This is a genomic window from Streptomyces sp. P9-2B-2 (assembly GCF_030406865.1).
GTDB lineage: Bacteria > Actinomycetota > Actinomycetes > Streptomycetales > Streptomycetaceae > Streptomyces > Streptomyces platensis.
This window is the reverse complement of record NZ_CP129126.1, coordinates 6,280,080-6,337,750: the sequence shown is the minus strand read 5'-3', so window position 1 is coordinate 6,337,750 and position 57,671 is coordinate 6,280,080. Positions and strand designations below refer to the sequence as shown.

The window sequence follows — 57,671 nt, the reverse complement described above, 5'->3', positions numbered from 1 at the left end:
GGACCATGACCTCCTTCGCCAGGTCGCCGGGGCCACGCGCGGTGCCGATCAGCGCGACCAGTACCAGCAGCAGCGGCAGCGGAAGCAGGTCCAGGGCATGCAGCAGGGGAACAGCACCGGCCGCGGCCGCACTGACCAGGTCGGTGGACCAGGAGATGACCCGCGGTCCGGCCCGGTCCACCAGTGGCCCGGTGAGCGCCTTGACCACGACGTACGGCGCCATCTCGCAGAAGCCCACCAGCCCGGTCCAGGTGGCGCTGTGGGTGGTGGCGAGCACGAACCAGGGCAGCGCGATGGCCGAGACCCGGGTGCCGGTCAGCGATACCGCCATCGCCGCGAGCAACCCGCCGAGCGGCCGTAAGGACCGCCCGCCGGATAAGCCGTCGCCGCCCGGGGCTTTGGCTGTCACGAGGTCTGCACCTCTGCCGCGCCCCCGGCGCCGGGGCGGCCGTCGGGCGCGGAGGGCTCCCCGGGTTCGGGCAGGATCTGCGTGATCACGGAGACGCGCTCGGCACCTTCGGGAGCCTCGGTCGCCCCCTCCGGCGTATCCCGCCGGTACCGGGAGACGACGTCCCGCAATTCGTCGTGCAGCGCCGCCGCTTCCGCGGGCGTGAGCCGCAGCGGCCAGTCACTCAAGTCGAAGGTGTCCCGCCAGGCGCGGGGCATCGTCTGAAGCTCGCCGAGCGCGCGTTGGGTACGCAGGGTGTAGCGGGCCGCGACGGATTGCAGATAGGCCAGCGCGGCCTCGGGCTCCCGCTCGGCCAGCTCCGGGTCGTTGAACCACGTGGACTGATGCACCGAACGCCACCAGCGCTCCCGTGCGTTCCCGCGCTCCGCGTCCTCCTCGACGAATCCCGCCGCACCCAACTGACGCAGGTGGTAACTGGCGGAGCCCGAGTTGACGCCGAGCCGCTCGGCGAGCCGGGTGGCAGTGGACGGGCCGTGCTGCCGCAGCAGCCCGACCAACTCCAGGCGGAGCGGGTGCGCCAGGGCCCGCAGCCCCCTCGAGTCCAGGACGGCGGCGTTCGCCCCGGAGTCCGGACCGGGCGGCTTCTCCTGCGGGTCGGTCGTGCCATGGGGGTCAGTCATGACGCGCAGCCTAAACCGCAAACAGTTCTTTGCGAAGAACTGTTTGCGGATTGCCGATCGCCAGCATATGCCCAACCGCCTACCTCAGCAGCTGACTTGGGCCCAGCGCCGCGCCCTACGGAGCGATACGCCGCCCGAGTTCGCGGACCGCCGAGGCCGCCTCGGCGATGGCGGCCGACGGTGTGTGCAGGGACCGGGGCGAGGTCAGGGATTCCAGGGCGGTGCGGAGGCGTCGGAGGTCGGCGCGTGGGGGGCGGGGCGTGTGAGCGAAGTCTGCCAGGGTGTCGGTGAGTTCGGCTTCGATGGCATCGAGGTGGTGGAGGCGGTCAGGCAGGCCGGGGGGCCCCAGACCGGGTTCCTCATCGGCGGTATGGAGGCGTAGTTGGTCGGTCAGGGTGCGGACAGCCGCGGTCAGATCGCGCAGGGCCGTGCCGGTGCGCGCGGCGTCCGCGGCGCGCGAGACGCCCGGCCGGCGCGCACCGGCCGTCGGCGATGCCGACTTGTCCCGTAGCAGCGCGCTCAGTTCGCGGGCCTCCGGGGTGCCGAATGCCTCATGGACGGCGAGTGCCTCACGCCAGTGCGCCTGGGCACCCCGCTTACGGCCCAGTGCGGTCTCCGCATGCCCCAGTGCGGTCAGCGCGTCAGCCCGCCACCGCTCGCCGCCCGGCACGAGCAGCCGCTTCGCCGCGTCTTCGGCAGCGGTTACCGCCTCGCCGGGGCGGATCAGGGCGACCATCGCCTCGGCCATCCGGCATCGGGTACGCCCCGCCCAGAGCCGCTGCCGGTCCTCCTTGAAGAGGGGCAGCGCCTGCGAGAGTTCACGGAGCGCTTCAGCGGGCCGGCCGGCCGCCGACAGCGCCTCGGCCAGGGCGTACCGGCCGTGCGCGAGCTGCGGGGAATCGCGGCCGACACGGCGGTGGAGGGCTACGCTCCGCTCGGCGAACAGCACGGCTTCATTGCTGTTGCCGGTCGCCGCCCAGAGCCGGGCCAGTGCGCCGAGTGCGGCAGCCTCGCCGAGTTCATCGCGCTCGGTGCACCGCTTCCATGCAGCGATCAGATGCCGCTCCGCGGCGTCGTACCGCCTTTGGTGGAGGGCGATGATCCCGCGCGCATACGGGGCGCGGAAGCGCGTGAGCGGATCGCCGGAGCGGTCGGCCAGTTGCTCCGCGCGCCGCGCCTCGGGCTCGGCCTCGGCACACTTGCCCAGCATGAGGTATGCCTCCGCGAGCACGACCCGGGCCCGGCCTTCCGCCTGGGCGTCGCCGTCCCGTGCCGCCCGAGCCGCCACCGTCCGGGCGGCGGGCTCATAGGCGGCGGAGAGCGCCCCGGAATCCGCCGTCACCTGGGCGAGCAGCAGAAGATCGGCGGCCTGGCGGACGATCCCGGGCGTGCGGATCGCAGCACGGCGGACGACCGCGAGCAGATGAGGGGTCTCATCAGCCCAGGCGGCCAATGCCTGGGGGTGGTCCTTCGCCAGGGGCAGGGGGCCGGCGGAGGGGACGCGGACGAGGTCATGGAGCATCCGGTCGCCCGGACACCGGAGGGCATGCGCCTGCCGGCCCATGGCCAGGTACCAGGTCAGCAGCCGGTCCAGCGCCTCGTCGCGCGCCGCCTCGGGCAGCTCCTGAACGGCGGACCGGCAAGCGAGGCGCCGCAGTTGGCCCGTATAGCGGTAGTGGTCAGTGCCCACCTTGCGGAGCGCGCCGACGGACAGCAACTCGTCCAGCAGCCCGCTCGTCCGCTGTGCCGTGACATCGAGCAGTGCGGTCGCGGCGCCGGACGAGAGGGCCGCGGACGAGGCATCTGCGGTGTCCGCCACGGCGAGGAGGCGGAAGGCCCGCCGCGCCGCCGGGGAGAGCTGCGCGTCGAGCCACCGGAGCGCCGCGGGGCCGGAGTCGGTGAACAGCTCCTGCGCCTCGGCGGGGGGCAGCGCGGCCAGCTCGACGGCTTCGGCGGGCGGAGGCAGCGGTGGGCGCCCACGGCCGGTGGCCAGGACGGCGCCGCCCCGTCCTCCCGGCTTGCCCGTACGGCCGGGGAGCAGGGGGGCCAGGACCGCCGCCTCGGACACATCGGCAGCATCGGCATCGGACGCGTCAGCATCAGCTGCGTCGTCCAGCACGATGAGCACGCGCCGTTCAGCCAGCAGCGAGCGATAGAGGGCCGCCCGCCCCTCGCGCCACAAGGGGATGCGGCCGGCCGGCACGCCCAGGGCGCGCAGCAGCGCTTCGAGGGCGCCGGTCGCCGTCACCCGGTCCTCGGCCTCGGCGGCGCTGGCGCGCAGATCCAGGAAGAGCTGTCCGTCCGGGAAGTGGTCCGCCACCTCGTGGGCGACGCGCAGGGCGAGCGCTGTCTTGCCCACGCCGGCCGGTCCATGGATGACGTGGCAGGGCGGGGCGTCACTCGTACCGCCCGTCAATCCGGCGGCCAGACGGGAGAGGTGCTCGGCACGCCCGGCGAACGGCTGGGGTGCGGGCGGCAGGGCCACCGCGTCGGCCCGTGGACCGGCCGGATCGGGTGCGGGCTCCTCGGCGAGGGGGCGGTGGTGCCCGTTCGCGAGGTCGCTGCGCCAGCGCTCCAGCCGGGCGCGCTGCGCCGCGGCGAACGGCCCCGGCAGCCCGGCGAGTGATGCGCCGTCCCACAACGACAGGGCCTCGTGGCGCAGTTGGCGGGCAGCAGCCGGATCCTCGGCGCGGCGGGCGCGGCCGATCAGCTGCTCGGCCCGGTCCAGATCAAGGTCGAGGACGGGCGCGCTGCCGTCGGGACGGCGCAGGGCATAGCCCCCGTCCTGTTCCCTGACCAGGAGGTCCGCGCCCGGATCCGTGCCAGGATCAGCTCCGGTACCCGCCCCGTGGTCGGCACCGAGCGCCGCGTTCAGGCGGGAGGCGCAGGCGTACAGCGACGAGAGGGCGTGACGCGGCGGTGAGGCACCCCAGAGGTCGGGGATCAGCTCGGTCGCGGCGGCGGAGTGGCCGGGGCGCAGCAACAGGGCGGCCAGCAGCGCCTGTTCCTCCGGGCCGCCCAGCGTGAGCGGCGTCGCCCCGCGCCAGGCGCGGACGGGCCCGAGGACACCGAAACGCGGGGGCATGGGCACGGCGCGGCGCTGGGCCGGCACCGGGTGGTCGGTCAGCTCGGGCACCACACCCCCCATCCGCTCCAGCACCGGGCTGGCCAGCACCGCGAAGGCCCGCGCCGACGCCTGTAGCCGCAACTCCCCCTCGGCGTCCCCCATCAGGACCGGAAAGTCCGGCAGCCGCCCCATGTACGGCTCCAGCGATCGTCCGACGGCCTCGACGACCTCCACGGCCTCTTCGGCGCCGAGTCCGCTGAACAGCAGCTCCCGTACGCCGGGACGGAAGTCGTAGACGGGGTGGACGAGTTGGCCCGGTGGCGGTGCGCCCAGGGCGCGGTCCAGGGTGTGGGCGGCGGCCGCGTCCCGCGCCTGGTCGGTGCGCTCCAGGAGGCCGCCGAGCAGGATCTCGGCGACATGGGTGGGCCCGGCGTCCCGCATCGTGGCGGCGCGCACCAGCTGCATCAGGGGCGTGGTCAGGGGGCGGATGGCCGAGAGGCGGACGGCGAGACGGTACGCGTCGGGCGAGAACGCCCCCCTGAAGTGGGACAGCAACTCCTCGGCCGTGCCCTGGGGTACGGCGGGCCCGGCACACGCGGGAGGCGCCTCGTCCAGCAGCACCGTTTCGATCAGATGCGGCACTCCGGGGCGGGTGAGCAGCCCGGCCCACTGCTCCAGCGCGGAGGCGGTCGGGTGCAATACGGGCAGCGCGAGGAGGCCGTCCGCCTCCGGATCCCGCTCGCCGCTCAGCGCATCGCAGACGATGAGCCGGCCGAGGGGGTCGAACTCGCCCGGTGCGGCCAGGAGCCGGGGGCGGGCGTCCAGGGCGGTGCCCCGCCACAGCCGCCGGGGCAGCGGGTTCAGTACGGCCAGCGGGCCGCGGCGGCCCCATGCGGCGAGGGCGCGTACGGCCTGCGGGCTGCGCCACCCCGGGCTCGTCCCGTCGGTCAGCAGGAAGGTCACCGCCGCGCCCGCTGCCCGCCGGCGCCCCGCCGGGCCGCTCGGATCCTGGGGATCGACGGGAAGAATGCGGACGGAACGGAAGACCGTGCTCCGGGCGAGGAGCGCGCGCAGCTCGGCCGCGAGCGGGCCCCACACCTGCATCGACGGCGAGCAGTCCACCAGCAGCACGGCCGCCCGGCACCGCTCCTGCTCCGGGCGGGAGACGACATCGAGGAAGCCGGTCTCGGCGGCGAGACGGACGGTGGCCTCGATATCGGTGACGGTGCGGTGCGGATGGTCCCGGGACCGGCGCAACGGCCGCAGCGCCCGGCCCAGTTGCTGGGCATCGGGCAGCGCCCGCCCGCCGGGAACCCGCGCGGGACGGGCCCGCTCCCCGCCCGTCCGGCCGCCCTGGCTGCCCATGGCGTACAGCGCACGACGGGGCGGAACGGCGTGCGTCAGCGGGTCGCAGGGCGCGGAGCGGGGGCCGCCGTCAGGGGCGGCGGGGGTGGTGTCGGCGGCAGCGGGACCGGTGCGGTCCGTGGGGCCCGTGCGCTCGGCGCGGGACACCTCGGACGCATCCCACTCGGCCGCCGCAGCCTCCGAAGCCTCCTCAGCCCCGTCGGTCCCGCCAGCCCCACCGGTCCAGCGGCCCCCGCCGCCCCCGTCAGCCCCCTCGTCCCCGGCCCCGTCCCCAACCCCGCTCCCACTCCCCGTCCCACCCGCACGCTCCACCGAGTCCCCCGACTCCTCCGACTCCCCCGTATCCCCCGGCGTCCCGGCCGCCGACCGCCCCTCCATCGCCCGCGACAGCCACAGCACATCGAGGAGTTCCGTGGCCCCGAGGTCGTAGCCGGCGGCCGACATCGCCTGTCGCAGTCGGTCGATCATGGCGACATGGACTCGTCGAGGCGGTGCAATACGGCGGCGAGGAGCTCTTCCTTGGTGAGGTCGGCGCCGCTGATGCGCAGATGGACGGCGGCCAGCAGCTGGTCGGTGGCCAGGGTCTGGGTCTTCGCGCGCTGGTGGAAGACCTCGATGAGGTCCTCCGCCGCGGCGACCGCCCGCTCCCCCAGGTTGTGTTCGATGATCTTCCGCAGCCGGTCGCCGGTCGGCTCCGGCAGATCGAGCCGTACGCAGCGGCGCAGGAAGGCAGGCGGGAAGTCCCGTTCGCCGTTGCTGGTCATGACGACGATCGGGAAGTGGGTGCAGCGGACCACGCCGCGGTGGACCGCGACCCGCTCCCGGCTTCCGCTCAGCAGGACCTGGACCTCCTGTTGGTGCTCGGGCAGCCGGGCCAGCTCCGGGATCTCGAACTCGCCCTCCTCCAGCACCACCAGCAGGTCGTTGGGCAGGTCGATATCGGCCTTGTCGAGTTCGTCGATGAGCAGGACCCGGGGGCGGCCGGCCGCCAGGGCGCTGCCGAGCGGGCCGAGGCGCAGGTACTGGCCGATGTCGCCGGCCCCGGTGGCGCGCCGGACCCGGGGGCGGCGCGCGGAGCCGTGCGGGGCCTCGCGCTCCCGGCGCAGCGAGGCCTCCCGGAGGCGGCCCACGGCGTCGTAGCGGTAGAGGGCGTCCTGGAGCGTGGAGCGGCTGTTGACCGACCAGCGCAGGACGTCACCGAGCCCGAGTTCCTCGGCGACGGCGCGGGCCAGCGAGCTCTTGCCGGCTCCGGGGCGGCCGGTGACCAGCAGCGGCCGGTGCAGATGCAGGGCGGCGTTGATGACGGAGATCTCGTTGCGCTCCAGGAGGTACGGCGCCCGGGGCGTCTCCCCGCGGCCGGCGGGCAGGTGGCGCCAGGGCGGCGGGGCCGGCAGCGGTAACGGGCCGCGGAACACCCACCAGTCCTCCGGCGCCGCCGCCGGGTCGTCGTGTGCGCCTGTTGCGCTCTGTCCGGTCACCGCACGTTCTCCTCGTTCATTACTGCGTCCAGGATCCGGCACTCAGGGCTGGGTCAGCACCCAGGCGTCCGGGGCGAGTTGTGGGGGACGGTGGTCGGGCGCGTCGTAGAGCAGGGACAGCCGGCGGCCGTGGTGGGTGTCGCGGTCCGGCTCGGCCATCGCCCTGGCCCGTTCCAGGCGCACCGCTTCGGGTACTTCGGCGTGGTCGGTGCCGTCGACCAGGGCCAGCAGGTCCTGGGCGATGTGTTCGCCGTGTTCGGCGCGGTGCCACAGCACGGTGTGGACGCCCGCCTGGACGCACTGCCGCAACAGCGTGCCGTGGTGGTGCGGGTCGCAGCACACGATGACCGTGCCCGCGTCGCGGTGCACCTCCAGTTGGGCGCGGGCGACCTTGCGGTCGGTGTGCCGGTGGTCGAGGACCAGGCGTTTGGCGTGCGGCAGGGCGGCGGTGCGCTGTTTCCAGCCGGCGTAGCTCTCCCGGGAGCGCTCCGTGGTGCGCACCACCACGCGCCGGGTGATCCCGGGCGCGAACGGCCCGTCCTCGTCGCTGTCGGGCGATTCCCAGGAGTCGACGTCCAGACCGAGCCAGGCGGACGGCAGGAAGTACTCCACCAGGGCGGTCTCCGGGTCCTCCCGGACCTCGGTGCGCAGCACCCGGCGGATGTCGTCGACCACTTGCTCGCTGCCCGCCTCGGCATCGCGGACCAGCGCGAGCCGGTGCGGCTGGCGGTCGCCGAAGGTCCAGATCTGGTAGGTGAAGCGGCGTCCGGTCGCGGTGGGCAGCAGCTCCACCTGGACGCGGGGGGCGAGGGCCGCCGGGGTGCCGGTGGCCGGCCGGACGGGGACCGGGGTCCGGACCGGGGCCGCGGCGGCCGTGACATCGGCGCGGAACTGGCAGACCGCCGCCTCGTCGACGCCCGACCGGGCGGCGACGCGCTCGACCCACGCGTCGAGGTCCTCGGCCGGGTACGCCCCGGCCGCGCGTTCGTCGACGCTGATCCGCACCACGCCCTGGAGCAGCGGCGGCACCGGCGCCCCGGTGGTGGAGCTGAAGCCCTCCAGGGCGTCCATCGCGTCGGCCAGGCCGGTGACGGCGGGCAGCTCGGGGGCGTGCGGCAGGACGCGTTCCAGGAGGCTGCGGGGGTCCGTACGGGTGCAGTGCGCCAACAGGCCGGAGAGGTCGCGGCGTTGGTGGGTGGTGAGGTATTCGGCGGGGCGGACCGTACGGGCGGCGCGGCGCAGGCGCTCCCAGTCCTCGCGGGCACCGTAGAGGCCGGGGCGGGCGTGCGGGTCGTACGGGTCGGCGGCCGGCGGCTCGTGGTCCCGTACCAGGTCGAGGAGTTCGGGGATGCCGCGGCGGACGCCGACCGCCAGGCCGACCAGCCGTTCAAGGTCGGCGGCCGGGCCCGCGGAGGGCCTGCCGAGCCGGGCGGCGAGCCGCTCCTCACAGGCGAGCACCGCCTCGCGGCCCTTCAGTACCCGCTCCAGCGCGGTGAGCAGCTGCTGCACCCCGCGCCGGGCGGTGGGCACCGCCGAGGGCGGCAGGGTGGGGAGTTCGGCCTCGATGGCGGGGACGCTGATGGCGTACATCGTCGTCGGCCGGGCCCCGGGGGCGGCTCCTTCCGGAGCGCGGTGCACGGCCGCGACCAGGCCCACCACGGCCTGCCGCTCGCGGTCCCACAGCGGCCCGCCGCTGAAGCCCTCGGTGACCTGCGCACCGCCGAGCACGTCCAGCGCGATCCAGGGCGGCGCGGAGACCCGGGGCACGGCGCGCACCGTCGGCAGCGGATTGCCGCTGGCCCATAAGGCGATGGTCTCGTTGGCGTAGTTGTGCTGGAGGAACGGGGCCGGTTCGGCGCCCTCGGGTGCGGCGCCGGTCAGCTCCAGGACGGCGAGATCGCCGTGGTACGGCACCCGGCCGGGCTCGACGGGTGCGCGCCCGGCCGCCGTGGCCCGCGGCGGCACCCACATCTCCCATAAGACCCGGGCGGGCAGGTCACGGCCGGCCGCGACATGGGGCAGCCGGAGGGTGACGGTGTCGCCGGGCCCGGGGGTCTCCTGGGCGAAACGGTCCCTGCCCAGTGCGCTGTTGACGACATGGGCGCAGGTCAGTACGAGCCGTTCGGCGACCAGCACCCCCGCGCCGATGGCGTGGTCGCCAAGGCGTACGGAGGCGAAGGACTGCTGGAGCGGGGTGTCCGGGCCTGCGCCTGCGCTCACGGGGCCGTCCCGCCGGCTTCCCCCGTGCCCTGGCCGAGGTTCCAGGTGGCCGAGACCTTGAAGCTCGCGTCTCCCTTGCCGGAGAACACCCCGAGGCTCAGATCGGAGCCGAGGGTGACCCCGAACTCCACGGTGACCTCGTCGGGCCGGTGGCTGCCGGCGGCGATCGAGCGGTGGATCTGGCCGAGGACGCCGCCGAGCGGCCGCAGGGCCTCTTCGAGGGCCTCCCCGCCGCGGGTCAGCGCCCGGGTCACCCGGTTGTCCACGCTGACCGGCTGGGCGGAGCCGAACTCTTCGGGCAGCTCCAACTCGCCGTCGGTGCCGGGTTGCTGCCGTCCGGCGCCGGACGGCGGTTGTGCGCCGGAGTGTTCGTGCGGGCCCGGCCGGCCGGTGGCGGCCGGCTCCTCGGCCCGCAGCCACACGACGGTCGCGTCATCGATTCTGAGAGCCACATCCCCCATGCCGGTCAGTCTGACATGAGCCGCCTGGCCACCGCCCGCACTTTCCCGCCCTTTTTCCGCTTCCGCACCCGCAGCCACCTGCGAAAAGGTACGGAAAGGGCATCGGCGCGTCAGCCCTGGAGCAGCGCGCGCGCCAACTGCCGGGACTGGGCGACGAGCCGGTCCTCGGAATCCCAGACCTCGGCGTCCTCCTCCAGGAAGCCGCCGGCGAGGTTGCGGGTGGTGATGGCGACCCGCAGCGGGCCGGGGGCCGGGCGGCAGCGGATGTGGGCGGTCAGTTCGACGGTGGGGACCCAGCCGGACAGGCCCATCTCGAAGGCGGTGGGCGGCAGCGCGTCGACGGTCAGCAGGAGGGAGAGCGGGTCGGGTTCGCGGCCGTCGGCCAGGCCGAACCAGGCGCGCATCTCGCCCTTGCCGGACGGGGCGCCGACGGCCCAGCCCGCGGTCGCCGGGTCCAGGCGGAGGGCGAGCCGCTCGGCGATGGCGGTGCTGCCGGGGATCGCGGGACGGCCGTCGGGGGCGCTGTCCGTGCCCAGGCAGTGCTCGTACGGCGGGATGGCCGGGGGTTTGGCGGTGGTGCGGACGTCGTCGGGCAGCGCGCCGAGGTCGCCGTACGCGGCGAGCACCCGCAGCCGTTCGACCTCGCTGCCGTCCTCCGCGAACTGGACGAGGGTGGCGGTGCCGGTCGACATCGTGCGGCCGGTGCGGACCACTTCGGTGCGGATCACCGCGGGGCCCGGGACCGAGGCGGTCAGGTAGTGCGCGGTGACCGACATCGGGTCGGGGTGCGGGAGGGCGTCACCCAGGGCGCGGCCCATGAGGGCGAGGAGGTAGCCGCCGTTGACCGCCTGGATGATCGTCCAGCCGGCGGAGAGGTGGGCGTCATAGACGCCGGGCGCGCGGCGGGTGACCGCCGTATCGCGGTCGAACTCGCTGGTGCGGTGGGTCGCCAGAGCCATGGGTTGCACGCTACACGGGATGGTTACCGACCGGTAGTGTCAGATTTTACGGCCTCGGGCGGAACGACTCGTTCCGCGCCTGCGATGATGTGCGCCATGCTTCACGTCCTCTACCTGGTGGGTGTCGCGGCCTTCGCGGCGAGCGGGGTGCTGGCCGCCTATCGCGCCAACATGGACCCCTTCGGCGGGCTGGTGCTCGCCTTCGCCGCGTCCATCTCCGGCGGCACGCTGCGCGATCTCATCCTCAACCGGCAGCCGCTGTACTGGACGCACGACTGGGTGCTGCTGACCGTGATCATCTGTGTCGGCGTCGGCACCATGATCTATCTGCGGTTCTGGCAGCTGCCGCACAAGTCGCTGCTGGTGGTCGACGCGATCGGACTGTCCGTGGTCACGGTGATCGGGGCCCGCGCCGCGATCGACGCGGGCGCCACCCCGCTCGCGGTGATCATCCTGGCGGTGCTGACCGGGGTCGCCGGTGAGGTCATCCGCGATGTGCTGTGCGGGGAGTTCCCGCCGCTGCTGCTGCGGGAGGACGTCTACGCGATCGCCGCGCTGGCCGGCGCCTGCTGCTATCTGCTGCTGTACAACCTCGGCACCGGAGCCACCCCCGCCGCCGGGATCTCGGCGGGGGTGGTCTTCGGACTGCGGATGGGTGCGGTCTACCTCGGGCTGCATCTGCCGCGGCCGCAGCAGCTGCGCCCCCGGGGCGGCCGGCCGGACGCCGACTGACCGCGACCCGGGCCTACTCGGGCAGCGCCGGCTTGCTGTCCGTGTTCAGCCAGGTGTGGAACAGGTCGTCCAGCTGCTGCCCGGAGATCTTCTCGGCGAGCGCGATGAACTGGGAGGTCTCCGCGTTGCCGTAGCGGTGGGCGGCGGTCCAGGCCGGCAGCAGCTTGAAGAACGCCTTGTCGCCGATCCGCTCCCGCAGCACCTGGAGCGTCATCGCGCCGCGTTCGTAGACCGCGTCGGCGAACATGGTGTCCCGCTGCGGATCGGCGACCTTCACCTTCCAGAAGGCGCTGTCGGCCGGGAGGCCGGCGTACGCCGCACGGAAGCTGTCATGGGCGCTGCGGGTGCCGCGGTGCTCGCTCCACAGCCACTGCGCGTAGGTGGAGAAGCCCTCGTTGAGCCAGATGTTCTGCCACTTCTTCACGGAGACCGAGTCGCCGAACCACTGGTGCGCCAGCTCGTGGACGATGGTCGACTCGCTGCGCACGCCCGAGTAGACCGGCTTGGACTGCACCTCCAGGGAGAAGCCGGCCTGCGGCATGTCGTCGACGATGGCGCCGGTCTCCTCGAAGGGGTACGGACCGAAGACCGTCGACCAGTAGTCGGTGGCCTCGGCGGTGAGGCCGTAGACGTCGACCTTGCCGGTGGGCAGCGTGGGGTCGGTGGCGACGTAGATGGGGATGCCGCCGGGCGTGGTGCCCGTACGGACGTCGAACTTCCCGATGGTGGCGGTCGCGAGGTAGGTCGCCATGGGGCGCTTCTCGCGCCAGTGGGCCCAGGACCGGCCGTGCCGCTCCCCGGAGCCGACCAGCCGCCCGTTGGAAACGCCGGTCAGGCCCTTGGGGGCGTCGATGCGGATGTCGTAGGTCGCCTTGTCGCCCGGGTGGTCGCTGGAGGGGAACCACGTCGAGGCGGCGTTCGGCTCGCAGCCGACGAAGACCCCGTCCTTGGTCTTCATCCAGCCGTACTCGGAGCCGAAGACGATCGGGCCGCTCAGCGGCTTGGGGACACCGTGGTAGGCGACGGTGACGGTGAACTTCTTACCGTGGCGCAGCGGGAAGTCGGGGCGGACGGTTATCTCGTCGCCGGATCTGGCGAAGTGGGCCCGCCGGCCGTTCACCCGGACGCTGTCGACCGTCAGCTTCTGGAGATCGAGGTCGAAGGCGGAGAGGTTCTTGGTGGCGCGGGCGGTGAGCGTCGTCCGGCCGTCGAGCCGGCCGCTGTTGGGCTGGTAGCTGACGCCGAGGTCGTAATGCAGGGCGTCGAAGCCGCCGTTGCCCAGGCGGGGGAAGTAGGAATCACCGACGCCGGGGGCGCCGGGGGAGGCGCCGGGAGCGGCGGCGATGGAGGCAGCCGAGGCCACGGCGGTGGCCAGGGCGAGCCAGCGGGAGGTGCGACGCACAGAACGGGAGAGTGCCATGAGCCGTCCTTTCGGACACACGGGCGAATGAGGAACAATCGCGCCGACTCTGCACCCTCCCGTCCCGCCTTGCCCAGGACTTTGCCAATTCCTCGGTGTTACTTGCCGGTTGGCTCCTGACCTGCCCCGCCGGACGCCCCCGCGGCCGGCGCCGGGTCGGGCGCGTTCTCGGGGTGGTGGCAGGCCACCTGGTGACCGGTCCGCAGCGTGACCAGCGGCGGCTCGGTGGTGGCGCACACCTCGGTCGCCTTCCAGCAGCGGGTACGGAACCGGCAGCCGGACGGCGGGTTGATCGGCGACGGCACATCGCCCTTCAGCAGGATCCGGTCGCGCTGGGTGCGCCGCTTGGGATCGGGCACCGGGACGGCGGACAGCAGCGCCTTGGTGTACGGGTGCATCGGCGACTCGTAGAGGGCCTTGCGGTCGGCCAGTTCCACGATCTTGCCGAGGTACATCACCGCGATCCGGTCCGACACATGCCGGATGACCGAGAGGTCGTGGGCGATGATGACGTAGGTCAGGCCCAGCTCCTCCTGGAGGTCGTCCATGAGGTTGACGACCTGGGCCTGGATCGACACGTCCAGCGCGGAGACCGGCTCGTCGGCGACCACCAGCTTGGGCTTGAGCGCCAGCGCCCGGGCGATGCCGATGCGCTGCCGCTGACCGCCGGAGAACTCGTGCGGATAGCGGTTGTAGTGCTCCGGGCTCAGGCCCACCAGCTCCAGCAGCCGCTGCACCTCCTTCTTCACCCCGCCCTCGGGCTCGACGCCCTGGAGACGGAAGGGGGTGGAGACGATGCCGCCGATGGTGTGCCGCGGGTTCAGCGAACCGTAGGGATCCTGGAAGATCATCTGCACGTCCCGGCGCATCGGCCGCAACCGGCCCTGGGACAGATGCGTGATGTCCTGGCCCTGGAACTCGACGGAGCCGCCGGTCGGTTCGTCGAGCCGGGTGATCAGCCGGCCCATCGTCGACTTGCCGCAGCCGGACTCGCCGACGACGCCGAGGGTTTCCCCGGGCCGTACGTCGAAGTCGATGCCGTCGACCGCCTGCACCGCGCCGACCTGCCGCTTGAGCAGGCCCTTGGTGATCGGGAAGTGCCGGACCAGACCGCGGACCCTGAGCAGCGGCTCGGCGGCGGCGGGGGCGTCGGCGGGGGCCTTCGCGGACGTCCCCTTCTGGAGCGGGATCTTCTTGTTCTGGTCGTCAGTCGTCTCGGTCACAGCTTCGGCGCAATCTCTTCGGTCCAGATACGCTCCCGCTCCTCCTGCGACATATGGCAGGCGGAGGAGTGCCCGCCGCCGGCCTCGCGCAGCTCGGGGCGGACCGTACGGGTGAGGTTGTCCTTCGGCACGTCCGCATACGGGCAACGGGGGTTGAAGGCACAGCCGGACGGGACGTTGATCAGGCTGGGCGGGGAGCCCTTCACCGGGATCAGCCGGTCCGTCTGGTCGCGGTCGATGCGCGGCATGGACCCGAGCAGACCCCAGGTGTAGGGGTGCTGGGGCTCGTAGAAGACCTTCTCGGCCGGTCCGCGCTCGACGCACCGTCCGCCGTACATCACCAGCAGGTCGTCGGCGAGCTCGGCGACCACCCCGAGGTCGTGGGTGATGATGATGACCGCCGAGCCGAACTCCTTCTGGAGATCGCGGATCAGGTCCAGGATCTGCGCCTGGACGGTGACGTCCAGTGCGGTGGTCGGCTCGTCCGCGATCAGCAGCTCGGGGTTGTTCACCAGCGCCATCGCGATCATGGCGCGCTGGCGCATTCCGCCGGAGAACTGGTGCGGATGGTCGTCGACCCGCTTGTCGGGCTGCGGGATGCCGACCCGGTCGAGCATCTCGATCGCCCTCTTGCGCGCAGTCTTCTTGTCCACGTCGTTGTGGACGCGGTACGCCTCCACGATCTGGCTGCCGACCGAGTAGAAGGGGTGCAGCGCGGACAGCGGATCCTGGAAGATCATCGCCATCTCGCGGCCGCGCAGCCGGCGCACCTCGTCCGGATCGGCGGAGACCAGCTCCTTGCCGTCCAGCCAGATCTCACCGGACATGTCCACCTTGCCGCGCTGCTGACGCGAGGCGCGGTGCAGGCCCATCACGGCGAGCGAGGTGACGGACTTGCCGGAGCCGGACTCGCCGACGATGCCGAGCGTCTTGCCCTTCTCCAGGCTGAAGTTCAGGCCGTCGACGGACTTCACCAGCCCGTCGTCGGTGCGGAAGTGCACCTTGAGGTCCCGCACCTGGAGGAACGGCGCCGGTGCCTTCCCGGTGGTGGTGGCCGCGGCGGAACCGGCCGCCGCGGTCTCGGTCTTGTCCTCGGAGGAGTCGGTCACGAGAGCCTCACCCGCGGGTCGACGGCGGCGTACAGAACGTCCACCACCAGATTGCACATGACGATGAAGAACGCGGCGAGCAAGGTGACGCCGAGGATGTTCGGCAGGTCGTTGGCGTTGATCGCCTCGACGGCGAAGGCGCCGACTCCCTTGAGCGAGAAGACCTGTTCGGTGATCAGCGCACCGCCGAGCAGCAGGCCCAGGTCCATGCCGAAGACCGTGATGATCGGGGTGAGCGCGGCCCGCAGACCGTGCCGGACGACCACCTTGCGCTCCCGCAGGCCCTTGGCGCGGGCGGTACGGATGTAGTCCTCGCTCAGCGTCTCCAGCATGCCGGCCCGGGTGAGCCGGGCGTAGAGCGCGGAGTAGAGGAAGGCCAGGGTGACCCAGGGCAGGACCAGGGTCCGGGCCCAGAGGAACGGATCCTCCATCAGCGGTATGTAGTCGCTGCGTTCGAAGATCGGCCACTGGTAGGTGAACAGCGCCAGGGCCAGGGCTCCCGTGAAGAACATCGGGAGGGAGACACCGGCCAGCGCGACCCCCATCGCCATCCGGTCGAAGAGCGAGCCGGGGCGCAGCGCGGAGAGCACACCGGTGGCGACACCGGAGACGACCCACAGCACGGCCGCGCCGGCGGCGAGCGAGAGGGTCACCGGAAGCCGGGACTGGATCTCCGGCCAGACCTCGATATGCGTTTTGAAGGAGTAACCGAAGCACGGCACATGGCACTGGGCCGCTTCCGGACCGAATTTGTAGTCGACGCCGACGAAAATGCCCTTGAGGAAGTCCCAGTACTGCTCGTACACGGGCTTGTCCAGGCCGAGATTCTTTTTGACCGCGGCGATGTCCGCGGGCGTGGGGGCCTTTCCGATGTACTGCTGGGCAAGCTGGTCGGTGCTCTGCCCGGCCAGCTTCGGCAGCAGGAAGAAGATGCCGAAGGTGACCGCGCTGACGATCAGCAGCAGCACCACTGCGCTGATCAACCTGCGGATGATGTACGAGAACACGGGGATGCGGCGTCGGCGCCGCGGGCCGGCCGAAGCCGGCCCGCGGACACCAAGCCTTCACCTGCCTTCCAGGGCTGCTACTTCTTGACGCCGATGTTGAGGTAGTCGTACTGACCGCTGAAGGCCGAGGTGGACACCAGGTTGGTGGCCTTGGGCGAGCGGTACATCAGGACCTTGAAGTAGGTGAGCGGAACGATCGCCGCCTGCTCCATCGTCTTCTTGTCGATCTCGGCGTACGCCTTCTCGCGGGCCGCCTTGTCGGTGTTGGCGATGGCGCTGTCGAGCAGCTTGTTGATCTCCGGGTCGTCCAGCTCCGACAGGTTGGTGTTACCGGACTGGCTGATCGCCTTGCCGTTGAGGATCTGCTGGAGGTAGCCGTAGCCGGTCGGGAAGTCCGAGCCCCACTGCATCATGATCAGACCGACGTTGTTCTTCTTGTTGAACTTCGGCACACCGGCGTAGTCCGAGAAGTACTTGCTGGTCGGGTAGGACTGGATCTTGGCGGTGACACCGATCTTCTTGAGCGAGTCGATGACCGTGGTGGCCGCGTCGACCTCGTCCTGGCGGTCGTTGCGGGCCAGGATCGTGGTCGTGGTCTTGCCGGCGCCGCACTTGTCCCAGTGCTTCTTGGCCTCGGCCAGGTCCAGCTTGTCGCCGTCGTACTTCTGCGGGTACAGGTCGTACTTCTGGTAGCCGTCGATGTCGGTCGGCAGGACCGTGGAGGCCAGCTCACCGCGTATCGGACCGCCGAGCGAGGTCTGTACGGCCTTCTTGTCGATGGCGTACTCGACGGCCTTGCGGCACTCGATGTTGTCGAACGGCTTCACCTTGGTGTTGAGCGCCGTGTAGACCAGCCGCTGCCCGAGCGTGTTGTCGGTGTTGGCCTTCTCCTTGGGGTCGGTCAGGAGCTGCGCCTGGGTCTGCCCGTCGACACCGCGGCCGGCCAGGTCCACCAGGGTGTTACCGGACTTGAGGTCCTTGTCGATCGTCGACTGGGCGACCTTGAGATTCAGGACGATCTTGTCCGGCAGCTGCTTGCGCAGCGGGTCGGTCTTCGCCGACCACTGCGGGTTGCGGACCAGGGTGAGCTTCTTGCCCTCTTCGTAGCTCTCGAACTTGTACGAGCCGGTGGACAGCACGGACTTGGTGTAGTCGGCGCCCTTGTCCTTGGCCTGCGGGACCGGAGCGGTCTGCGGGGCGCTCACCAGGTAGTCGAACTCGGCGAACGGCTTCTTCAGGTGGAAGACGACCGTCTGCTCGTCCGGCGTCTCGATGGACTTCAGACCGGCCTTGCTCTTGTCCTTGTACGGACCCTTGTAGCCGCCGTCGTTGTCCTTGAGGAACTGCTGGAAGTAGTTCGGACCCAGCGAGAGGGTGTCGCGCGCGAAGTTGCTGCGCTCGACGGCGTACTTGACGTCCTGCGAGGTCACCGTGGAGCCGTCGTCGTACTTGACGCCCTTGCGGATCTTGTACGTCCAGGTCTTGCCGCCGTCGCTGGGCTTGCCCATCGACTCGGCGAGGTCCGGGACCAGCTCGTTGCCCTTGGGGCCGGGGCCCGGCTTGAAGGTGGTGAGCGGGCGTGCGTAGAGCCGGCTGAAGTTGTAGATGAAGGCGTAGTACGTGTTGCCCGGGTCGAACGACTCGGGGGCGTCGCTGATCGCGTAGGTGACCGTGCCGCCCTTCGCGTCCGAGGCGTTGACGACGCCCTTGGTGGCGGCGTTCGCCTCGCCCGAGCCCTCCGTGGAACCCTTGCCCCCGCTACAGCCGGCCAGCAAAAGGCCCGCACTGGTGATGGCCGCGACAGCCGCGACCGGAACTGACCTTCGCATTGGTCGGTGTCCCCTTCGTTCGTCGAGAAACGTCCATACGTCGGTACGTCGGTACCTCGGTATGTCAGAGCTACAGAACTGCGAAAAACGCTGGTGAGACTTCTGAGCGGGTGCCAGGCACGGCCATCAGCGGCTGCGCGGATCCAGCGCGTCCCTCAGACCGTCACCGAGCAGGTTGAACGCCAGCACGGTGACGAAGATCGCGAGGCCGGGGACGATCATGTACTGAGGGTCGACCTCGTAGTACTTGACCGCCTGGTTGAGCATGCCGCCCCAGGACGCCTGGGGCGGTTGGATACCGACGCCCAGGAAGCTCAGTGCGGCCTCGAAGAGGATGTTGGAGGGGATCAGCAGCGTCGAGTAGACGATGATCGGACCCACCAGGTTGGGCAGCAGCTCCCGGAAGAGGATGAACGGGCCGCGTGCCCCCATGCCGCGGGCGGCGTCCACGAACTCCCGCTCGCGCAGCGACAGCGTCTGCGCGCGCACGATCCGCCCCATGTACGGCCAGTTGAAGAAGCCGATCACGAAGATCAGCACCGAGATGTGCAGCGGCAGACCCTCCAGGCCGAAGGCGCCGCCCTGGAGCGAGGCGGAGATCGCGATGGCGAACAGCAGCAGCGGGAACGCCAGGAAGACGTCCATCATCCGGCTGATGAAGGCATCCACCCGCCCGCGGTAGAAGCCGGCGACCACCCCGAGGACGGTGCCGATGGCGACCGACAGCAGGGTCGCGCCGAACGCCACGATCAGCGACACCCAGGAGCCCTCCAGGATCCGGGCGAGCAGATCGCGGCCGAACTTCGGGTCCACCCCCAGCGGGTGGTCCCCGCTCATCCCGCCGAAGTCCCCCTTGGGGAGCGTGGTGTTGGGGTCGATCAGCGACTGGTTGGGGTTGTTGGGGTCCAGCCCCAGCAGCGACTGGATCGGGCGGGAGAGCGCGGCGACGGCGATGAGCAGGATGACAACGATGGCACCGGCCACCGCGACCTTGTCCCGCCGGAAGCGCAGCCAGGCGATCTGACCGAGCGAACGCCCCTCGATCCGCTTTCCTTCCACGCCTTTCAGCACCGCTTCCGGCTGCGCCTCAGCAGCTGCTCCGGTGGTCTCGATCGGTGCGGTCACGGTGCCTTTGACCCCTCTCGGCCGACAGTGGCCGGCCCATGCCCCGCCGCGGTAGCGGCCTTCTTCACATCACTGGTGCAAGTCATGCAGGCATCGCGGAAGTTCGCGTTTTATGGAAATTCAAAAGGTGCGCGACGCCGTTCTCGGATGACGCTCGTACAAAGGACCGATGGCCCTCTGCTGCCGGAGTCTTCATCCGATTCGCGATCAGTCACCAGCCCTGAAGGGGAAAGGATGCGTAACTGTGATGTGATCCGCGGCATTCCGTTATACGGACAAAAGGCCGGGCTGAGCGGTGTGTATACCCGTGAGAAAGGGGCTCAACTGCGGGGCGCATGGGGCGAATTCACCCCAAGCCCGGCGCCGGGGCGGCGCGCCGGGCGTCAGTACGGACGCGGGTAGCCGTAGCCGTAAGAGGGTGCGGGAGCCTGCGGCTGGACGTAGCCGTCACGGTCGAAGAAGGGGCGCGTGGAGGCCCGCATCCACATGCCGACCGGGTCGTACTCGTCGTTCATCGCGACCGTCGAGACGGGCAGACCGTCCGGAACCGCGCCGATCGACTGCTGGATCATCAACCGCACCGAATCCACCGCTTGTTGGCCGGTGTCGTACAGATCCAGACCGATCGCCAGATACGGGGCACCCAGCGCGGGCTGCACCCAGGCCCGGCGCAGCGACCGGACGGCGGGCGTCCGGTGCGCGTTCTGGGCGAGCAGCGCGTAGAACTGCGGGATGTCGATCACCGGCTCGGAGATCCGCAGCGGCCCGGCGGGCAGCCGGTCGAGACCGCCGGCGATACGGCGCAGATCCAGCCAGGGAATGCCGACACCGCCGCCGGGAGCATGCGGATTCAGCCACAGGCCCCAGCGGTCGGGAAAGAGCGCGGCGGCGATTTCGGGACCGGTGACGACCTCGTGGTCGCGATTCCAGCCGGAGGCGGCGAGTTCGGGTGCCGAGGTCACACACGGCGCATAGCCGAGGCCCTCGACCTCCATGTTTCCGTACTGCGCATCGGGCATACCGGCCCGGCCCTGCCAGAGCAGCATCCAGACCTGGCCCGCGGCGAGCGCGTGCAGCAGCGCCTCATAGGCGTCGTAACGGCCGGGCGAGACCTGCTGAAGCAGCTGCTCCAGCTGCCCGGCCGCCGCCGGCCCCTGATGCGCACCCGCGCTCACGTGGTCCGTCCCTTCTCTCAGCAGGGCACGTGAGGGTGCGCCCGCCTGTCATCCAACCAGCTTAGGGCTTGCCGATGGGCCAGGACCGGTCCTGGCCCATCGGCAAGCCCTTACGAGTGGTCACGACTGTAGAAGGGCCGCACGCGCTCCAGCATCCAGTCGGCGACCGGGTCGCCCTGGGCGAGGTCGAGCATGACGAGTTGTACGGGCCAGGGCAGCGGCACTGCGCCGAGCGCACGTCCGAGGGCTGAGAGTACCGTCTCGCGGGCGGTGCCGTCGTGCAGCCCGAGGTCATCCGGCGCGACCTGAACACCGACGAACAGCGCGGGCGTGTCGCCCTCGACGCTTGCCAGGGCACGCCGGGCACTCAGGACAATTCCGGCGCCGGAGAACTCCAGCCCGGCCGAGGCCAGGAAGTCCACCGGCTCGTCCTGCCAGTCCGGCTCGAAGAGCCGTACCCGGCCGCCGCTCGGCAACCCGGAGAACTCCGGCTGTCCCGGCCGCCGCTCCCGGCACAGTTCGGCCACCGCGGGCGGCGGCAGCGGGACGCCGACCGTGCCGTCGGGGTTGACCGCGATGCCGATCTGCGGCGGCAGCCCGCGGGCGAACTCCCGGGCCGGGGCGACGGTGAAGGACATATGCGGGCCGATCACCCGCAGGAACTCCTGCTCGGAGCTGTAGACCGGGACGTAGTGCGCCCCGTCGAGCTCGACGGTGGGCAGATCGAGGCCGCGGGAGCCGGGGCCCGCGCTCTCCGGGCCGCCGCCTTCGGGCAGCGGCACCCACAGCCGGCTACGGCCGAGGACCTCGACGATCCGGCCGCCGGCGCCCGGGTGTCCGACCGACGCGGACAGCACCTGTTCGAGCTCGTTCGCCGGCCATGCCAGCTGCGGTATCCCCTGCTCCGGAAATGTCATTCGTCCCACCCGTTCCAAACCGCGCCATCTGGCCAAAGACCCTAGACGAGAACGCGCGCGGTGTGGCGTGCGGGGGCCGTGCCCGGCAACTAATGAAAGGTGAGCGTCTCCAAGGCGCTCGCCGACCGCCGGTCGAGGAGGACGGCAGAGCCGAAGCCCTTCGGCAGCCGGGTCGATTCCGCGGCGTCGACCAGCCGGCCCACCGCCCCGCGGTGCCGGGCGAAGGCGTACCCCGACACCCCGCGGCCCCGGGACTCCTGGCCGGAAAGCGCCACCTCGGGCGCCACATCGAGCAGCACCAGATGCGCCCCGCGGCCGCCGCGCCGCGCCGCGCGCGCGATCCAGCGGCGCACCCACGCCAGCGTCCCGCAGTCGTGCACCACCACGCTGTGGCCGGAGCGCAGCGCACGGCCCAGGGTCAGGTAGTGGGCGGCCCGGACCAGCGGGCGGTAGAGCCCGTACGGCAGCCGGCGCAGCCTGCCGTGCTCCCAGCGCTCACGGACGTCCTGCGAATCGATGCGGTGCACGACGGCGCCGTGCCCGTCCAGCGGCGGCACGACCCGGTGCATCAGGGTGCTCTTGCCGCTGCCCGGCAGCCCGGAGACCACCACCAGGTCGCCGGCCGGGAACCGCAGCTCGGTGGCACCGGGCGGCCGCCGCTCGCCCCGCAGGTCCACGACCGCGGTGCGGCGCCCTGGCCGGATGACGGCCCGCCGCCGACGGCCGGACCGGGACATGGCGGCGGACGGCGCCGTCGGCACGACGTCCGGGGGCACGACCCCTGAAGTCGCCCCGAATGCCGCTTCGCTGTGCACCGTGATCGCCCTCCCCGCCCGTTCTGGTCCGGTTCGAGTCCGTCCCCTACCCGCAGAGTGTCAAGAAAAGGTAATGCCCATCAAGGCGATTGTCCGATCTGCCCACGTCGTGGGCGGGGCGGCGGAGGGGGCTCCTTTATCCGGCGATCCCGTGCAATGATGTGGCCGCCACGTGCACATCACAGCTCACCTGTGCACCGCCAACTGCATACCGGCCGCTTGAACCCGCGCGGGAGAGTCCCCGGCCGCCACGGCGGGGCGCCGAAGGAGCAAGTCCTCCCTTGAATCTCTCAGGCCCCTATACCGCACGGGCGAGGCAGATCTGAAAAGCGAGCCGCTGCCCGGCTGACGGGGCGGCTCCACCCAAGGTGCAAACCGGGTCCGTTCGCGGGATACCGGTGAACCTCTCAGGTTCCGATGACAGATGGGGAGAACGTCTTGTCACCCCTGCCTGGGAGCCCGGAACCATGACTGATGCCCCCCGCCGTACCGCGCTCGATGCCACCCATCGCGGGCTCGGCGCGACCATGACCGACTTCGCCGGCTGGGACATGCCGCTGCGCTACAGCAGCGAGCGGGACGAGCATGTCGCCGTCCGTACCCGCGCCGGCCTCTTCGACCTCTCCCACATGGGTGAGATCACCGTCACCGGGCCGCAGGCCGCCGACCTGCTCGACTACGCGCTGGTCGGCAACATCGGCGGCGTGAAGACGGGCCGCGCCCGCTACACCATGATCTGTGAGGACAAGGGCGGCATCCTCGACGACCTGATCGTCTACCGCCTCGCCGACCAGGAGTACATGGTCGTCGCCAACGCCTCCAACGCCCAGGTGGTGCTGGACGCGCTGAGCGCGCGGGCGGGCGGCTTCGACGCCGCGATCCGCGACGACCGGGACGCCTACGCGCTGCTCGCGGTGCAGGGCCCGGAGTCCCCCGGCATCCTCAAGAAGCTGACGGACGCCGATCTGGACGGTCTGAAGTACTACGCCGGGCTGCCGGGCACGGTCGCCGGGGTGCAGGCGCTGATCGCCCGTACCGGCTACACCGGTGAGGACGGCTTCGAGCTGTTCGTCCGGCCGGCCGACGCGGTCGCCCTCTGGGAGGCGCTGACCGAGGCGGGCAAGGACGCCGGTCTGGTGCCCTGCGGGCTGTCCTGCCGGGACACCCTGCGCCTGGAGGCGGGCATGCCGCTCTACGGGCATGAGCTGACCACCGCGACGACGCCGTTCGACGCGGGCCTGGGCCGGGTCGTGAAGTTCGAGAAGACCACCAACGGCGGGAACTTCGTGGGCCGCGAGGCCCTGGCCGGGGCCGCCGAGCGCGCCGAGGCCCGGCCGCCGCGCAAGCTGGTCGGGCTGATCGCCCAGGGCCGCCGGGTGCCGCGGGCCGGATACCCGGTCGTCTCGGCCGACGGCACGGTCATCGGTGAGGTCACCTCCGGTGCCCCGTCCCCCACGCTCGGCAAGCCGATCGCCATCGCCTATGTCGACGCGGCCTACGCCACCGCGGGCACGGAGGGTGTCTGCGTGGACATCCGTGGAAGCCATGAGCCGTACGAGGTCATCGCGCTGCCGTTCTACAAGCGGCAGAAGTAACCGTTCACCGACGGCAGGCGGCGGCGCGCGCCCGCGCGTCTCACTGCGCAAGACGCTCCCCCGGACTTCGTCCGGGTGGGGGTCCCCCCAGCGGTAGCTGGGGGAGTGCCCCCCTTCACGATCACACCCTCGCGTACAGGAGAATCGAGCCATGAGCAACCCCCAGCAGCTGCGCTACAGCAAGGAGCACGAGTGGCTGTCGGGCGCCGAGGACGGCGTCTCGACGGTCGGCATCACCGAGCACGCGGCCAACGCGCTCGGCGACGTCGTCTACGTGCAGCTCCCCGAGGTCGGTGCCACGGTCGCGGCGGGCGAGACCTGCGGTGAGCTGGAGTCGACCAAGTCGGTCAGCGACCTCTACTCGCCCGTCGACGGTGACATCGCCGAGATCAACGAGGACGTCGTCAACGACCCCTCGCTGGTGAACTCCGCCCCGTTCGAGGGCGGTTGGCTGTTCAAGGTGAAGATCAGCAGCGAGCCGGGCGACCTGCTCTCGGCCGACGAGTACGCCGCCTTCATCCAGAGCTGAGCCCCCGGCTCTCCCCCGCTCCCGGGCCCGCCCGGACGGGAGCCCCGACCGCCACCGCCCGCGCGGAAGCTCCCCCGGACCCCGTCCGGAGAGGCCCCTCGCGCCCCTGACTCCCCAGGAACTCTCATGTCGCTTCTCAACAGTTCCCTCCACGAGCTCGACCCCGACGTCGCCGCCGCCGTCGACGCCGAGCTCCACCGCCAGCAGTCCACCCTCGAAATGATCGCGTCGGAGAACTTCGCCCCCGTCGCCGTCATGGAGGCCCAGGGCTCCGTCCTGACGAACAAGTACGCCGAGGGCTACCCCGGCCGCCGCTACTACGGCGGCTGTGAGCACGTCGACGTGGTCGAGCAGATCGCCATCGACCGCATCAAGGCGCTCTTCGGTGCCGAGGCCGCCAACGTGCAGCCGCACTCCGGTGCGCAGGCCAACGCCGCGGCCATGTTCGCGCTGATCAAGCCGGGCGACACCATCCTGGGTCTCAACCTCGCCCACGGCGGGCACCTGACCCACGGCATGAAGATCAACTTCAGCGGCAAGCTCTACAACGTGGTGCCCTACCACGTCGACGAGAAGACCAACCTGGTCGACATGGAGGAGGTCGAGCGCCTCGCCAAGGAGCACCGCCCCAAGCTGATCGTCGCCGGCTGGTCCGCCTACCCGCGTCAGCTCGACTTCGCCGCCTTCCGCCGCATCGCGGACGAGGTCGGCGCCTACCTCATGGTCGACATGGCGCACTTCGCCGGTCTGGTGGCGGCGGGCCTGCACCCCTCCCCCGTACCGCACGCCCACGTGGTCACCACCACCACGCACAAGACCCTGGGCGGTCCCCGCGGCGGTGTGATCCTCTCCACACAGGAGCTGGCCAAGAAGATCAACTCCGCGGTCTTCCCCGGTCAGCAGGGCGGTCCGCTGGAGCACGTGATCGCCGCCAAGGCCGTCTCCTTCAAGGTCGCCGCCTCGGACGACTTCAAGGAGCGCCAGCAGCGCACCCTGGACGGCGCCCGCATCCTGGCCGAGCGCCTGATGCAGGACGACGTCAAGCAGCACGGCGTCTCGGTCCTGTCCGGCGGCACCGATGTCCACCTCGTCCTGGTCGACCTGCGCGACTCCGAGCTGGACGGCCAGCAGGCCGAGGACCTCCTCCACGAGGTCGGCATCACGGTCAACCGCAACGCCATCCCGAACGACCCCCGCCCGCCGATGGTCACCTCCGGCCTGCGCATCGGCACCCCGGCCCTGGCCACCCGCGGCTTCCAGGCCGAGGACTTCCGCGAGGTCGCCGACATCATCGCCGAGGCCCTCAAGCCCGGCTACGACGGCGACGCCCTCAAGGCCCGGGTCACCGCGCTCGCGGGCAAGTTCCCGCTCTACCCGTCGCTGTGACGCGTCACCTCCGCTGAAACCCCCGCCCGCCACCATCCGGCGGGCGACGGGCCACGGAGCGTGAGCCCGGGGCCGACCGCCCCGGGCTCACGACCGCCGGCCCCGCTCCTCCCCCTCCCGCAGGTCCCGGCGGCTCCCGGTGAGACCTGCGGCACACGGCACCGGCACGGCGGACGGCGACAGCCCCGCCACAGGACCGGTCCACCGGGCCCCGGCCCGCACCCGGATCCGGACGCCGGGCCCCCGCCCACCTGGCCACCGGGCCCTCGACCGCCCGGCCCCCGGACGGCCGCCTTCCGGTTCCGTATCCACCCCGACACCAACTGTTACCGCTGACGACGGGCACCCGCGGGTTTCCGTCCGACGGCGCTGCGCCGCGTCCGGGTTACGCTCGACAAACGGCGCAGAAACACCCCCTCCTGCCCCATTGCTCCACCGTCCACCACGAGCAGACAAGGGAGTCCGCCCCCGTGGCCATCTCCGTCTTCGACCTCTTCTCCATCGGCATCGGCCCCTCCAGCTCCCACACCGTCGGCCCGATGCGCGCCGCCCGGATGTTCGTCGGACGCCTCAAGAAGGACGGCCTGCTCTCCCAGACGGTCCGCGTCCGCGCCGAACTCTTCGGCTCGCTCGGCGCCACCGGCCACGGCCACGGCACCCCCAAGGCCGTCCTCCTCGGCCTCGAAGGCCACTCCCCCCGCACCGTCGATGTCGAATCCGCCGACGACGAGGTCGAGCGCATCCGCACCAGCAAGCGGCTGCGGCTGCTGGGCGCCGAAATAGGCAGCGCCCACGAGATCGACTTCGATGAATCGGCCGAGCTGATCCTGCACCGCCGCCGCGCGCTGCCGTACCACGCGAACGGCATGACGCTCTTCGCCTACGACGCCGCGGACGCCCCCCTGCTGGAGAAGACGTACTACTCGGTGGGCGGCGGCTTCGTCGTCGACGAGGACGCGGTCGCCGGCGAGAACCCGATCGTGCCCGACGACACCGCCCTGACCCACCCCTTCCGCACCGGCGACGAACTGCTGCGGCTGGCCCGGGACACCGGCCTGTCGATCTCCGCCCTCATGCTGGAGAACGAGAAGGCCTGGCGCACCGAGGACGAGATCCGCACCGGGCTGCTGGAGATCTGGCAGGTCATGCAGGCCTGTGTGACCCGCGGGACGAGCCGCGAGGGCATCCTGCCCGGCGGCCTGAAGGTCCGCCGCCGCGCCGCCCACTCCGCCCGCCAGCTGCGCTCCGAAGGCGACGCCGCCGCCCGCGCGATGGAGTGGACCACCCTCTACGCGATGGCCGTGAACGAGGAGAACGCGGCCGGCGGCCGGGTGGTGACCGCCCCCACCAACGGCGCGGCCGGCATCATCCCCGCCGTCCTGCACTACTACATCAACTTCGTGCCCGGCGCGGACGAGGACGGCGTCGTCCGCTTCCTGCTCGCGGCCGGCGCCATCGGCATGCTCTTCAAGGAGAACGCCTCCATCTCCGGCGCCGAGGTCGGCTGCCAGGGCGAGGTCGGCTCGGCCTGCTCGATGGCCGCCGGCGGCCTCGCCGAGGTCCTCGGCGGATCCCCCGAGCAGGTCGAGAACGCCGCCGAGATCGGCATGGAGCACAACCTCGGCCTGACCTGCGACCCCGTCGGCGGCCTCGTCCAGATCCCGTGCATCGAGCGCAACGGCATGGCCGCCGTCAAGGCCGTCACCGCCGCCCGCATGGCCCTGCGCGGCGACGGCCGCCACCACGTGTCCCTCGACAAGGTCATCAAGACCATGAAGGACACCGGCGCCGACATGAGCGTCAAGTACAAGGAGACGGCGCGGGGCGGGCTGGCTGTCAACATCATCGAGTGCTGAGGGTGCCGGGCCCGGCCGCGCGTCGTCGGTGACCGCGTCGTGGCCCGGCACTCGGATCGGGGCGCCGTGCCCATGGGGATACGGCGCCCCGAGGCGTAGAACCTGACCGACATGGCGGCCGGGGTTGCGGGGCCGGAAGCGGCCAAGGCGGCACACCCCGGCACTATCTGCCGATCTCCCAGGCGAAGGGCGGGAGTTCGCGGGCCCGGGAGTAGACGTCCAGGGCCTGGGGCGCGGGGACGAAGGGGTGGACCCGGGCGCCTTCGAGGCCGGCCAGCAGGCGGGCGCAGTGGTGGACACAGCCGGCGGCCTCCCGGCCGTGGCGGTCGACGATGGTGGCCGCGTCCCGTGGCCCCTCGCACGGTGTGGGGTCCTTGGCTGCGGCGGCCGGACAGCGCCCGTGGGACGCGGTGTGTGCCCCGGCCGTGCGCCACGGCGGCGGGGTGTCGAGTGGCTGGTTCATCGGTGCGTTCCCCCTGGTGGTGCGGTGTACGTGCGGTGAGGGGCGCCGTGGCGGGATCGCTTCGCCGTCCCGGCGCCCAGGACAGTGCTGCTCGGCGCGGGACACGTCCATGCCGCCTTGGGGAAGACCTGGTCCGATCGTCAGCTATTCATGGGAATGGGTCCCCCGGGGCGCGGACCGGCCCGGTCAGGAGCGGTCCGGCCTACGGAGGGCGAACGGCTCCAGAAGCAGTGCGAGGGCGAGCAGTCCGGCCGCCAGGAACCAGCCGCCGAGGACATCGCCGGGCCAGTGAACGCCCAGGTAGACGCGGGTGAGGCCGACTCCGGCGGCCCAGAGGGCGAGCACCACGCACCAGGTGCGGGCCACGGCGGGGCGGGCGCGGCGGGCGATGCCCCAGGCCAGGATTCCGGCCGCCAGCGCCGAGGTGGTGGCATGGCCGGAGGGGAACGCGTATCCGGAGGCGGAACCGGTCCAGTCGGCGACCGGCGGGCGGGGGCGGGCGAGCAGCTCCATCAGGCCGTAGCGGATCGCCTGGCCGGCGGCGAGGACGACGACGGCACAGCACACCGCGCGCAGCCGCCCGCGCGCCCGCCGACCGGCGAGCAGACCGGCGAGCACCGCCATCAGATACGGCACCGCGCCACTGCCGGTGGAGGTCAGCGCCCCGGCCATGGAGTGCGCGGGCTCCCCGCGGTGGGCGACGGACCAGCGGACGGCGGCCTGTTCGGCGGCGAGCGGGGCGCCGTGCCGTACGGACACGGTCACGGCCGTGGCGGCGAAGAGCGCCGCGCAGGCCCCGGCGACGGTGCGGAGGGCGGCGGTATCGCGGCGCGGGACCGGGGCGGGCTCCGGCCGTGGCTCTTCCGCCGCCGGGCCCGGTTCCGGTCGCCGTTCCGGTCGCCGTTCGGGTCCCGGTTCCGGTCCCGAGGCGGTCACGGCGCGGCCTCCGGGGGGTGCGGCGGACGGGTGGCCCGGAGGCGCGTATGGGCACACGTGGCGACGGCGCTGCCGCGGGCTCCGGACTGCGTGGGCAGGGGGTCGGCGCCGCACTCGTCCACGACCCGGGCAAGCCTTCTCACCTGCGGAAAGGCGGCGGCTACGGCCATGTCGGCGGCCCCTCCGATAATGGGTTGCGGGCCTGCCGTGCGCCAGCCCGACCGACTACCGTCACATAGACGGTCTACGGCACTGTAGACGACGAACAGGTGGAGGGCGTGGCATGGCGGAGACACCACCTGTGCGGCGGCGCCCGGCCGGTGAGCTGGAGGCGAGCGTGCTCGCGGCGCTGTGGGCGGCCGAGGGTCCGCTGAGCGCCGCCGCGGTGCAGAGCGCCCTGGGCGGGCGGCTCGCGCGCACCACCGTCACCACGATCCTCACCCGGCTGCACGACAAGGGGGCGGTGTCCCGCTCCTGGGTCGGCCGCGGTTTCGCGTACTCGCCGATACAGGACTCCGCGGGGCTGACCGCCCGGCGGATGCGCAATGAACTCGACAAGCAGCCCGACCGCGGCACCGCACTCGTCCGCTTCGTCTCCCAACTGACCGGCGAGGACGCGGAGTTGCTGCGGAATCTACTCGGCGGGGCGGGGGACGGTGTGCCCGGGGGGCCGCAGTCTGGTGCCGGGGGCGGCCCCGGGCTCTAGGAACCCGGCCCGGTCTCCGCATGTGCTCCGCCGCCGGACCCCGTGCCGCTCCCCGCCCCGCTCCCTGTCCCCGTCCCGGTGCCGACCGTGAAGCCCAGGGTGGCGCCGCCGCCCGGGCGGTGGGCGGCGAAGGCGTGGCCGCCATGGGCGGTGGCGATCTCCCGGACGATGGCGAGGCCGAGGCCGGAGCCGGGCAGGCCGCGGGCGGCCGCGGCGCGGTAGAAGCGGTCGAAGACCCGGGTGAGGTCGGCGTCCTCGATCCCGGGGCCGCGGTCGAGGACCTCGACCCGGGCGCCGGTGACCACGACCTCGATCGGCGCCGTGCCGCCCGCGTCGAACTTGGCGGCGTTCTCCAGCAGGTTGGTGAGCGCACGGTGCAGCGCGGCGGGCCGGCCCTCGACCACCGCCGGGCGCACGGTCCGTACGGTGATCTCGCGGCCGGTGCGGCGGCGGGCCGAGGCGGCCGCCTTCTCCGCGACCTCGGCCAGACCCACTTCGGCGAGCGGGTCGTCATCGCGCTGTCCGGCGGCCAGGTCCACCAGCTCATTGACCAGATCGCTGAGTTCCCGGGCCTCGCCCCCCAGATCGGCCAGCAGCTCGTCGCGGGCGTCCGACGGCAGTTCCTCGAACCGCTTCAGCAGCGAGATGTTCGTACGGAGCGAGGTCAGCGGGGTGCGCAGCTCGTGACCGGCGTCCTGGACGAGGCGCTGCTGGTCCTGGACGGCGCTGGCCAGCCGGCCGAGCATGTCGTCGAAGGCCCGGCCGAGCCGGGCGACCTCGTCGCGCCCGGCCACCGGGACCGGGACGTCCAGCCGGCCGTGCTCCGCCACGCTCTCGGCGACCGCGGTCAGCCGCACCAGCCGGCCGGTGATCCGGCGCGCCAGCCACCAGCCGCCCGCACCGGCCAGCGCGATGACCGCGGCGGCCAGCAGAGCGGTGCGCTGCTGGAGCGCGGAGAGCAGATCCTCGGTCTCGCTGAACTTCTGGGCGACCTGGACCGCCCCGCGGCCGCCACCGAGCGCGACGGTCGCGACGTGGTACTCCTCGTCGCCGATGTCCGCCTCCCGCTCCGCGTGCAGGCCCGCCCGGTCGTCGTCGGCGATCCGGCGCTCCGCGGCACCGGCCGGCAGCGCCGGGCGCCCCCGCTCCACGATCTGGCCGCCGGCGCCCAGGATCTGCACCTCGGTACGGCTGGGCCGGGTGAGGTCGTCGCGCGGCCCGTCGTGGTCGGGGTCGGCGGTCGCGTAGTCGGCGGGCCAGAACGGCTTCTCCCGGACCTGGGTGCGCAGATCCCGTACGACCTGCGAGAACACCGACTTCTCATCGACCCGTACCAGCCGGGCCGCCGCGTCGTAGCTGAGGAATCCGACGAGGACGGTCACCGCCGCGGCCCCGGCGGCGAACGCCACCGCGAAGGCGGTGCGCAGACTGGCGGGCCTGCGGGTGCGCACCCAGGCCGCCGATCCGCCGCGCCGCCAGGAACGCAGCCGGGCGCACAGCCGGACCCACAGCCGGCGGCGGCCGGCGCGGGTACCGCTCCCGCCGCGGTCGGGGGGTCCGGACATCTCAGTCCTCCCGCAGTACGTAACCGACGCCACGCACCGTGTGGATCAGCGGGCGGCTGCCCGGGACGTCGACCTTGCGCCGCAGGTAGCCCACGTACACCGCGAGGTTCTTCGAGCCGGGCCCGAAGTCGTAGCCCCAGATCCGGTCGTAGATCGTCGAGTGGTCCAGCACGATCCCGGCGTTACGGGCCAGCAGTTCCAGCAGCTCGAACTCGGTCCGGGTCAGCTCCAGCTCCCGCTCGCCGCGCCAGGCCCGGCGCGAGGGGCCGTCGATCCGCAGATCCGCGGCCTCGACGACACCGCTGTCCGCCACCCGGGCCTCGTACGCCCCGCCGGTTTCCGCGCCCCCGCCCGTCTCACCGGGCTCCTCGGCGGCGTCCGGGCCGGTCCCCGCGGCGGCGGGCGCGCCGCCGTCCTCCGCCCCGGCCGCGCCCGTGGTCGTCCGCCGCAGCAGCGCCCGCAGCCGGGCGAAGACCTCCTCGACCTCGAACGGCTTGACCACATAGTCGTCCGCCCCGGCGTCCAGACCGGCGATCCGGTCCGCGGTCTCGACCCGGGCGGTCAGCATCAGGATCGGGGTGCGGTCCTGCTCGGCCCGCAGCACCTGGCACACCTGGAGCCCGTCGATCCCCGGCATCATCACGTCCAGCAGGATCACATCCGGCCGCTCGCGGTGCGCGGCGGCCAGCGCCTGGATGCCGTCGGCGACGGCGGTGACCTGGTACCCCTCCAGGGTCAGGGCACGCTCCAGCGCGGTCCGGATGGGGCGGTCGTCCTCGGCGAGCAGTACGGAATGGGTCACCCCGCAAGTCTGCCAAGGGCCCGGCGGTGCGAAGACCGGCGGCCGGTGGGGCGGCGGCTTTCTTACCCGGATCTCACTTCTGGTTCTTACCGGGCTCTCACCCGGGCCACGCCCTCGGCTTACCCCGTGGCGACACGGTGGCCCCGTGCCGGACGGGCCGGTCGCGGCACCCCGCCGCGCAGGTACCGGCCGGTCGGAATGATTCGGCACACCTCGGGGAAGACACCACACCGCATGAAGATCACCCTCCTGTTGCACAACGCCTATGCCATCGGCGGCACGGTCCGCACCACCCTCAACCTCGCCGCCGCGCTCGCCGACCGGCACGACGTCGAGATCGTCTCGATGCTGCGGCACCGCGAGGTCCCACGGTTCACCGTGGACCCCCGGGTGCGGCTGGTCCCGCTGGTCGACACCCGGGTCGGCAGCGAAGACATGGCGGACCCGCTGTTCGGTGAGCCCGCGCAGGACTTCCCGCTCGCCGAGAAGCGGCACCACCAGTACAGCCGGCTGGTCGATGTCCGCGCCGCGGAGCTGCTGCGGACCACCGACGCGGACGTACTGATCGGCACCCGGCCCGGTATCAACGTCTACCTGGCCCGGTTCGGCCCCCGCGGGGCACTGCGGATCGCCCAGGAGCACCTCCGGCACGACGCGCACAGCAAGCGGCTGCGCGCCGAACTCGCCCGCCACTACCGGACATTGGACGCCGTGGTCACCACCACCGAGGCGGACGCCGCCGTCTACCGCGCACGGATGCCGCTGCCCGGCGTACGGGTGCTGGCGGTGCCGAACATCGTGCCCCCACCGGCCGGTCCGTTGTCCGAGGGCACCTCGAAGGTGATCGCGGCGGCCGGGCGGCTGGTCCGCGGCAAGCGCTTCGACCTGCTGATAGAGGCGTTCTCCGGGGTCGCCGCCAAGCACCCCGACTGGCGGCTGCGGATACACGGCGGCGGCGCCGAGCGGGCGCAGCTCCAGGGGCTGATCGACGGGCTCGGGCTGGGCGGGCAGGCGGAGCTGACCGGGCCGCGCTCACCGATCGAGGCGGAGTTCGCCAAGGCGTCGATCGTCGCCTCGGCCTCGGACGCCGAGTCGTTCGGCATGACCCTCGTCGAGGCGATGCGCTGCGGGGTGCCCGTCGTCAGCACCGACTGCCCGCTGGGCCCGGCCGAGATCATTCAGAACGGTACGAACGGGCTGCTGGTACCGCGCGGCGACGGCCCGGCGCTGACCGATGCCCTGCTCACCCTCATCGAGGACCCCGAGCGGCGCCGCACGATGGCGGGGAACGCGCGGGAGAGCTCGCACCGCTACGACCCGGAGCCGATCGCCGAGCGCTATCAGCTCCTCTTCGGGGAACTGCGGTCCACGCGCGGCCGGCGGGCCCGGCAGCGCGCCATGGCGCGGATCCGCGCCCGCGCACGACGGCTGCTGCGACGCGCCCTGCGGCGCTGAATCGACCGCCCCCGGGCGGCGGGGCCGGTCCGGTCGACGGGACCGGCCCCGCCTCAACTTGACCGCACCACAAGGAACTTCCCGCCTCTTGTCTGGCGTCCCCGGTAGCGAACATGCTGAACTGCTGGAAACGAAACGGAATCGCACGGAACGCAGAATCGCTGGATCACAGCACCGGATCACCACCGGATCACCGAATTGCCGATCACGGAACGCCCGGAACACGGCAACGCAGTTGGCGCTTCGAGCAGTTGACGCTTCGAATCCGCAGGTCCGAGGGCAGGAGGCCGCTCATGCTGCATGGTGTCGATGTCAGCTCCTACAACACCTCGTATTCCACCGCGGGGCTGGACTTCGTTTTCGTCAAGGCCACAGAAGGCCGCTCCTACATCAACCCGCACCAGTCGGCCCAGGCGTCAAAGGCCCGTAAAGCGGGCTGCGTGGTCGGTTTCTACCACTTTCTGTGGCCGGGAAATATCGCCGCCCAGGCGGAATACTTCGTCGAGAAGTGCGCCTCGGTCCAGGGCGACATTCTGGCCTGCGACTGGGAACGCACCGGCGAGGGGACCTATGCGAGCAATGCACAGAAGGACCAGTTCCTGCGCGAGGTGAAAAAGCTGCGGCCCACGCACCGGGTGATGCTCTACTGCAACCGCGACTTCTGGCTCCACCACGACACCACCTCCTACGCGGCCGACGGCCTGTGGATCGCCGACTACGTCGCCGCCGGGCACCCGCGGATCAAGGCGAAGTGGCGCATCCACCAGTACACCGACGACCCGCTGGACAAGGACGTCGCGGACTTCTCCACCAAGGCCGCCCTCAAGAAGTGGGCGCACCCGGCATAAGGTTTCCTACCGGCACGCCGATTCGCGTCGCCAGGCACCGCACGCGGGCGGCGGAGAAACGCTGCGTACGGGGCACAGGAACAGCGCGTCACCGCCACCGCACGACGCGGCACGAGAACCAGAGGAGCAGTCGTGACCGACCCGGCGCCCAAGGCCCTGCAACAGGAGATCGCCCGGGATCTCCAGGTGACCGCGTCCTTCGACGCCGAGCAGGAAATCGAGCGCCGGGTGACCTTCCTCACGGAACGGCTGACCTCCACGGGCCTGCGCTCGCTGGTCCTGGGCATCAGCGGCGGCGTCGACTCCACGACCACCGGCCGCCTCTGCCAGCTCGCCGTCGAGCGGGCCCGCGCCGCCGGGCACGAGGCGACGTTCTACGCGATGCGGCTGCCGTACGGCGTCCAGGCGGACGAGAAGGACGCCCAGCGGGCGCTGGAGTTCATCCGCGCCGACCGGGAGCTGACCGTCGACATCCGCCCGGCCAGCGACGCGGCGCTCCAGGCCGCGCTGGACGGCGGGCTCATCTTCCGCGACGCCCACCACCAGGACTTCGTCCAGGGCAACATCAAGGCCCGGCAGCGCATGATCGCGCAGTACGCGGTCGCCGGTGCGCACGACGGCCTGGTCGTCGGCACCGACCACGCGGCCGAGGCGGTCTCCGGCTTCTTCACCAAGTTCGGCGACGGCGCGGCCGACGTCGTACCGCTCACCGGGCTGACCAAGCGCCGGGTGCGCGCCGTATCGGCGGCCCTGGGCGCCCCGGAGGAACTGGTCCAGAAGGTGCCCACGGCCGACCTGGAAACCCTCGACCCGGGCAAGCCGGACGAGGACGCCCTCGGCGTGAGCTACGACCAGATCGACGACTTCCTGGAGGGCGAGCCGGTCGACGACGCCGCCGCCCAGGCGATCGTCCGCCGCTACCACCTCACGGAGCACAAGCGGGCACTGCCGATCGCGCCTTGAGGTCACTTCCCGGCAGGGCGGGGGCGCGGGGGCGCGGGGGCCCGGGGGCCCGGCCGCGGATCCTCGGAGACCCCAGCCGCGGGGCCTCGGGGACCCAGCCGCGGGGGCGTAGGGCCGCGGAGCCTCGGGGACCCAGCCGCGGGCTCGTAGACCCGGTCGCGCGGGCTCCGGAGCTCTCCCCCGCCCCCTCCCCCTCTCCCCCTTCGGGGGAGGGGGCGGGGGGGTGGGTTCGGGGGTGGGGGGGGAGCAGAGCCGCGGCAGCGGCAGCGGCACCCCGTCCTGTCATGGCGCGGCTAGGGGACCGTCACCATCCCGGTGCTAAATCGTGGGTGTGAGCGGGCATGCATGCGGCCATGGGAAGCCGCGAAGTGCGATCGGAAGATCAACTGTCAGTGGGTCCGCCTACGCTCCGGGACATGGGTTACGCAAACCTGCGCGAACTCCAGACCGCGCTGACCACCGCCTCCGACCTTGCCTCGGCCATGCAGTCCGCGCCCACCCGGCGTGACGCGGACCAGCTCGTCGCCGTCCTCCGCCAAGCACTGACCGCTGCCGGCTCGCTGGGTGCGGAGACCGGCCCGACCGGCTGCGCCCTGCATCCGCACGGTGCGGTCGACCCGTTGTACGGCGACCCGGAAGATCCCCTTCCGCCGGGCTACGGGAAATGCCTGCTCTGCAACGACCGCCGGCGCCGGGCGGACGCCCACCCTCCGCATGCCCGCCCGTACGCCCGACCGCATCCGCGCTGGCGGCGACGCCTCAGCGCCTAGATGTACTCGGCCATGAGGTTGGTAACTCGCGTCGGTAGTTGATCAAGAAGAGACCTCCGGGCGTAGTGGAGATGCCTGTCTTCACCACAACCGGAGGTCTTGATGGCCCACGCTAATGCCCGGCTGAATTTTCACGGCAGATGTCTTCTGGTGCGCCGTGTCGTCCACGACCGGCGTCCGGTGGCCCATGTGGCCAAGGAGCTGGGAGTCTCGCGGCAGTGCGCCCACCGATGGGTGGCCCGTTTCAAGGCCGAAGGCTTCAACGGCCTGCACGACCGCTCCAGCCGCCCCGACACCTGCCCGAGGCGTACTCCCGCACACGTCGAGGCCGCAGTGCTCAGCGCACGACGCGTCCACCGACGGGGGCCGGACTTCCTCGCTGCCGAAACCGGCGTCCCCGCACGGACGGTGAGCCGCATCCTGCGCCGCCATCACATGCCTCGCCTGGCCTCCTGCGACCCTCTGACCGGACAGCCCATCCGAGCCGAACGCCGCAGCCACACCCGCTACGAACGCGCCCGGCCCGGTGAACTCGTCCACCTCGACGTCAAAAAGATCGGACGCATCCCGGACGGCGGCGGCTGGCGGGCCCACGGCCGCCAAGCCGGCAAGACCTACGCACAAAAGCAGGCCCGGATCGGCTACGACTACATCCACGCCGCCGTCGACGACCACTCCCGCCTGGCCTACGCCGAGATCCATGCAGATGAGAAGGCCGACACCTGCGCCGGCTTCCTCACCCGCGCTGCCGCCTTCTTCGCAGTCCGTGGCATCGACCGCATCGAACGCGTCATCACCGACAACGCCTGGGCATACCGCAGGAGCACCGCATTCCGCCAGGCCGTGGCCGACCTCGGTGCCCAGCAGCGCTTCATCCGCCCCCACTGCCCCTGGACCAACGGCAAGGTCGAACGCTTCAACCGGACCCTGCAAACCGAATGGGCATACCACCAGGTGTTCACCAGCAACACCGAACGAGCCCAGGCCCTGGCGCCGTGGCTGACCTTCTACAACACTCGACGCCGACACACCGCGCTCGCAGGCCAGCCCCCGATCAGCCGACTGTCACCAAAGTCATGACCGAGTACACCTAGAGCCGGGTGGGGGTGCGGGCCCGGAACGGCCCCGGTGGGCGGGGCAGGACTACCATCCGCGCATGCGACCTGCCACATACAGCGATGAGGATCTAGAGCAGCACTCCCTCCGGCGACGGGTGCCCGACGACGGGCAGCGGTCCGGGTTCGAGCATGACGTCGACCGGATCCTGTACTCGACGCAGTGGCGGGCGCTGGCCGGCAAGAGCCAGGTGGTGGCGAGCGCCGAGCTGGGCGCGTACCACACCCGGCTGACCCACTCGATGAAGGTGGCGCAGCTCGGCCGGCGGATGGCGGAGCGGCTGGAGCGGCAGTACGGCGGGCCGAATCCGGCGCTCGTCGAGGCGGCGTGCATGGCCCATGACATCGGCCATCCGCCCTTCGGGCACGCCGGTGAGCTGGCGCTGCGCGCCACGATGGACGAACTGCACTTCGCGGACGGTGTCCTCGACAGCTTCGAGGGCAATGCCCAGACCCTGCGGGTACTGACCTTCCTCGCCGCCCACAAATACCCGGGCCACCGCGGGCTGCATCTGACCCGCGCCTGTCTGGACGCCGCCACGAAGTACCCGTGGGAGCGGGCGCCCGTCGACCAGGATCCGGCGCGGCATGTGAAGTGGGGCGTGTACGTCGCCGACCGGGAGGCGTTCTCCTGGGTGCGGGCCGGCCGTACGGACACCGCCGTACCGGTCGAGGAGCAGGTCATGGACTGGGCGGACGATGTCACCTACGCCTGCCATGACGTGGAGGACTTCTATCGCACGGGCCTGATCCCGCTGGCCGCGCTGTTCCCGCCGGACGGCGCCGCGGGCAGCGACACCGAGCGGGAGACCTGCCGCTTCCTGGACTATGTGCAGGCCAAGCGGGCGCGGGCGGGCGAGGAGTTCGACCGGGCGGCCGCGCTGGTGATGATGGAGGACATCGGCAAGCGGCTGGCGGTGCCCGCCCCGTACAGCGGCAGCCATGAGGACGCGGTGGCGGTCAATCGCCGCACCGCGGACCTGATCTCGTACTTCACCCGGGGCATCGAGCTGGAGGTGGGCGGCCCGGCGGCGATCCGCTACGGGGCGCAGCTGGTGATCCCGGCGGACCGGCGGGCCGCCTGCGATCTGCTCAAGGAGCTGGTGTGGTGCTACGTCATCGACCGCCCGGCGCTCGCCACCCAGCAGCACGGCAAGCGGCGGGTGGTGAGCGAGCTGCTGCGCTGGAGCCATGACGCGCCCGAGCTGCTGCCGCCGGACCGCGCCGAGGAGCTGGCACTGCACGGCGACCGGCTGCGGGCCGCCGCGGACCATGTCGCCTCGCTGACCGAGGATCAGGCACTGGCCCTGCACCGGCGGCTGTCGGGTACGGGTCTGGGCTCGGTCAACGACAACGTGTGGCTTTGAGGCCGCGGAGCGGGGCTCACCGTCTCCCGGTGGGCCCCGCTCCCGCGTGGCTATTCGGTACCGTCCCGCTGCTTCTTCTCCGGCCGTAGCGCGAACCGGCCGAGCACCCCGGCGACGACCAGCGCGGCGACCGCGATCAGGACGGCGTCGGGGACGCCGTTGCCGATCCGCGTGGCCCACTCCTCGGCCTGGAATTCGCTGTCCGCGTCGAGGATGCCGGGCAGCGCACTGGTCCCGTTGAAGCGCAGGAACAGCACGCCGATTCCGATGAAGAACAGCCCGGAAAGCAGCGAGGTGGTGTGCAGCCGCAGCCTGCCGACGGTGAATTCACGGCCCCGCAGCCAGCCCCGGGTGCCGAGCTTGCAGCGGTCCCACAGCAGCGCCAGTACGAACAGCGGCAGCGCCATGCCCAGCGCGTAGACGGCGAGCATGGAGGCGCCGTAGACCGGTGAGCCGCTGACCGCCGTCACCGTCAGCACCGCGCCGAGGATCGGCCCCGCGCAGAATCCGGCCAGGCCGTAGACACAGCCGAGCAGGAAGGTGGAGACGGCCGACCGCGGGGTGATCCGCGCGGCGGCGGCCTGGGCGCGCCGGGAGGCGAAGCCCAGGCCGAGGATCTGGGCGAGGCCCATCGCGATGACGACCCAGCCGCCGACGGCGATCAGCAGATCGCGGTGGCCGTTGAACAGCCGGCTGGCCGCCGTACTGGCCGCGCCGAGCGGCACCAGTGTGGTGGCCAGTCCCAGATAGAACACGCCGGTACGGGCGACCAGCCGGCCGGGCGTGGACAGGGAGTACGCGAAGAACGCCGGCAGCAGCAGTGCGCTGCACGGGCTGAGCAGCGCGAGCGCACCGCCCAGGAACGCCGCGAGGTAGCCGATGTCGGTCATTTGCCGGCTCCCTTGCCCGCCGTGCCGTGCTTCGCCCGTGCCGCCGCCTCCTCGATGGCCTGGGCGAAGACCTCCTGGGGCTGGGCCCCGGCCACCGGACGGCCGTTGACCAGGAAGGACGGGGTGGACTGCACCCCGAGCTGGTAGCCCTCGTCCTGATCCTTCTTCAGCGCCCGCTCGGCGTCCTTGCTGTTCAGATCGGTACGGAACTTGTCGAGGTCGTCCACGCCGCTCTCCCGGGCCATGTCGACGAGCTTGTCCTCGGCGAGCGCCGCGCCCTTACGGGTCTTGGCGTACAGCTCGTCGTGCAGCTGCCAGAACTTGCCCTGCTGCCCAGCGGCCCAGGAGGCGCGGGCGGCCCGCTCGGAATGCGCGCCGAAGACGGTGAAGTTGCGGAATTCGATGCGCAGGGTGCCCTTGTCGACGAACTTCTTGATCAGGCCGGGCTGGGTCTCCCGGGTGAAGCGGCCGCAGAACGAGCACTGGTAGTCGGCATATTCGACGAGGACCACCGGGGCGTCCTTCTTGCCGATGGCCAGCGGGTCGCCGTCCGCGCGCCGGCTGGTCCGCTCGGCGAGGTCGTCGAACATCTTCTGCTGGGCGGGGTCCTCCTGGGGATCGGTGGAGGCGGCGGCCTCGGGTGCGTCGGTGCGGCCGGTGTCGCGGTCGCCCTCGACGGACGAGCCGACGGCGATCGCGATGGCGATCAGGGCGACGACGAGGGCCACGACCGCGCCGATGGCGGCCAGTTTGCGGGTGGGAGAGGCGGAAACGGGCATGCGGAAGCTCCAGACGTACGGAGGGGGAATGCGGGCCGTGTGCGTCGGGGCGGCGGCCTATATCCGCAGTACGGGGAGGAGCGCGGTGTGGTCGATGACGGACGCGCTGTCCGTCGGTGGCCGGGCCAGCGCGCACTGCACGGGCAGATCCACGGCGAGCGGCCCCGGGCCGATGGCGGCGGGGGCAAGGGGCTCACCGCGGTGCGGTGCGGGCAGCGGGGCGCCCTCGTCGGGCCCAGGGGCATGCCGGTCCGAGCACCTCTTGGGCGCGTGGGCGACGGCGAGCGGGGCGTCGGGGTCGAGCCGGGGGGCGTGGTGCGCGGCGGCCGGGCGCGCGGCGGAGGTTCCGTCCGCCGGGCCGGTGGTGGCCGGGCCGGTGTCCGGGCCGGTGGTGTCCGGGGCGGCCGCGGGCGTCGCGTCGCCCGCCCGCCAGTCCGCCGCGGCGGTCGCCGCTCGGCCCGCAAGCCAGGCCTGGTCGCCGCCGATCCGGCACAGCAGCGGCCCGAAGGTGACGGTGAGGAGGAGCAGCAGCGTCAGCGCGGCCGACCGGCGCACAGGGTGCATGTCCCTCCCTCTCCGTACCTCGCGAGCATGAACAACCCATCCTACGGATCGCCGCCGCACGAACGGAGCACCGCCGGACCCCGGCGCCTGTCGCGGACCGCCCGGCCGGGCCGGGGCCGCGGAACCGGCGTTCAGCGGTCGGCGATCCGCATCTCGAACCAGGTGGTCTTGCCGCGGGGCAGCAGATCCACGCCCCAGCGTTCGGAGAGCGTGTCGACGAGGAAGAGACCGCGGCCGCTGAGGTCCGTCTCCTGGACCGGCATGAGACACGGCAGGCCGCGGGACGGGTCGCGCACCTCGATGCGGATCCAGCCACGGCGGCGCAGCATCCGCAGCCCGAAGGTGCGGGCGCCGGTGTGCCGTACGGCGTTGCCGACGAGCTCGGAGACCAGCAGCACGGCGTGCTCGGCGAGCTGGGGCGTCAGGGACCACTGCTTGAGGAGGACGGCGGCGGTGAGCCGGCGGGCGATACCCGCGGACTGGGGGCGGGAGGGGAGCCGGACCTCACCGAGGGCCGGGTCGCCGGCCGGTTCGGGTGCCGCGGACACCGGTCTGCGGGGAGCCGGGGCCTGGTCCCGGTCCGCGCCGGGGATGCCCCGTCCTGCGGCGGCCGGTTCACTCCGCGGCCGCGGCTGCTCCATTCCTTCGAGGCCCGCCATGCCCCCCATCATGGCTGTTACTTGACGGTCACGGGGGTGGAACCGACGGAATCCGCTGTCCGGAATCGCCGGTTCCATCCCCTCGCCGAGACATATGCCAACGGCAGTTAAGGTTCCGGGTCGCACCTGCTGACCTGCGACAACGCCCGGCATCCGCAGAGCGGGCGGCAAGCCTCAACAAGGTTGCCTTAAGGCGTAATTAAGGTGTGCATCATTCCCCCACAAGGGGCATCAGGTCCCGGCCAAACCTCAGATGCCCCGTCAACACCAGCTGTTTCAGCGGAACTTGGCCTTGCCCGGACCTTCCTCGACGAAGCTGCGCATGCCGGTCTCCCGGTCCTCGGTCGCGAACAGCCCCGCGAACCAGTTGCGTTCAATGGTGAGACCGGTGTCGATGTCGGTCTCCAGGCCCGCGTCCACGGACTCCTTCGCGGCCCGCAGCGCCAGCGCGGGGCCGGCCGCCAGCCGCGCGGCCCAGGCGTGCGCCTGCTCGTAGACCTCGGCGGCCGGGACCACCCGGTCGACCAGCCCGAGGGTGAGCGCCTCGTCGGCCTTCACCTGACGGCCGGTGAAGATCAGGTCCTTGGCCTTGGACGGGCCCACCAGCCGCGCCAGCCGCTGGGTGCCGCCGGCGCCGGGGATGAGCCCCAGCAGGATCTCCGGCTGGCCGAGCTTGGCGTTGTCGGCCGCGATCCGGATGTCGGCACAGAGCGCCAGCTCGCAGCCGCCACCCAGCGCATAGCCGGTGATCGCGGCGACCACCGGCTTGGGGATCCGGGCCACGGCGGTGAACGCGTCCTGGAGCGCCTTGGACCGCACGACCATCGCCGCGTGATCCATGACCTGCATTTCCTTGATGTCCGCGCCGGCCGCGAACACCTTCTCCCCGCCCCAGATGACGACCGCACGGACATCGTCGCGGCGGGTGGCTTCCTCGGCCAGCTCGCGCAGCCGGTCCTGGGTGGCGATGTCCAGTGCGTTCATCGGCGGACGGTCCAGGCGGATGGTGCCGACGCCGTCGGCGACCTCGAGATTCACAGTCATGCCGGAAGGTTAGTACGCGTTAACGACGCCGGGCCCGGTGCACTCGGTCACAGTGCAGCGGGCCCGGTCGCCTTCCGGCCGTTCTACTGGTCGGCCTTCCACTTCTCCCAGGAGAGGTTCCAGTCGCTGAAGCCGTTGTCCGGCTGGATCGTTTCATCGTGCGAGTTCTTGACGACGACCACATCGCCGATGACGGAGTTGCGGAAGAACCACGCCGCCGGGGTGGAACCGTCACCGCCGCCCCGCTGGTCGAACAGGCCCACACAGCCGTGGCTGGCGTTGCGGGTGCCGAACGCCGTGCGGCCCGACCAGTAGTTGCCGTGGATGAAGGTGCCGGACGTGCTCAGCCGCATCGCATGCGGCACGTCCTTGATGTCGTACTCCCCGCCGAAGCCGACGGTGTCCCCGTTCATCCGCGTCACCAGGTGCTTCTCGCTGATCACCATCTTGCCGTTGTACGTCTCGGTACCCGGCGCGCCCGAGGTGATCGGGATGGTCTTGACCGTCTTCCCGTCGCGGACCACCGTCATCTGCTTCGACTTGGCGTCGACCGTGCTGACCTGGCTGCGGCCGACGGTGAACGAGACCTCCTTGGCCTGGGTGCCGTAGACACCGGGCCGGCCCTCGACACCGTTGAGGTCGAGCTTGAGGGTGACCTTGGTGCCGGGCGCCCAGTACTTCTCGGGGCGGAAGTCGAGCCGGTCGTTGCCGAACCAGTGGCCCTCGATCGGGACCGACGGCTCGGCGCTGACCTTGATGGCGTCCTCGACGGCCTTGGGGGCCGTGATACCGCGGGTGAAGCGGATCGAGACCGGCATCCCGACGCCGACCCGCTGGCCGTTCTCGGGGCTGTACTGGCCGATGAAGGTGTTCTTGGGGACGAGGGTGGTGAAGCCGGAGTGCTCGGCGGCCTCCCGGCCGCGGCCGTCCACCGCTATGGCGTCGACGGTGTACTTCGTCGAGGCGCCCAGGTGGCCGCTCGGCTTCCACACGGCGCCGCCGGCCGATATCTTCCCGTCGACCTCATTGCCCTTGCCGTCCTTGACCTTGACGGACTTGAGCCGGCCCTTCTGGGCGGTCACCTTCAGCGCGCCGCTGGTGGCGACGTCGTCCGCGCCGTCCTTGGGCGCTATCGTCACGGCGGCCTGCGAGGCGTCCTTGTCCCCGCCCGCCTTGCCGGCCTTCTTGCCGTCACCGTCATCGCCACCACACCCCGTCGCCAGCAGCAGTACGGCGGCGAGCGCGACGGCAAGCGGGCCGCCGCCCTTGTGCGGCCACCGACGCCGGCGAGCCGGCACCCCCGAATTCGGCTGGACGTTCACGACTGGCCCCTTTTCCCCTCGCACGGCCCGCGGTCCCCCGCACGCGGATGCGGACAGCCGCGCGCTTGCCGTTAGATAACCACACCGACGTGACAGTGAACTCCCCGTGAATGTCACTGTTTAGTCCCAAGTGCGGGGGTGGTGCGGGGGACTTGTCCCGGCGGACCGGCTCCCGTTCAGCGCAGCGCGGTTCCGGCCCGCCACAACTCCCACGGCATGTTCCAGCCACCGAGGCCGTTGTCCGGCGCGACCGTGCGCTCCGGGGAGTTGTGCACCTCCACGGTGTCCCCGACGATCGAGTGGCCGAAGAACCAGCCGGCCGGGGTGTTCGGGCCGCCGCCCTTGATGTCCTTCAGCCCCACGCAGCCATGGCTGGTGTTGACGCCGCCGAAGACCTCGGGCGGCGCCCAGTAGTTGCCGTGCAGGAAGGTTCCCGACCTGGTGAGGCGCATGGCGTGCGGCACGTCCGGGATGTCGTACTCGCCGCCGAAGCCGACGGTGTCGCCGTCCATCCGCGTCATCGAATGGCGCTCCAGGATCACCATCCGCCCGTTGTACGTGGGGTTCTCGTCGTCGCCCGCGGTGACCGGCAGCACCGCCACGACCCGGCCGTCCTGGCGCACGGTCATGGTGTGCCGGGCGGCGTCGATGGCGCTGACCTGGTCCCGGCCCACCCGGTAGCGGACGGTTCTGCGCTGGGTCCCGTAGGCGTTCGGCCCCGCCTTCACCCCGCGCAGCCGCAGCTGCACGGTGATCACGGTGCCCGGCTGCCAGCGGTCGCGCGGCCGGAAGTCCAGCCGCCGGCGGCCGAACCAGTGGGCGGCGATCGCGACGCCGGGCCGGGCGCTGACCCGGACGGCGCGTTCGACGGCCGCGCGGTCGGCGATCGGGCGGCTGAAGACCATCGAGAAGATCAGGCCGGTGCCGACGGTGGCATCGCGCTGGGGTGAGAAGTGGCCGACGAAGCGGTGGACGGGGGCGGCGGTGGTGAAGGTGGTGTGGCGGGCGAAGCGGTGGCCCGCGCCGTCCAGCGCCACCGCGTCGACGGTGTACTTCGCGCCGAGCCGGAGATGCCCGGGGGCGGGCCGCCAGGTCAGGCCGTCCGGCGAGATCCGCCCCGTGACGGACCGCCGGCCGGGGTCACCGGTCCGGCTGACCGCCACCCGCTCCAGCCGCCCGGCCGGCACCCGGATCTCGAACCGCCCGTCGGCCCGTACCCCGTGCGCGCCGTTGTGCGGGACGACCGTGATCGTGCCCTCCGGGGAGGGTGGTTTGCCGCCGGTGAAGACCTCCGGGTCCCCGCAGCCGGCCAGTGCCGCGGCCCCGGTGAGCCCGGCCAGGACGACGAGGGCGAGACGGGTGCGGCGGGCCGCCCGCACCGCCGCGCCGCCGGCCGCCCGGCGCCCCGCCCCGTCCGGCAGCCGGCCCCGCACCCGGGCGCCACCGCGGCGCTTCGCTCGGTCCCCTGCTCGGTCCTGCTGATGGGCGGTCATATACCGCATTGTGCGGGATGATGCCCGGGTTGGGACGTATGCCGCGTAACGGGATGTCATCGGCGGAACGGCGCGGTGCGCGGAGCCTCCCACGGGAAGCGTGCGGCAACGCCCGGTTGCGGGAAGAACAACGGGGAGGGCGGACACCTGCACGGCCGGGACTCCCCAGCACACGCTGGTGGGCACCACCATGCCGGGACCCACCGCCCGACCGAGCCATGAGCCGCAGGAGGCGGGCACGTGTCGAGCGCACCCGAGCAGGAGGCAGTGGCGGACGAACCACTCGCCCCACCCGCGGACATCCGTCCCGGCAGCCCCACCCCCCTGGGGGCCCGCTACCGCACCGGCCCCGATGGCATCGCCGGCACCAACTTCGCCCTGTGGGCGGGCGGCGCCGAGGCGGTCGAACTGTGTCTCTTCGACGACGCGGAGCGCGAGACGCGCCATGCGCTGACCGAGCTCACCCATGAGATCTGGCACGGCTTCCTGCCCGGTGTCCACCCCGGACAGCGCTACGGCTACCGGGTGCACGGCCGCTGGGACCCCTGGTCCGGCGCCCGCTGGAATCCGGCGAAGCTGCTGCTCGACCCGTACGCCAGAGCCGTGGACGGCGACTTCGGCACCCGTACGGAGGGTTCCGGCACGGGGGCCGCGCTGCCCGCCCAGCTGTACGGGCACGTCCGCGACTGGCCGCAGCAGCAGCTCGCCGACACGGTGCGCGACGACCGGGACTCGGCGCCGTACGTCCCCAAGGGCGTCGTGGTCGGCGACGACACCGGGGGCGAGGGCGGTGCCGACGAATGGCGGGACGACCGCCGGCCCAAGACGCCCTGGCCGGACTCGGTGCTCTACGAGCTGCATGTGCGCGGTTTCACGATGCGTCACCCCGGAATCCCGGAGCGGCTGCGCGGCACCTACGCCGGGCTGGCGCACCCCGCGGCGCTGGAGCACCTCGTCCGGCTCGGGGTCACCGCCGTCGAACTGCTGCCGGTGCACCAGTTCGCGCACGAGGACCACCTGGTGCGCCGGGGGCTGCGCAACTACTGGGGCTACAACTCCCTCGGCTATTTCGCGCCGCACGCCGGATACGCCGCCACCGGCACCCGGGGGCAGCAGGTCGGCGAGTTCAAGCGGATGGTGCGGGCGCTGCACGACGCGGGTATCGAGGTGATCCTCGACGTCGTCTACAACCACACCGCGGAGGCCGGTGAACTGGGCCCGACGCTCTCCCTCCGGGGCATCGACAACCGCGGCTACTACCGGCTGGCGGGCGACGCCCGCCGCTACGCCGACTACACCGGCTGCGGCAACACCCTGCATGTCGTCCAGCCCCAGGTGCTGCGGCTGATCACCGATTCGCTGCGCTACTGGGTCACCGAAATGGGCGTGGACGGCTTCCGCTTCGACCTGGCGGCCGCGCTGGCCCGCTCGATGCACGACGTCGACATGCTCTCCCCGTTCCTCGCCGTGATCGCCCAGGACCCGGTGCTGCGCCGGGTCAAGCTGATCGCCGAGCCCTGGGACGTGGGCAACGGCGGCTATCAGGTCGGCGCCTTCCCGCCGTTGTGGACGGAGTGGAACGACCGCTACCGCGACACCGTCCGGGACTTCTGGCGCGGCGCACAGCACGATGTCCGCGATCTGGGGTACCGGCTCTCCGGATCGAGCGACCTCTACGCCTGGGGCGGCCGCCGCCCGTACGCCTCGGTCAACTTCATCACCGCCCATGACGGCTTCACCCTGCGCGACCTGGTCAGCTACGAGCACAAGCGCAACGCGGACAACGGCGAGGGCAACCGCGACGGCACCCACGACAACCGGTCCTGGAACTGCGGCGCCGAGGGCGAGACCGACGACCCGGAGGTCCGCACGCTGCGCCACCGCCAGCTGCGCAACCTGCTCACCACCCTGCTGCTGTCGACCGGGGTGCCGATGCTGGTCGCCGGTGACGAGATGGGCCGCACCCAGCACGGCAACAACAACGCCTACTGCCAGGACAACGCGACCAGTTGGCTCGACTGGTCGCTCCTGGAGGACCCGGAGTGGCGCCCGCTGGCCGGTCTCGCCGCCCGGCTCATCGCCCTGCGGCGCGCCCACCCCGTCCTGCGCCGCCGGGCGTTCTTCTCCGGCCGGCCGCATCAGCAGGGCGGTCTGCGCGACCTCGCCTGGTTCACTGCGGACGGGACGGAGATGACCGAACAGGACTGGTACACCCCGGGCGCCACACTCGGCATGTACCTCTCCGGGAACGACATCTCCCAGCGCGACGACCGGGGCATCCGGATCGTCGACGACAGCTTCCTCGCCGTGCTCCACGCCGGCGACCGGCCGCGCCCGTTCACCCTCCCCGGGCCGCCCTGGGCCGGCGGCTACGAACTCCTCATCGACACCGCGCGGGAGGACCAGCCGGGGGCGGCGGAGGCGCCGTACGCGGCGGGCGTGCCGATCACGCTCGCCGGGCGGTCGGTGCTGTTGTTCCGGGCGGTGCCGGACTGAGGCATACGGCGCGGCGGCGCAGAGCGGCTCCTCGGCCGAAATCCGGGTGAGCGTTGTCAGTGCCTCGCTTTAGGAAACGAATGCCCGAAGTACGAAGTCCATGGCCGGGAGCGCCTGCCGCACCCGCAGCGGGAAATGCGCGACGAAGTACCACACCGCCCGCTTCGTCTTCGTCCCCGCGCTCCGCGAGGAGCTGGCGGTCCTCGTGCCCGAGGACTCCGAAACGTTCAGCACCCTGGTCGCCGCCGCAGATAGTCAGCTGCGGGACGGGTGGGTCCAGAGACCCGCCTGGGCGAGTAGCGGGAGGACGCCTTCACCGAACCAGTACGCCTCCTCAAGGTGCGGGATTCCTGAGAGCACGAACTCGTCGATGCCGAGCCGGTGGTACTCAATGATCCTGGCGGCCACCTCCCGGTGCTCTCCCACCAGAGCCGTGCCCGCTCCGCCACGGACCAGGCCGATGCCGGCCCACAGGTTGGGCGTGATCTCCAGGGCGTCGGCGCGTCCACCGTGCAGCGCGAGCATCCGGTGCTGGCCTTCCGATTCGCTGTCATGCAGACCCGCCTGGACCGATCGGATCGCCTCTGGGGGGAAACTTTCGAGCAGCCGCCGGGCCTCGGCCCACGCCTGCTCGGTAGTGTCCCGGGTGATCACATGAAGCCGAATACCGAAACGTATTCGCCGCCCGGCGCGTGCGGCAAGTGCGCGTACGCGGGCCAGCTTCTCCGCTACCTGCGCGGGTGGTTCCCCGAATGTCAGGTAGACGTCGCTGTGGCGTGCGGCCACCTCGATTCCCGCCGGCGACGATCCGCCGAAGTAGACGGATGGCACCGGGTCGGGTAGTCGGCCGAGCCGGGCGCCCTCAACTCGCAGGTGCGATCCGCTGAAGTCAACAGACTCGCCGCCCCATAGCCGTCGGACGATCTCCAGGAACTCGCCAGTTCTGGCGTACCGGGCGTTCTTGTCCAGGAAATCACCGTAGGCGCGCTGCTCGTGGCTCTCACCACCGGTGACGACGTGGAGGAGAAGCCGGCCCTCCGAGTGCCGCTGGAAGGTAGCGGCCATCTGGGCGGTGAGAGTCGGGGAGACGAAGCCCGGCCGCAAGGCGACCATGAACTTGAGGCGTTCCGTTTCGCGCGCAAGCATGGCGGTGGTCACCCAGGCGTCCTCACACCAGGCACCGGTCGGGGTGAGCGCACCGTCGAAGCCCAGCTGTTCGGCTGCGGCGGTGATCTGCGTGAGGTAGCGGACCGTGGCGGGCCGCTGCTCCTTTTTGCTGCCGGCGGTAACGTCGTGGCCGCCGCCCACCACGTGCCGACTGTCGCCGTACGTGGGCAGGAACCAGTGGAAGGTCACCGTCACTCGGTTCTCCGGTCACTCTTGGAAGGGGTACACAGATCCCACGTCTACTCGCCTGCCCCGATGCGTCGGTTCGGGCCGGAATCGTGGGCCGCGAGGAGTTCCAGGACGCTGTCCGCCCCGGCGCAGTGCCGTACCAGCCGTTCCAGGCCGAGCCCGAACCCGGCTGTCTGTATCCCGGATCGTTTCTTCCATGCCGCGTACACGCGGTTCGGCTCACCGCCGAGCAACCGGGACTGCTCGGAGATCTCGGTCTCGTCCTTCGGCCGGAGCCCTCCCGTGGCAAGTTCACCGTGCCCGGCGGGCAACATCAGATCGTAGGTCTCCTGGAGCCCGTCTTCACCCTGCTGGTAGAGCGAGTCGCGCACACCGAGCGGATAGCGATGTATCCAGAAGGGCGAAGTGAATTTCTCGGTGAGAATCCGCTCCTCATCATGGGTCAGATCGGCGTTCTGCGGCTCCTGTGATTCTCGCCCGGCAAGAGTGAGCGCCTCGGCGAAGGAAATCCGCGGGTAAGGCCCGCTTTGCAAACCGGCCAGGCGCTCGGCAGCCCCGCGCCCCTCCTCCGGGAGGATCGGCGCCAGATAGTGAGCAAGCCCGCCGAGGATGTTCTCAGTGACGGTGAACACCTCATTCGCGTCCGCAGTCCGCCACTCGACCACCACCTGAAAGAAGGTGTACAGATGCCTGCCCGATGTCGCCTCGCCGTCCATGAGGAGACGCAGGCAAGGAGTGACGCAGTAGACCCGGTCCGCATACTCAAGAGCCATCTGCTTTTCCACCGAATGGCTCACGGGCAGGTGGTAGGCCCACTTCCCTTCCACCGAAACCCGGCCGTACTCGTCCTTCACCTGCGGGCGCGCCCGGTCCCCCAAGACCGCAATCGAGTGCCGGGCGCCCGGCTCGTCCTGGGAGGACAGTAGCGCGGGAAGAATCTCCAGGAATTCGTGATCGAGAAGACTTCGGCGCAACGCCTGAAGGACCCGGCCGGTCCACTGGTACGACTGCGCGGGCGAGAAGCTCACTATCACTCCCATGAAGTTGGGGCGATTACTGACCTTGCAATTGCCTTGGCGCCTGCGGTGCTCCCCCCGTGCGCTCGCCTGTATCCGCCTGGGTGTGAGCATGCGACCGCTCTGGGGTTTCTCCTCGGTTCTGCGCCTCGTCAGCAAGAGGCAAACGCTCGTCCGGCGCTATGGCCTGATCCTTCTGCGGACACCTCCGACGCCAGGACGTGTACTGAAGTCTGATCAGTGCGATCCATCATGATGAGACGCCTGCCGTCCGGCCAGCGGGATGAAATGGAGAAACCGATTCCGTGGCCCGATCCGGCCAGTTTCACCGTTGCGCCTTTACCCGTTGCCTGCTGATGGCCTTCTTGATAGCGTGCAACATTTCTATGACGGTGCACCTGTTGAAGCGAGGATGTACTCATGGCCGAAGTGCGCACGGGTGGCCTTGATTTCTTCGATCTGACCGGCAAGGTGGCTGTGGTCACCGGCGGCAACAGCGGTATCGGGGCCGCCTGCGTACGGCGCCTCGCCGAGGCCGGAGCCGGCGTGGTCGTCGGCTACAACTCCGGCGACAGCCGGGCAAACGATCTCGTTGCCGCCCTTCCCGGTGAAGGGCACAGTGCAGTACACATTCCGCTCGACGACTCCACCGCCATCCGCAGAGCCGTCGCCGACATCTCCGACCGCCACGGTGCGGTGGATGTACTGGTCAACTCTGCTGGCACAACCAAACAGGTTGACCACGTTGACCTCGAAGGAATGACGGACGCGGAATTCGACCGGATTCTGACAGTGAACGTACGGGGCACCTTCTCGGTGATTCGCGCGTTCACCCCGCTCCTACGCGCCTCCGGTGACGCGGTCATCGCCAACATCTCCTCGATTTCTGGCTTCACGGGGCTGGGAAGCAGCATTGCCTACTGCGCTGCCAAGGCGGGCCTGGACGTCATGACCACCTCCCTGGCGCGCGTACTCGGCCCACAGGTGCGCGTCTTCAACCTCTCGCCAGCAGCGGTTGACACAGGCTTCGTCCCCGGCCGCGATCCGGCCTCCGTCCGGGCCCAGGCCGCGTCGGCGCCGCTCCAGGTCGCCGCGGACCCGGACGACGTGGCCTGCTCGTTGATCGGCGCCGTCACATCCCTGCGGCTCAGCACCGGCACCGTCATCGTCATCGACGGCGGCGGCCACCTGTAGTCGCCGGGACGGCCGTCGCACGGGCCATCGACAGCGACAAAGGCGAGCGCGGCGTCCAGACAACCAGCGCCAACGGCTGGGCTCCGTGGCTCGATCTGCCGGAGCCCAGCCCCGTGTCACGGCTCTTCCGGCAGCGACAACCCGACCGTGATCGTTCTCCCCGCGCCTTCAGCACACGAGTGTTAGCGGACTTCGCGGCCTCGATCAGGATGGCCGTCCGGCGCTGTGGGAGAGGGTTTCCGTATCCGTCAACCCCGACGATCGGCAGGGGTCGCTGTTGCCGTTCGGCTCGGGTTCCTGGCTGTCTCCGCTTCTACGTTCAGGCCCCATGGAACAAGAACCACGAGAGAAGATCAGAGCTGGCCGGCTGAATGTTGCTGGCCTGGACGTGGTGGACAGCAGTCCGCCGCAAAGATCTACGAGAGGCCGCCGGATCGGTGTTGACCGGTTGCGGCACCGCCACGGCCTACGCGGTGAGCGAAGCAGTGAAGCTGGTGGTGGACGAGGAGCGACCTTGCCGCGCGCTGCGCACGGGGGCCAACCTCATCGCGGAATGCCCTGGCGCGGGAGACTGGTCCTTCCCGAGCAACCACGCAACCCTGGCCGCCGGGATGGCCGTCGGCATGGCCGTGCTTCGGCCGCACCTTGCCGCAGCCACGCTGCCGCTGGCCGGGGCCGCCGCGCTGCTGCGTGTCTTGGTGGGCGTCCACTATCCGCACGATGTACTCGCTGGCGCGATCCTCGGCGCCACCGTGGTGGTGGCCGTACTGCTCACGGTCCTGCCGCTGGCTCAGCGGACGGCATCACGTCTGGGATGGCGCAGGAACGATCCCGGCCTCGTGGGCAACGACCGCGGCAGCAGCGCGGTTGTCCACGCCCAGCCTCGCCAGGATGGAACTCACATGGGCTTTCACGGTCCCCTCCACCACATGCAAACGCCGGGCGATCTGCCCGTTGGACAGCCCACTGCCGAGGAAGGCCAGTACCTCCTGTTCCCGGGCGGTCAGGGAGTCGACTCGGACGCGGGCGGCGGAGCGCCGGCCAGCCAGGGTGCCCGCGCCCGTCGCGGCGAGGTGTGCGACGACCCGGGACGCGACCTTCGGTGACAGATAGGCGGCGCCGTCGGCCACCGCCCGCACCCCGGTGATCAGTTCCTCGGGCTCGCCCGATTTGACCAGGAAGCCGGTCGCGCCACCACCGAGTGCTCGCAGGATGTAGCCGTCCTCACCGAACGTCGTCAGCATGACGACGCCTGTGCTGGGCGCGGTGCTGCGGATCTCCGCCGCCGCGTCGATGCCGTTCAGCCCCGGCATACGGATATCGAGCACGGCTACCGCAGGGCGGTGACGCCGAACCAGTTCCACGGCCTCGTGTCCGTCACCAGCCTCGGCGACGATCTCCATGTCCGGATCCGAGGCAAGAACGGCGCGTCCTGCCCGACCCGTGTTCCCAAACCCCGAGGAGCCGGCCCCGGACGGCCACCCGGCGCCAAGAACAGGCACCGGGCACCCCGCTACGACGTCGGCAAGACCGTCAAACGCCCCGAGAGCCTCAAGGCCATCGGCAAGCCTGGAAGATCTTGGTAGATAAAGAACAAGCTCAGGAAGCGTTCCTGTTCTCCGGCACGGTGGCCGACAACATCGCCCTCGGCCGCCCGGACGCCACCCGCGAGGAGATCGAACGCGCCGCGAAGGCCCTCGGCGCCCATGACTTCATCGCCGCCCTGCCGGACGGCTACGACACCGATGTCCGCAAGCGCGGCGGCCGCATCTCCGCTGGCCAGCGCCACCTGGTGGGATTCGCAAGGGCGTTGCTCGCCGACCCGGCGGTGCTCATCCTCGACGAGGCCACCAGCTCCCTGGACATACCCGGCGAACGCGCCGTGCAGCGCGCGATGGACACTGTCCTGGAGGGCCGTACGGCCCTGGTGATCGCCCACCGCCTCTCGACCGTCGAGATCGCCGACCGGGTCCTGGTGATGGACGGCGGCCGGATCGTCGAGGACGGCCCGCCGGACGAACTCATCGCCGCCCGGGGCCGGTTCGCGCGGCTGCACCAGGCGTGGCGGGACAGCGTGGGGTAGGGCGGCAACGACGCGAGGGGGCGCCATGAGGACCGAGACCGCACGGGGGCCGGGAATCCCCGACCACCGAAGTGCCGGACGCTATGTGTGGTGGCTGGTGGTCAGCCAGCGGGGGCGGGTGGCGGCGGGCGCCACCTACGGGAGCCTGTGGATGGTCGGGCTGATGCTGCCGCCCTATGTGCTGTCCCGGGCCATCGACGAGGGGCTGGTGCCGGGCCGGATGCCGGTGCTGCTCGGCTGGGTGGCGGTGCTGTTCGCGGTGGGGGTGGCGAACGCCTGGCTGGCGGTCATGCGGCATCGCACCATGACCAGGATCCGGATGGACGCCACCTTCCGTACGGTGCGGGTCATCGTGGCGCAGACCCTGCGGCTGGGGGCCGCGCTGCCCCACAAGGTGACGGCCGGGGAGGTCGTCACGATCGGGATCGGCGATGTCGGGGTGATCAGCCAGACGCTGACGATGACCGGGCCCGGTGTCGGCGGGGTGCTGGCCTACGGGGTCGTCGCCGTGCTGCTGCTGACCGTCTCGCCGCTGCTGGCCGGGGTGGTGCTGCTGGGCGTCCCGCTGCTCGCACTGCTGGTCGGGCCCTTGCTGGGGCGGTTACAGGGAGCCGAATCGCGCTACCGCGAGCGGCAGAGCGGTCTGGCGGCCCGGCTGACGGACCTGGTCGGCGGGCTGCGGGTGCTCAACGGCCTGGGCGGCAAGGACGTGTTCGCCGACCGTCACCGGCGCGAGGCGCGGGAGCTGCGGGACGAGGGCTACCGGGTCGGTGCGGTGACGAGCTGGGTGCAGGCCCTCGGGGTCGGCCTGCCGACACTGTTCCTGGCCGCGGTGACCTGGCTCGCGGCCAGGATGGCGGCCCAAGGGGCCATCACGGTCGGTGAGTTGGTGGCGGTCTACGGATACGCGGCGGCGCTGGTGGTGCCGGTCTCGTTCTTCATCGAGGGCGGTTACGACCTCACCCGCGGGCTGGTCGCCGCCCGGCGGGTGGTCCGGTTTCTGCGGCTGGAGCCGGATACCGCGGACGGCTCCGGGGCCACGGCCGGGAGCAAGACCGTGAACGGGGCCGGGGATGCGGCCGGGAGCGGGGCCGGGGACGCCCCCGAAGCCGCGTCCGTGCTGCGGGATCCGGTGTCGGGTGTCGAGGTGGTGCCCGGTCTGCTGACCGCGCTGGCCACCGCCCGGCCGGGCGAGTCGGCGGCGGTGGTCGACCGTCTGGGCCGGTTCGCGGATTCGGCCGCCACCTGGGGCGCGGTACGTCTCGACGAGATCCCGCTGCCGCAGGTCCGCGACCGGATCCTGGTCGCGGACAACGAGGCCGACCTGTTCGCCGGGACGCTGCGCGAGGTGGTGGGCGGGCGCCGGGACCGGACCGAGGAGGCGATCGGCCGGGCCGTCCGGACCGCCCTGGCCGAGGACATCGTCCGCGGGCTGCCGGACGGGCTCGACTCGGCGGTCGAGGCGCAGGGCCGCAATCTCTCCGGCGGACAGCGGCAGCGGCTGCGCCTGGTGCGGGCGCTGCTGGCCGACCCCGAGGTGCTGCTCGCGGTGGAGCCGACCTCGGCGGTGGACGCGCACACCGAGGCCGGTATCGCGGCCCGGCTGCACCACGCACGGGCGGGCCGTACGACCGTCGTCACCAGTACCTCACCCCTGCTGCTGGACCGGGCCGACCGGGTGTACTTCCTCGTCGACGGCCGGACCGCCGCCGTCGGCAGCCATCGTCAGCTCCTGGCCGAACAGCCCGGCTACCGCCGCCTGGTGGCCCGCGGCGAGGACGAGGACGGCACGGACGACAGCCTCACGAACGGCAGCGGCACGCACGAGGCCCCCGTGAACGAGGACCGCGTGAACGAGGACCGTGTGAACGAGGTCGGCACGGGAGAGAGCGGCGCGGACGTGACCGGCACGACCGACGGTGCGGACCCCCGCCCCGAGGCCCCCGTGACCAAGGAGGACGCGTGATGACGGCGACCGCCACCCGGCCCGGACGCTCCGGGGACGCGCTGCCCGGTGGTGCGGCGCTGCCGGTGGCCGATCCGGCCACGACCCGGCGGGCGGCGCTCCGACTGGTCCGGCGGGACGGCCGGTCCGTGGCCCTGATGCTCACGCTGAACGCGCTGGCGGCCGGCGCCGGTCTGGCCGGCCCCTGGCTGCTCGGCCGGATCGTGGACACGGTGCGGTCCGGCGGCGGCGTGCACACCGTGGACCGGCTGGCGCTGGTCATCCTGGCGTGCGGGCTGGCGCAGCTGCTGCTGGCGCGCTACGCCCGGTATGCCGGGCACCGCTTCGGCGAGCGGACCGTGGCGCGGGTCCGGGAGCAGTACGTGGACCGGGCGCTGGCGCTGCCGGCCGCCGTCGTGGAGCGGGCCGGTACCGGCGATCTGACCGCCCGTGGGACGGCCGATGTCACCTCGGTCGCCCAGGCACTGCGGGACGCCGTGCCCGAGGTGTGCGTGGCCGCGGCGCAGGTGCTGTTCCTGCTGGGTGCGGTGGTGGTGCTCGATCCGCTGCTCGGCCTGTGCGGGCTGGGGGTGTTCAGCGCGGTGTTCGCGGTCCGCTGGTATCTGCGCCGGGCGCACAGCGCGTATCTGGCGGAGGGCGCGGCGACCTCGGCGCTCGCCGAGCTGCTGGCGGCCACCGCCGCGGGTGCCCGGACCGTCGAGGCGCTGGGGCTCCAGGAGCGCCGGACGGCGGCGAGCGAACAGGCCGTCGAGCACTGCCGCCGCACCCGCACCCGCACGCTGTTCCTGCGCAGTGTGCTGCTGCCGGCCGTGGACGTCGCCTATGTCGTCCCGGTGGTCGGCGTGCTGCTCGTCGGAGGGGCGCTGCACGGGCACGGCGGGATCAGCCTGGGCGTGGTCATCACCGCGGCGCTGTATCTGCGGCAGCTGTCCGAGCCGTTGGCGACGATCCTGTTCCGGGCCGAGCAACTCCAGAGCAGCGGCGCCGCGTTCGCGCGTGTCGAGGGCCTGGGCCAGGCCCCGCGGACCCGGACCGCCCCCGCGGCCCTGCTCCCGCACCCGTCCGCGGAGCCCTCCCCCGCCCTCCCCGCCGACGACCGCATCGAGGTCGCCGCCGTCCACTACGCCTACGGGGCCGGGAGCGGGAGCCCCGCAGCGGACCGCGATGTCCTGCACGGTGTGGACCTGACCGTCCGCCCCGGTGAACGCCTCGCCGTGGTGGGCCCCTCGGGCGCCGGCAAGTCCACCCTGGGGCGGCTGCTGGCCGGGATCGACGCCCCGCGCCACGGCTCGGTGACGGTCGGCGGGGTGCCGGTCGCCGCGCTGGACCCGGCGGCGCTGCGCCGGCAGGTCGTCCTCGTCACCCAGGAGCACCATGTCTTCCTGGGCACCCTCCGGGACAACCTCCAGATCGCCGCGCCCGACGCCGGGGACACCGCGCTGCGGGCCGCGCTGGCCGCCGTGGGGGCCGACTGGGCCGCGGAGCTGCCGGCCGGCCTGGACACCGAGCTGGGCGCCGGCGGCCACCGCCCGGACGGTTCCCAGTCCCAGCAACTGGCTCTGGCCCGTGTGGTGCTGGCGGATCCGCACACGGTGATCCTGGACGAGGCGACCGCGCTGCTCGACCCGCGGACGGCCCGGCACACCGAGCGCGCCCTGGCCGCCGTCCTGACGGGCCGTACGGTCATCGCCATCGCGCACCGTCTGCACACCGCCCACGACGCGGACCGGGTGGCCGTCATGGAGGAGGGCCGGCTGACCGAACTCGGCACCCATGACGACCTGGTGGCGGCGAACGGGGCCTACGCCGCCCTGTGGCACTCGTGGCACAGCTAGGGGCTGGAGGCCGTAGGTCTCCCGCAGCCGGACCGTAGGAGACGTCCGTACGGGCCGGTCCGTACTCGCCGGTGCGTCCGGCCCGGCCCGAACGGCCGTTCAGCGCCCCGTCCGGCTTCCGGACACCGATTTCGGGCAACGGACGGTTTCCGGCCAATTAGTTGAACGGAGCCTGACAACAAGCCGCTGACGGTGGGACTCTTCCCGGCAACCGCCGCACGGGCCCCACAGCACCACTCCCCGCGGCCGGAAGCTCCACCCGCACCACCCGCACCACCCGCACCACCCGCACTACCTGTTCCACCCGAACACCCAGCACCTCACGTACGTCTCCCCCCACACGCTCCAAGAGTTCTGCCTCGCTCTGCCCGGACGGCCGCTTCGCCGCCCGGTCCCCCTCGGCCGCATCGTCACGTGGCGGCCACCGCAGAAGGAGTCAGTGTGAGACGCACCCCCCATGGACGCGCCGTCGCGACCGGTGCACTCGTCGCCGTCACGGCGATGCTGGCCGTCGGCGTTCAGGCCGGTACCGGCACCGCGGCCGCCCCGCGGCCGGGCAGCACGCATGCCACCCCCGATCCCGGCGCCCTGCCGGCCAAGCTGTCCCCGTCCCAGCGTGCGGAGCTG

The 57,671-nt window shown here is 71.7% G+C and carries 46 protein-coding genes, 4 pseudogenes and 1 riboswitch (2 of these 51 cut by a window edge); of the genes and pseudogenes, 20 read left to right on the top strand and 30 right to left on the bottom strand.

Annotated features, from left to right (window positions below):
• The 7 genes from QT196_RS28000 to QT196_RS27970 all read right to left on the bottom strand — a co-directional run.
• Positions 1-409: the 5' end (the start) of an MFS transporter gene (locus QT196_RS28000; RefSeq protein ID WP_266733333.1), read on the bottom strand. 929 nt of this gene lie to the left of the window's left edge; the window shows 409 of its 1,338 coding nt (coding positions 1-409); it begins with the start codon at positions 407-409; its stop codon lies beyond the left edge, outside the window.
• Positions 406-1,089 (bottom strand): helix-turn-helix domain-containing protein, encoded by a 684-nt coding sequence (locus QT196_RS27995; protein ID WP_266733335.1) that lies wholly within the window; start codon positions 1,087-1,089, stop codon positions 406-408. The genes QT196_RS28000 and QT196_RS27995 overlap by 4 nt, the downstream gene beginning before the upstream one ends.
• 115 nt (positions 1,090-1,204) lie before the next feature.
• The gene (locus tag QT196_RS27990; RefSeq protein WP_290355929.1) at positions 1,205-5,989 is read right to left on the bottom strand and encodes an SAV_2336 N-terminal domain-related protein; all 4,785 of its coding nucleotides are present in this window, start codon (positions 5,987-5,989) and stop codon (positions 1,205-1,207) included.
• Complete coding sequence (locus tag QT196_RS27985; RefSeq protein ID WP_290355928.1) at positions 5,986-6,999, bottom strand: MoxR family ATPase; 1,014 nt, start codon at positions 6,997-6,999, stop codon at positions 5,986-5,988. The genes QT196_RS27990 and QT196_RS27985 overlap by 4 nt, the downstream gene beginning before the upstream one ends.
• Positions 7,000-7,041: 42 nt before the next feature.
• Positions 7,042-9,219, bottom strand: coding sequence for a trypsin-like peptidase domain-containing protein (locus QT196_RS27980; protein WP_266733340.1), 2,178 nt, complete (start codon positions 9,217-9,219; stop codon positions 7,042-7,044).
• Positions 9,216-9,680, bottom strand: coding sequence for a CU044_2847 family protein (locus tag QT196_RS27975; protein ID WP_266733342.1), 465 nt, complete (start codon positions 9,678-9,680; stop codon positions 9,216-9,218). Before QT196_RS27975 ends, QT196_RS27980 begins: the two co-directional genes overlap by 4 nt.
• A 110-nt stretch (positions 9,681-9,790) precedes the next feature.
• Positions 9,791-10,639, bottom strand: a complete 849-nt coding sequence (locus QT196_RS27970; protein WP_266733344.1) for a thioesterase family protein — start codon at positions 10,637-10,639, stop codon at positions 9,791-9,793.
• Between the two features lie 96 nt (positions 10,640-10,735).
• On the opposite strand from QT196_RS27970, the gene QT196_RS27965 reads away from it, so the two are divergent.
• Positions 10,736-11,371 (top strand): trimeric intracellular cation channel family protein, encoded by a 636-nt coding sequence (locus tag QT196_RS27965; RefSeq protein ID WP_266733346.1) that lies wholly within the window; start codon positions 10,736-10,738, stop codon positions 11,369-11,371.
• A gap of 13 nt (positions 11,372-11,384) precedes the next feature.
• Here QT196_RS27965 and QT196_RS27960 read toward each other — a convergent pair whose 3' ends face one another.
• The 9 genes from QT196_RS27960 to QT196_RS27920 form a co-directional block, all read right to left on the bottom strand.
• Entirely contained in the window at positions 11,385-12,791 is a 1,407-nt protein-coding gene (locus QT196_RS27960) for a M1 family metallopeptidase (protein ID WP_266733348.1), read from the bottom strand.
• 98 nt (positions 12,792-12,889) lie between these two features.
• Positions 12,890-13,981 carry a dipeptide ABC transporter ATP-binding protein gene (locus QT196_RS27955; protein WP_248001666.1) on the bottom strand — a complete coding sequence of 364 codons (1,092 nt, stop codon included), beginning with the start codon at positions 13,979-13,981 and terminating at the stop codon, positions 12,890-12,892.
• Positions 13,982-14,010: 29 nt separating this feature from the next.
• Positions 14,011-15,030 carry an ABC transporter ATP-binding protein gene (locus QT196_RS27950; protein ID WP_248001665.1) on the bottom strand — a complete coding sequence of 340 codons (1,020 nt, stop codon included), beginning with the start codon at positions 15,028-15,030 and terminating at the stop codon, positions 14,011-14,013.
• A gap of 89 nt (positions 15,031-15,119) precedes the next feature.
• Positions 15,120-16,130 carry an ABC transporter permease gene (locus QT196_RS27945; RefSeq protein ID WP_085928255.1) on the bottom strand — a complete coding sequence of 337 codons (1,011 nt, stop codon included), beginning with the start codon at positions 16,128-16,130 and terminating at the stop codon, positions 15,120-15,122.
• A 77-nt stretch (positions 16,131-16,207) separates the two neighbouring features.
• Complete coding sequence (locus QT196_RS27940) at positions 16,208-17,959, bottom strand: ABC transporter substrate-binding protein (RefSeq protein WP_168481470.1); 1,752 nt, start codon at positions 17,957-17,959, stop codon at positions 16,208-16,210.
• Positions 17,960-18,085: 126 nt separating this feature from the next.
• Positions 18,086-19,084, bottom strand: coding sequence for an ABC transporter permease (locus QT196_RS27935; RefSeq protein WP_168481469.1), 999 nt, complete (start codon positions 19,082-19,084; stop codon positions 18,086-18,088).
• Between the two features lie 383 nt (positions 19,085-19,467).
• Positions 19,468-20,259, bottom strand: coding sequence for an enhanced serine sensitivity protein SseB C-terminal domain-containing protein (locus tag QT196_RS27930; RefSeq protein ID WP_168481468.1), 792 nt, complete (start codon positions 20,257-20,259; stop codon positions 19,468-19,470).
• Between the two features lie 110 nt (positions 20,260-20,369).
• Complete coding sequence (locus QT196_RS27925; protein ID WP_168481467.1) at positions 20,370-21,176, bottom strand: enhanced serine sensitivity protein SseB; 807 nt, start codon at positions 21,174-21,176, stop codon at positions 20,370-20,372.
• Positions 21,177-21,265: 89 nt separating this feature from the next.
• Positions 21,266-21,913, bottom strand: coding sequence for an AAA family ATPase (locus tag QT196_RS27920; RefSeq protein WP_168484035.1), 648 nt, complete (start codon positions 21,911-21,913; stop codon positions 21,266-21,268).
• A 298-nt stretch (positions 21,914-22,211) separates the two neighbouring features.
• Positions 22,212-22,307: riboswitch (glycine riboswitch) on the top strand.
• Between the two features lie 151 nt (positions 22,308-22,458).
• Here QT196_RS27920 and gcvT point away from each other — a divergent pair.
• The 4 genes from gcvT to QT196_RS27900 all read left to right on the top strand — a co-directional run bounded on the left by gcvT (position 22,459) and on the right by QT196_RS27900 (position 27,357).
• Positions 22,459-23,586, top strand: a complete 1,128-nt coding sequence (gene gcvT, locus QT196_RS27915) for a glycine cleavage system aminomethyltransferase GcvT (protein WP_168481466.1) — start codon at positions 22,459-22,461, stop codon at positions 23,584-23,586.
• A gap of 151 nt (positions 23,587-23,737) precedes the next feature.
• Positions 23,738-24,115 carry a glycine cleavage system protein GcvH gene (gene gcvH / locus QT196_RS27910; protein WP_168481465.1) on the top strand — a complete coding sequence of 126 codons (378 nt, stop codon included), beginning with the start codon at positions 23,738-23,740 and terminating at the stop codon, positions 24,113-24,115.
• A gap of 126 nt (positions 24,116-24,241) precedes the next feature.
• Entirely contained in the window at positions 24,242-25,501 is a 1,260-nt protein-coding gene (glyA, locus tag QT196_RS27905) for a serine hydroxymethyltransferase (RefSeq protein WP_290355927.1), read from the top strand.
• 470 nt (positions 25,502-25,971) lie between these two features.
• Positions 25,972-27,357, top strand: a complete 1,386-nt coding sequence (locus QT196_RS27900) for an L-serine ammonia-lyase (RefSeq protein ID WP_168481464.1) — start codon at positions 25,972-25,974, stop codon at positions 27,355-27,357.
• Between the two features lie 163 nt (positions 27,358-27,520).
• Here the strand turns inward: QT196_RS27900 and QT196_RS27895 are convergent, their stop codons facing one another.
• Together QT196_RS27895 and QT196_RS27890 are read right to left on the bottom strand one after the other, a co-directional pair.
• Positions 27,521-27,820, bottom strand: coding sequence for a hypothetical protein (locus tag QT196_RS27895; RefSeq protein ID WP_168481463.1), 300 nt, complete (start codon positions 27,818-27,820; stop codon positions 27,521-27,523).
• A gap of 186 nt (positions 27,821-28,006) precedes the next feature.
• Positions 28,007-28,756 carry a phosphatase PAP2 family protein gene (locus QT196_RS27890; RefSeq protein ID WP_168481462.1) on the bottom strand — a complete coding sequence of 250 codons (750 nt, stop codon included), beginning with the start codon at positions 28,754-28,756 and terminating at the stop codon, positions 28,007-28,009.
• 283 nt (positions 28,757-29,039) lie between these two features.
• On the opposite strand from QT196_RS27890, the gene QT196_RS27885 reads away from it, so the two are divergent.
• Positions 29,040-29,462, top strand: a complete 423-nt coding sequence (locus QT196_RS27885) for a BlaI/MecI/CopY family transcriptional regulator (RefSeq protein WP_290355926.1) — start codon at positions 29,040-29,042, stop codon at positions 29,460-29,462.
• On the opposite strand, the gene QT196_RS27880 is transcribed toward QT196_RS27885, so the two are convergent.
• Both QT196_RS27880 and QT196_RS27875 read right to left on the bottom strand, forming a co-directional pair.
• A complete protein-coding gene (locus QT196_RS27880; RefSeq protein ID WP_168481460.1) occupies positions 29,459-31,027 on the bottom strand; it encodes a HAMP domain-containing sensor histidine kinase in 1,569 nt (522 codons plus the stop codon). The genes QT196_RS27885 and QT196_RS27880 overlap by 4 nt on opposite strands.
• A 1-nt stretch (position 31,028) precedes the next feature.
• A complete protein-coding gene (locus QT196_RS27875; RefSeq protein WP_168481459.1) occupies positions 31,029-31,829 on the bottom strand; it encodes a response regulator transcription factor in 801 nt (266 codons plus the stop codon).
• A 234-nt stretch (positions 31,830-32,063) separates the two neighbouring features.
• Between QT196_RS27875 and QT196_RS27870 the strand changes: the two genes are divergently transcribed.
• The 6 genes from QT196_RS27870 to dgt all read left to right on the top strand — a co-directional run bounded on the left by QT196_RS27870 (position 32,064) and on the right by dgt (position 38,347).
• Positions 32,064-33,284 carry a glycosyltransferase family 4 protein gene (locus QT196_RS27870; RefSeq protein WP_290355925.1) on the top strand — a complete coding sequence of 407 codons (1,221 nt, stop codon included), beginning with the start codon at positions 32,064-32,066 and terminating at the stop codon, positions 33,282-33,284.
• Positions 33,285-33,577: 293 nt separating this feature from the next.
• Positions 33,578-34,132 (top strand): GH25 family lysozyme, encoded by a 555-nt coding sequence (locus QT196_RS27865; protein WP_290355924.1) that lies wholly within the window; start codon positions 33,578-33,580, stop codon positions 34,130-34,132.
• A gap of 132 nt (positions 34,133-34,264) precedes the next feature.
• Positions 34,265-35,095 carry an ammonia-dependent NAD(+) synthetase gene (gene nadE, locus QT196_RS27860; RefSeq protein ID WP_290355923.1) on the top strand — a complete coding sequence of 277 codons (831 nt, stop codon included), beginning with the start codon at positions 34,265-34,267 and terminating at the stop codon, positions 35,093-35,095.
• Between the two features lie 416 nt (positions 35,096-35,511).
• Positions 35,512-35,865 carry a hypothetical protein gene (locus tag QT196_RS27855; RefSeq protein ID WP_168481455.1) on the top strand — a complete coding sequence of 118 codons (354 nt, stop codon included), beginning with the start codon at positions 35,512-35,514 and terminating at the stop codon, positions 35,863-35,865.
• A 102-nt stretch (positions 35,866-35,967) separates the two neighbouring features.
• Complete coding sequence (locus QT196_RS27850) at positions 35,968-36,945, top strand: IS481 family transposase (protein WP_168478185.1); 978 nt, start codon at positions 35,968-35,970, stop codon at positions 36,943-36,945.
• A 76-nt stretch (positions 36,946-37,021) separates the two neighbouring features.
• Positions 37,022-38,347, top strand: a complete 1,326-nt coding sequence (gene dgt, locus QT196_RS27845) for a dGTP triphosphohydrolase (protein WP_248001331.1) — start codon at positions 37,022-37,024, stop codon at positions 38,345-38,347.
• 50 nt (positions 38,348-38,397) lie between these two features.
• Here dgt and QT196_RS27840 read toward each other — a convergent pair whose 3' ends face one another.
• From QT196_RS27840 to QT196_RS27810, 7 genes are all read right to left on the bottom strand, one after another.
• On the bottom strand, positions 38,398-39,237 hold the full coding sequence (locus tag QT196_RS27840) for a cytochrome c biogenesis CcdA family protein (protein ID WP_168481454.1): 840 nt from the start codon (positions 39,235-39,237) through the stop codon (positions 38,398-38,400).
• Positions 39,234-40,016: a DsbA family protein gene (locus QT196_RS27835; protein WP_168481453.1), complete on the bottom strand. Its 783-nt coding sequence runs from the start codon at positions 40,014-40,016 to the stop codon at positions 39,234-39,236. Before QT196_RS27835 ends, QT196_RS27840 begins: the two co-directional genes overlap by 4 nt.
• Before the next feature lie 57 nt (positions 40,017-40,073).
• Positions 40,074-40,580 (bottom strand): hypothetical protein, encoded by a 507-nt coding sequence (locus QT196_RS27830; RefSeq protein ID WP_168481452.1) that lies wholly within the window; start codon positions 40,578-40,580, stop codon positions 40,074-40,076.
• A gap of 131 nt (positions 40,581-40,711) precedes the next feature.
• Entirely contained in the window at positions 40,712-41,251 is a 540-nt protein-coding gene (locus tag QT196_RS27825; RefSeq protein WP_266733363.1) for an ATP-binding protein, read from the bottom strand.
• Between the two features lie 264 nt (positions 41,252-41,515).
• Positions 41,516-42,283, bottom strand: coding sequence for an enoyl-CoA hydratase-related protein (locus QT196_RS27820; protein ID WP_168481450.1), 768 nt, complete (start codon positions 42,281-42,283; stop codon positions 41,516-41,518).
• Between the two features lie 83 nt (positions 42,284-42,366).
• Positions 42,367-43,605 (bottom strand): Ig-like domain-containing protein, encoded by a 1,239-nt coding sequence (locus QT196_RS27815; RefSeq protein ID WP_290355922.1) that lies wholly within the window; start codon positions 43,603-43,605, stop codon positions 42,367-42,369.
• 176 nt (positions 43,606-43,781) lie between these two features.
• Positions 43,782-45,098: an Ig-like domain-containing protein gene (locus QT196_RS27810; RefSeq protein ID WP_290355921.1), complete on the bottom strand. Its 1,317-nt coding sequence runs from the start codon at positions 45,096-45,098 to the stop codon at positions 43,782-43,784.
• Positions 45,099-45,338: 240 nt separating this feature from the next.
• On the opposite strand from QT196_RS27810, the gene glgX reads away from it, so the two are divergent.
• Entirely contained in the window at positions 45,339-47,594 is a 2,256-nt protein-coding gene (gene glgX, locus QT196_RS27805; protein ID WP_168481449.1) for a glycogen debranching protein GlgX, read from the top strand.
• A gap of 255 nt (positions 47,595-47,849) precedes the next feature.
• Here the strand turns inward: glgX and QT196_RS27800 are convergent, their stop codons facing one another.
• Positions 47,850-48,956: an LLM class flavin-dependent oxidoreductase gene (locus QT196_RS27800; RefSeq protein WP_168481448.1), complete on the bottom strand. Its 1,107-nt coding sequence runs from the start codon at positions 48,954-48,956 to the stop codon at positions 47,850-47,852.
• A gap of 44 nt (positions 48,957-49,000) precedes the next feature.
• On the bottom strand, positions 49,001-49,978 hold the full coding sequence (locus QT196_RS27795; RefSeq protein ID WP_290355917.1) for an amino acid--tRNA ligase-related protein: 978 nt from the start codon (positions 49,976-49,978) through the stop codon (positions 49,001-49,003).
• A 408-nt stretch (positions 49,979-50,386) separates the two neighbouring features.
• Here QT196_RS27795 and QT196_RS27790 point away from each other — a divergent pair, with 408 nt between their 5' ends.
• A complete protein-coding gene (locus QT196_RS27790) occupies positions 50,387-51,160 on the top strand; it encodes an SDR family NAD(P)-dependent oxidoreductase (protein ID WP_290355916.1) in 774 nt (257 codons plus the stop codon).
• A 371-nt stretch (positions 51,161-51,531) separates the two neighbouring features.
• A pseudogene (locus QT196_RS27785) lies at positions 51,532-51,924 on the top strand (phosphatase PAP2 family protein); the annotation flags it as partial.
• A gap of 39 nt (positions 51,925-51,963) precedes the next feature.
• Here QT196_RS27785 and QT196_RS27780 read toward each other — a convergent pair.
• Positions 51,964-52,590 (bottom strand): annotated as a pseudogene (locus tag QT196_RS27780) (response regulator transcription factor); the annotation flags it as partial.
• Between the two features lie 3 nt (positions 52,591-52,593).
• On the opposite strand from QT196_RS27780, the pseudogene QT196_RS27775 reads away from it, so the two are divergent.
• The 5 genes and pseudogenes from QT196_RS27775 to QT196_RS27755 form a co-directional block, all read left to right on the top strand.
• Positions 52,594-52,746, top strand: a pseudogene (locus QT196_RS27775) (transposase); the annotation flags it as partial.
• 14 nt (positions 52,747-52,760) lie between these two features.
• A pseudogene (locus tag QT196_RS27770) lies at positions 52,761-53,243 on the top strand (ATP-binding cassette domain-containing protein); the annotation flags it as partial.
• 25 nt (positions 53,244-53,268) lie between these two features.
• Entirely contained in the window at positions 53,269-55,209 is a 1,941-nt protein-coding gene (locus tag QT196_RS27765) for an ABC transporter ATP-binding protein (RefSeq protein ID WP_290355914.1), read from the top strand.
• A complete protein-coding gene (locus QT196_RS27760; RefSeq protein WP_290355912.1) occupies positions 55,209-57,044 on the top strand; it encodes an ABC transporter ATP-binding protein in 1,836 nt (611 codons plus the stop codon). Before QT196_RS27765 ends, QT196_RS27760 begins: the two co-directional genes overlap by 1 nt.
• A 441-nt stretch (positions 57,045-57,485) precedes the next feature.
• A protein-coding gene (locus tag QT196_RS27755) for a M4 family metallopeptidase (RefSeq protein WP_168481444.1) crosses the window boundary here: on the top strand, positions 57,486-57,671 show its start. It continues 2,094 nt past the right edge of the window; only the first 186 of its 2,280 coding nucleotides appear in the window; its start codon is at positions 57,486-57,488; its stop codon lies beyond the right edge, outside the window.

Bases quoted from the DNA above. Each gene is read 5' to 3' on its own strand.
- QT196_RS27995 (WP_266733335.1), bottom strand. From the start codon at position 1,089: ATGACTGACCCCCATGGCACGACCGACCCGCAGGAGAAGCCGCCCGGT.
- QT196_RS27990 (WP_290355929.1), bottom strand. From the start codon at position 5,989: ATGATCGACCGACTGCGACAGGCGATGTCGGCCGCCGGCTACGACCTC.
- QT196_RS27975 (WP_266733342.1), bottom strand. From the start codon at position 9,680: ATGGGGGATGTGGCTCTCAGAATCGATGACGCGACCGTCGTGTGGCTG.
- QT196_RS27970 (WP_266733344.1), bottom strand. From the start codon at position 10,639: ATGGCTCTGGCGACCCACCGCACCAGCGAGTTCGACCGCGATACGGCG.
- QT196_RS27965 (WP_266733346.1), top strand. From the start codon at position 10,736: ATGCTTCACGTCCTCTACCTGGTGGGTGTCGCGGCCTTCGCGGCGAGC.
- QT196_RS27960 (WP_266733348.1), bottom strand. From the start codon at position 12,791: ATGGCACTCTCCCGTTCTGTGCGTCGCACCTCCCGCTGGCTCGCCCTG.
- QT196_RS27940 (WP_168481470.1), bottom strand. From the start codon at position 17,959: ATGCGAAGGTCAGTTCCGGTCGCGGCTGTCGCGGCCATCACCAGTGCG.
- QT196_RS27925 (WP_168481467.1), bottom strand. From the start codon at position 21,176: ATGACATTTCCGGAGCAGGGGATACCGCAGCTGGCATGGCCGGCGAAC.
- QT196_RS27920 (WP_168484035.1), bottom strand. From the start codon at position 21,913: ATGTCCCGGTCCGGCCGTCGGCGGCGGGCCGTCATCCGGCCAGGGCGC.
- gcvT (WP_168481466.1), top strand. From the start codon at position 22,459: ATGACTGATGCCCCCCGCCGTACCGCGCTCGATGCCACCCATCGCGGG.
- gcvH (WP_168481465.1), top strand. From the start codon at position 23,738: ATGAGCAACCCCCAGCAGCTGCGCTACAGCAAGGAGCACGAGTGGCTG.
- glyA (WP_290355927.1), top strand. From the start codon at position 24,242: ATGTCGCTTCTCAACAGTTCCCTCCACGAGCTCGACCCCGACGTCGCC.
- QT196_RS27895 (WP_168481463.1), bottom strand. From the start codon at position 27,820: ATGAACCAGCCACTCGACACCCCGCCGCCGTGGCGCACGGCCGGGGCA.
- QT196_RS27885 (WP_290355926.1), top strand. From the start codon at position 29,040: ATGGCGGAGACACCACCTGTGCGGCGGCGCCCGGCCGGTGAGCTGGAG.
- QT196_RS27880 (WP_168481460.1), bottom strand. From the start codon at position 31,027: ATGTCCGGACCCCCCGACCGCGGCGGGAGCGGTACCCGCGCCGGCCGC.
- QT196_RS27870 (WP_290355925.1), top strand. From the start codon at position 32,064: ATGAAGATCACCCTCCTGTTGCACAACGCCTATGCCATCGGCGGCACG.
- QT196_RS27865 (WP_290355924.1), top strand. From the start codon at position 33,578: ATGCTGCATGGTGTCGATGTCAGCTCCTACAACACCTCGTATTCCACC.
- QT196_RS27855 (WP_168481455.1), top strand. From the start codon at position 35,512: ATGGGTTACGCAAACCTGCGCGAACTCCAGACCGCGCTGACCACCGCC.
- QT196_RS27850 (WP_168478185.1), top strand. From the start codon at position 35,968: ATGGCCCACGCTAATGCCCGGCTGAATTTTCACGGCAGATGTCTTCTG.
- dgt (WP_248001331.1), top strand. From the start codon at position 37,022: ATGCGACCTGCCACATACAGCGATGAGGATCTAGAGCAGCACTCCCTC.
- QT196_RS27840 (WP_168481454.1), bottom strand. From the start codon at position 39,237: ATGACCGACATCGGCTACCTCGCGGCGTTCCTGGGCGGTGCGCTCGCG.
- QT196_RS27835 (WP_168481453.1), bottom strand. From the start codon at position 40,016: ATGCCCGTTTCCGCCTCTCCCACCCGCAAACTGGCCGCCATCGGCGCG.
- QT196_RS27830 (WP_168481452.1), bottom strand. From the start codon at position 40,580: ATGCACCCTGTGCGCCGGTCGGCCGCGCTGACGCTGCTGCTCCTCCTC.
- QT196_RS27825 (WP_266733363.1), bottom strand. From the start codon at position 41,251: ATGATGGGGGGCATGGCGGGCCTCGAAGGAATGGAGCAGCCGCGGCCG.
- QT196_RS27820 (WP_168481450.1), bottom strand. From the start codon at position 42,283: ATGACTGTGAATCTCGAGGTCGCCGACGGCGTCGGCACCATCCGCCTG.
- QT196_RS27810 (WP_290355921.1), bottom strand. From the start codon at position 45,098: ATGACCGCCCATCAGCAGGACCGAGCAGGGGACCGAGCGAAGCGCCGC.
- QT196_RS27790 (WP_290355916.1), top strand. From the start codon at position 50,387: ATGGCCGAAGTGCGCACGGGTGGCCTTGATTTCTTCGATCTGACCGGC.
- QT196_RS27765 (WP_290355914.1), top strand. From the start codon at position 53,269: ATGAGGACCGAGACCGCACGGGGGCCGGGAATCCCCGACCACCGAAGT.
- QT196_RS27760 (WP_290355912.1), top strand. From the start codon at position 55,209: ATGACGGCGACCGCCACCCGGCCCGGACGCTCCGGGGACGCGCTGCCC.